Raw genomic sequence first — 57,671 nt, forward strand, 5'->3', positions numbered from 1 at the left:
CAGACCTCGCAATCTGATGAGCCACTCGCTTATGACGGCTACCTCGATATCGAGCTTGACGACGGCGAAGTTTTCCGTGTCAACATTGAGCGTGCACACGTCGAAGAGGACGCCGGTAAGAACACCCATATCGGTGGCGAAGGGAGAATCCACGGCGCAGATCATTCGTTGGTTGATTACAACCGTGCGGGCGTTCCACTCGTTGAGATCGTTACCCGTCGATTGAAGGATGCGGCGATCGGGCTCCAGAGGTAGCGGCCAAGTATGTGCAGACTATCCGTGATATTGCTCGTGCGATCGGGGTTTCGGAAGCCGAATGGAACGCGGCAATGTTCGTGCTGATATCAACGTTCTCGTTGCGCAAGACCCCGGATTCCCCATTGGGTACGCGTACCGAAACAAAGAATGTTAATTCGTTCCGCTCGATTGCTGCCGCCGTAGAGTTTGAAATGTGCCGGCAAGGAGCAATCTTGTCTCATGGTGACAAGGTCCTTCAAGAAAACCCGTCATTTTCCAGGAGCTCGACGGGACAACGTTGCCGGGGAGGCCTAAGTCCGATGCGGACGACTACCGGTATTTCCCGGAGCCAGATTTGGTGCCGCTGGCGCCGGCTCGCGAATGGATCGAAGAATTGCGTGCTACCTTGCCAGAACTACCGGAGCAGAAACGCCGTCGTCTGCTTGGTGAGTGGGGTGTTTCAGCGAAGGAAATGCGCGACATCGTTAATGCAGGTGCGTTGGTTTTTGATCGAAGATTCGGTTAAAGCTGGTGCAACATCGGCTGGTGCGCGTAAATGGTGGATGGGCGAACTTGCCCGCTACGCGAAAGATAATGAGCTTGAGTTGGCGAATGTGCCGGTATCTAGCGAACAGGTTGCTGAGCTTGATGGCTTGGTTGAGTCTGGCAAGCTGACAGATAAGTTGGCCCGTCAGGCGTTGGCAGGTGTTTTAGCAGGCGAAGGTTCGCCGGCTGAGGTTGTTGCCGCACGTGGTTTGGAAATTGTTAGCGACGACGGCGCGCTCACGGCAGCTGTTGATGAAGCGCTGGCGGCAAACCCGGATGTTGTGGAGAAGATCCGCAGCGGTAAGGTGCAGGCCGGCGGGTGCGATCGTCGGCGCTGTTATGAAGGCAACTCACGGCAAGGCGGATGCCGCCCGCGTGCGTGAACTTATTATGGAGCGTGTTCAGCTCTAACCAGTAGCGCGCAGGATTTCCGGAATTTTTTCGCGGTCCTGCGCATTACTGTGTGTAGCTTAAACAAGGAGAACTTATGTCGAAAACACTACCTAGCTACAATGTAACCGTGCGTATCGGAATTCCTTTTGATCCGCGGGCAACCGCTACTTTAGTTAAGGAATTCGCAGACTACGGCGCAATTGTGACCGGTGTGGATATGGTCGAATCTGACGATGTCAATCTGGTAACCGATATCACCGCTAAAGTCGATGATATTGAGCATGCCGAACAGATTGCTGCAAAGCTTGAGGCACTAGAAGGTGTGCACGTCCACGGAATCCATGATTCTACTGTGCAAGCACATCTGGGCGGAAAAATTGAAATTGCGTTGAAAACGACCGTTAAACACTCGCCAGGATTTGGCGCGTGTCTACACCCCTGGGGTAGCGCGGATTTCGACGATGATTGCCAAGGATCCAGAACTTGCACGCAAGTTGACAGTTAAACGCAATACGGTGGCAGTGGTCTCTGATGGTACTGCGGTTTTGGGGCTGGGAGATGTAGGTCCGAAGGCTGCGATGCCGGTTATGGAAGGCAAGGCTGCGTTATTCAAGAAGTTTGGTGATGTCGATGCGTGGCCAATCTGTCTGGATACCACTGATACTGAGGAAATTATTAGCATCGTCAAGGCAATTTCCCCTGGTTTCGCAGGCATTAATCTGGAAGATATTTCGGCGCCACGCTGCTTTGAGATTGAACGGCGTTTGCGTGCTGAATTGGACATCCCGGTTTTCCATGATGACCAGCACGGCACTGCAGTTGTTGTGCTTGCAGCTTTGATTAACGCACTGAAAGTTGTTGGTAAGAAGATTGAAGATATTCGTATTGTTGTTTCTGGTGTTGGAGCTGCAGGTAATGCGATTATTCGTCTTCTCATGAAGCAGGGCGCACGTGACATCATCGGTGTTGGCCGTAACGGCGCGTTGGGACCGTTCCGTGAGGAAGCCGGCACTGACCGTAATTGGATTGCGCAGAACACCAACCCACGCGGTCAACAGGGGTCTATTCACGACGTCTTGGAAGGTGCTGACGTATTCATTGGTGTCTCGGCAGGTAACTTGCTAACGAGTAAGGATATTGCTGGAATGGCTAAGGAACCGATTGTATTCGCGTTGGCTAATCCGATTCCGGAAATCAATCCAATCGAGGCTGCCGAGCATGCTGCTATCGTGGCCACCGGGCGTTCCGACTATCCGAACCAGATCAACAATGTCCTGGCGTTCCCAGGAATTTTCCGAGGAATGCTAGACGTAAAAGCTACTGAGGTTACGGATCGCATGCTGGTGCTTGCTGCGCAAGCAATTGCTGATTCTGTAGAGCCAGAGCAACTGAATGCAAACTTCATCATTCCAGGCGTTTTCCATCCAACTGCTGCGCAACGTGTTGCACGTGCAATTCGGGAAGAGTACAAGCACTCTTTAACGCGTGAAGAAATGTAAAAGATTGTTGTAATTGGTGACTGTAGGTCGGCGGGGCACATGTGCCCCGCCGACTTTTTTCGAGCAGTAAGGCAAAAAGTAGAAATGTGATGGGGGTTACTCCATTTTTGGTTTGCTGTTTGGGTTGTGGGTGCGTATAGTTTTTATCTGTCGCCGGGAGCGCGGTTGTGGTTCTGGTGGTTGCCTTCTTGATGGTTGCCTGGTTTTTCTGGGTGGTTGTTGGGTGTGGGTGTGTTGTTTGATATCTCAATAGTGTGTCAGCTTTTTATTTTGATCATATTTATTTTGATGGCAGATGGTGGGCTGGTCTTTTGGGCTGGTTTGTTGTTTGTTGTTGTTTTTATTTTGGATGAGCTAGTTTTGGTTTGTCTGTTTTTAGAGTCTGTTTTTCGGGCTTTTCGAACGTGTATTGATTGGATGCCCTTTTTGTGGGGTGTTTGGTTTTTGTTTGGAGAGTTTGATCCTGGCTCAGGACGAACGCTGGCGGCGTGCTTAACACATGCAAGTCGAACGATGAAGCCCTAGCTTGCTGGGGTGGATTAGTGGCGAACGGGTGAGTAATACGTGAGTAACCTGCCCCCTTCTTTGGGATAAGCCTTGGAAACGGGGTCTAATACTGGATATTCTGCTTCTGCCGCATGGTGGGGGTTGGAAAGGTTTTTCTGGTGGGGGATGGGCTCACGGCCTATCAGCTTGTTGGTGGGGTGATGGCCTACCAAGGCGTCGACGGGTAGCCGGCCTGAGAGGGTGACCGGCCACATTGGGACTGAGATACGGCCCAGACTCCTACGGGAGGCAGCAGTGGGGAATATTGCACAATGGACGAAAGTCTGATGCAGCGACGCCGCGTGGGGGATGAAGGCTTTCGGGTTGTAAACTCCTTTTAGCACTGAACAAGGCGAAAGTTGAGGGTAGGTGTTGAATAAGCGCCGGCTAACTACGTGCCAGCAGCCGCGGTAATACGTAGGGCGCGAGCGTTGTCCGGAATTATTGGGCGTAAAGAGCTCGTAGGCGGTTTGTCGCGTCTGCTGTGAAAGACCGGGGCTTAACTCCGGGGCTGCAGTGGGTACGGGCAGACTAGAGTGCGGTAGGGGTAACTGGAATTCCTGGTGTAGCGGTGGAATGCGCAGATATCAGGAGGAACACCGATGGCGAAGGCAGGTTACTGGGCCGTTACTGACGCTGAGGAGCGAAAGCATGGGGAGCGAACAGGATTAGATACCCTGGTAGTCCATGCCGTAAACGTTGGGCACTAGGTGTGGGGCCTATTTCCATGGGTTCTGTACCGTAGCTAACGCATTAAGTGCCCGCCTGGGGAGTACGGCCGCAAGGCTAAAACTCAAAGGAATTGACGGGGGCCCGCACAAGCGGCGGAGCATGCGGATTAATTCGATGCAACGCGAAGAACCTTACCAAGGCTTGACATACACTGCGACATGCTAGAGATAGTGTGGCCTTCGGGGTGGTGTACAGGTGGTGCATGGTTGTCGTCAGCTCGTGTCGTGAGATGTTGGGTTAAGTCCCGCAACGAGCGCAACCCTTGTCTTGTGTTGCCAGCACGTTATGGTGGGGACTCACGAGAGACTGCCGGGGTTAACTCGGAGGAAGGTGGGGATGACGTCAAATCATCATGCCCCTTATGTCTTGGGCTTCACGCATGCTACAATGGCTGGTACAGAGGGTTGCGAGCCTGTGAGGGTGAGCGAATCCCTTAAAGCCAGTCTCAGTTCGGATTGGGGTCTGCAACTCGACCCCATGAAGTCGGAGTCGCTAGTAATCGCAGATCAGCAACGCTGCGGTGAATACGTTCCCGGGCCTTGTACACACCGCCCGTCACGTCACGAAAGTTGGTAACACCCGAAGCCCGTGGCCTAACCTTTTTGGGGGGAGCGGTCGAAGGTGGGATTGGCGATTGGGACGAAGTCGTAACAAGGTAGCCGTACCGGAAGGTGCGGCTGGATCACCTCCTTTCTAAGGAGCTACCTACATGCCCGTGTTTAATGTTTTGTTTTTTGTGGGTGTGGCTGGTGTCCCTGTTTTGGGGTGTTGGTTGTGGTGGTTTTTAGTGGAAAATGGTTGAGATGAGAAGTTGGCATGCTGTTGGGGTGTGGGGTAATACTCCTTGTGCTGCCTGTGATGGGCTGATGACTGTTTGGGTTGTTGGTTTGTTGTGGTGTTGGTGTGGTGGTTGAGAATTGTATAGTGGACGCGAGCATCTTTGGTTTTTTGTAAGTGTTCAAGAGCGTTCGGTGGATGCCTTGGCATACGGAGCCGATGAAGGACGTTGTAGCCTGCGATAAGCCTCGGGGAGTTGGCAAACGAGCTGTGATCCGGGGGTGTCCGAATGGGGAAACCTGGCCAGAGTTGTTTCTGGTTACCAGCATCTGAATGTATAGGGTGTTTGGGGGTAACGCGGGGAAGTGAAACATCTCAGTACCCGCAGGAAAAGATATTCTGTTAGTAGTGGCGAGCGAAAGCGGAAGAGGCTAAACCATGTGCGTGTGATAGCTGTCGGGCGTTGCGTGTGTGGTGTTGTGGGGCCGTGTTTTGACCTTGCCGATGAGGGGTCGAGTAGTGATAAATGCTGGTGTGTAGACGAATCAGTTGGGAAGCTGGACCGTAGACGGTGAGAGTCCGGTAGTTGGAACATGCTAGTCTGCTTTGCATGGTGCCCGAGTAGCACGGGACTCGTGAAATTTCGTGTGAATCTGCACAGACCACTGTGTAAGCCTAAATACTTCGTGTGACCGATAGTGTATGAGTACCGTGAGGGAATGGTGAAAAGTACCCCGGGAGGGGAGTGAAATAGTACCTGAAACCGGACGCTTACAATCCGTCAGAGCCTCCTTGGTAGGGGTGATGGCGTGCCTTTTGAAGAATGAGCCTGCGAGTTAGTGGCATGTAGCGAGGTTAACCCGTGTGGGGTAGCCGTAGCGAAAGCGAGTTTTAAAAAGCGTTGTTTAGTTGCATGTTCTAGACCCGAAGCGGGGTGATCTACCCATGGGCAGGTTGAAGCACGTGTAAGAGCGTGTGGAGGACCGAACCCACTTCAGTTGAAAATGGAGGGGATGACCTGTGGGTAGGGGTGAAAGGCCAATCAAACTCCGTGATAGCTGGTTCTCCCCGAAATGCATTTAGGTGCAGCGTCGTGTGTTTCTTACCGGAGGTAGAGCGACTGGATGGCCGATGGCCCTTATCGGGGTACTGACGTCAGCCAAACTCCGAATGCCGGTAAGTGAGAGCACGGCAGTGAGACTGCGGGGGATAAGCTTCGTAGTCGAGAGGGAAACAGCCCAGACCGCCGGTTAAGGCCCCTAAGCGTGTGCTAAGTGGGAAAGGATGTGGAGTTGCTGTGACAACCAGGAGGTTGGCTTAGAAGCAGCCACCCTTGAAAGAGTGCGTAATAGCTCACTGGTCAAGTGATTCTGCGCCGACAATGTAGCGGGGCTAAGTACACCGCCGAAACCGCGGCAATGAAATATTTTTGTTTTGTTGGGTAGGGGAGCGTCGTGCGTGAGGTGAAGCAGCACAGGTGACTGGTTGTGGATTTCGTACGAGTGAGAATGCAGGCATGAGTAGCGAATGACGGGTGAGAATCCCGTCCGCCGAATGACTAAGGGTTCCAGGGCCAGGTTCGTCCGCCCTGGGTTAGTCGGGTCCTAAGGCGAGGCCGACAGGCGTAGTCGATGGGCAACCAGTTGATATTCTGGTACCGGGCAAAGACCGTCAAGTGTTGAAATATGGGATACTAACCATCCAAACCATCATCTTCTTCCTTCGGGTTGGGGTGTGTGGGGAGCGTGGGACCTGATCGTAGAGTAGACAAGCGTGTTAACAGGGGTGACGCAGAGTGGTAGCTCCGCGTGGCTAATGGCTTGCCACGTTTAACAGTGCAGCCCGTTCCCTAGGTAAATCCGGGGGCGTGAGGGTGAGGCTGGATGATGACCCACTATTGTGGGGAAGTAGAGTGATCCTGTGCTGTCGAGAAAAGCCTCGACGTTAGGTCTTTGGCCGCCCGTACCCTAAACCGACACAGGTAGTCGAGTAGAGAATACTAAGGCGAGCGAGTGAATCGTGGTTAAGGAACTCGGCAAAATGCCCCCGTAACTTCGGAAGAAGGGGGCCTGGATCCTGAAGCTGTACTGGCTAGGGTGAAAGGCCGCAGAAACCAGGGAGAGAAGCGACTGTTTATCAAAAACAACACCGTAGCGAAACACTAATTTGTTAAAAAAACGTGTATAAAACACGTGGACGCGTCGTAAGCCCCACGTAAACGTGTTCGAGAACCGTGATAAACAGTGCGCACATTGCCTTTTGTTCTGCGGCCTTTCACCCTAGCCAGTACAGGCTTCAGATCCAGGCTTTTCCGAGTTACGGGGCATTTTGCCGAGTTCCTTAACCACGATTCACTCGCTCGCCTTAGTATTCTCTACTCGACTACCTGTGTCGGTTTAGGGTACGGGCGGCCAAAGACCTAACGTCGAGGCTTTTCTCGACAGCACAGGATCACTCTACTTCCCCACAATAGTGGGTCATCATCCAGCCTCACCCTCACGCCCCCGGATTTACCTAGGGAACGGGCTGCACTGTTAAACGTGGCAAGCCATTAGCCACGCGGAGCTACCACTCTGCGTCACCCCTGTTAACACGCTTGTCTACTCTACGATCAGGTCCCACGCTCCCCACACACCCCAACCCGAAGGAAGAAGATGATGGTTTGGATGGTTAGTATCCCATATTTCAACACTTGACGGTCTTTGCCCGGTACCAGAATATCAAACTGGTTGCCCATCGACTACGCCTGTCGGCCTCGCCTTAGGACCCGACTAACCCAGGGCGGACGAACCTGGCCCTGGAACCCTTAGTCATTCGGCGGACGGGATTCCCACCCGTCATTCGCTACTCATGCCTGCATTCTCACTCGTACGAAATCCACAACCAGTCACCTGTGCTGCTTCACCTCACGCACGACGCTCCCCTACCCAACAAAACAAAAATATTTCATTGCCGCGGTTTCGGCGGTGTACTTAGCCCCGCTACATTGTCGGCGCAGAATCACTTGACCAGTGAGCTATTACGCACTCTTTCAAGGGTGGCTGCTTCTAAGCCAACCTCCTGGTTGTCACAGCAACTCCACATCCTTTCCCACTTAGCACACGCTTAGGGGCCTTAACCGGCGGTCTGGGCTGTTTCCCTCTCGACTACGAAGCTTATCCCCCGCAGTCTCACTGCCGTGCTCTCACTTACCGGCATTCGGAGTTTGGCTGACGTCAGTACCCCGATAAGGGCCATCGGCCATCCAGTCGCTCTACCTCCGGTAAGAAACACACGACGCTGCACCTAAATGCATTTCGGGGAGAACCAGCTATCACGGAGTTTGATTGGCCTTTCACCCCTACCCACAGGTCATCCCCTCCATTTTCAACTGAAGTGGGTTCGGTCCTCCACACGCTCTTACACGTGCTTCAACCTGCCCATGGGTAGATCACCCCGCTTCGGGTCTAGAACATGCAACTAAACAACGCTTTTTAAAACTCGCTTTCGCTACGGCTACCCCACACGGGTTAACCTCGCTACATGCCACTAACTCGCAGGCTCATTCTTCAAAAGGCACGCCATCACCCCTACCAAGGAGGCTCTGACGGATTGTAAGCGTCCGGTTTCAGGTACTATTTCACTCCCCTCCCGGGGTACTTTTCACCATTCCCTCACGGTACTCATACACTATCGGTCACACGAAGTATTTAGGCTTACACAGTGGTCTGTGCAGATTCACACGAAATTTCACGAGTCCCGTGCTACTCGGGCACCATGCAAAGCAGACTAGCATGTTCCAACTACCGGACTCTCACCGTCTACGGTCCAGCTTCCCAACTGATTCGTCTACACACCAGCATTTATCACTACTCGACCCCTCATCGGCAAGGTCAAAACACGGCCCCACAACACCACACACGCAACGCCCGACAGCTATCACACGCACATGGTTTAGCCTCTTCCGCTTTCGCTCGCCACTACTAACAGAATATCTTTTCCTGCGGGTACTGAGATGTTTCACTTCCCCGCGTTACCCCCAAACACCCTATACATTCAGATGCTGGTAACCAGAAACAACTCTGGCCAGGTTTCCCCATTCGGACACCCCCGGATCACAGCTCGTTTGCCAACTCCCCGAGGCTTATCGCAGGCTACAACGTCCTTCATCGGCTCCGTATGCCAAGGCATCCACCGAACGCTCTTGAACACTTACAAAAAACCAAAGATGCTCGCGTCCACTATACAATTCTCAACCACCACACCAACACCACAACAAACCAACAACCCAAACAGTCATCAGCCCATCACAGGCAGCACAAGGAGTATTACCCCACACCCCAACAGCATGCCAACTTCTCATCTCAACCATTTTCCACTAAAAACCACCACAACCAACACCCCAAAACAGGGACACCAGCCACACCCACAAAAAACAAAACATTAAACACGGGCATGTAGGTAGCTCCTTAGAAAGGAGGTGATCCAGCCGCACCTTCCGGTACGGCTACCTTGTTACGACTTCGTCCCAATCGCCAATCCCACCTTCGACCGCTCCCCCCAAAAAGGTTAGGCCACGGGCTTCGGGTGTTACCAACTTTCGTGACGTGACGGGCGGTGTGTACAAGGCCCGGGAACGTATTCACCGCAGCGTTGCTGATCTGCGATTACTAGCGACTCCGACTTCATGGGGTCGAGTTGCAGACCCCAATCCGAACTGAGACTGGCTTTAAGGGATTCGCTCACCCTCACAGGCTCGCAACCCTCTGTACCAGCCATTGTAGCATGCGTGAAGCCCAAGACATAAGGGGCATGATGATTTGACGTCATCCCCACCTTCCTCCGAGTTAACCCCGGCAGTCTCTCGTGAGTCCCCACCATAACGTGCTGGCAACACAAGACAAGGGTTGCGCTCGTTGCGGGACTTAACCCAACATCTCACGACACGAGCTGACGACAACCATGCACCACCTGTACACCACCCCGAAGGCCACACTATCTCTAGCATGTCGCAGTGTATGTCAAGCCTTGGTAAGGTTCTTCGCGTTGCATCGAATTAATCCGCATGCTCCGCCGCTTGTGCGGGCCCCCGTCAATTCCTTTGAGTTTTAGCCTTGCGGCCGTACTCCCCAGGCGGGGCACTTAATGCGTTAGCTACGGTACAGAACCCATGGAAATAGGCCCCACACCTAGTGCCCAACGTTTACGGCATGGACTACCAGGGTATCTAATCCTGTTCGCTCCCCATGCTTTCGCTCCTCAGCGTCAGTAACGGCCCAGTAACCTGCCTTCGCCATCGGTGTTCCTCCTGATATCTGCGCATTCCACCGCTACACCAGGAATTCCAGTTACCCCTACCGCACTCTAGTCTGCCCGTACCCACTGCAGCCCCGGAGTTAAGCCCCGGTCTTTCACAGCAGACGCGACAAACCGCCTACGAGCTCTTTACGCCCAATAATTCCGGACAACGCTCGCGCCCTACGTATTACCGCGGCTGCTGGCACGTAGTTAGCCGGCGCTTATTCAACACCTACCCTCAACTTTCGCCTTGTTCAGTGCTAAAAGGAGTTTACAACCCGAAAGCCTTCATCCCCCACGCGGCGTCGCTGCATCAGACTTTCGTCCATTGTGCAATATTCCCCACTGCTGCCTCCCGTAGGAGTCTGGGCCGTATCTCAGTCCCAATGTGGCCGGTCACCCTCTCAGGCCGGCTACCCGTCGACGCCTTGGTAGGCCATCACCCCACCAACAAGCTGATAGGCCGTGAGCCCATCCCCCACCAGAAAAACCTTTCCAACCCCCACCATGCGGCAGAAGCAGAATATCCAGTATTAGACCCCGTTTCCAAGGCTTATCCCAAAGAAGGGGGCAGGTTACTCACGTATTACTCACCCGTTCGCCACTAATCCACCCCAGCAAGCTAGGGCTTCATCGTTCGACTTGCATGTGTTAAGCACGCCGCCAGCGTTCGTCCTGAGCCAGGATCAAACTCTCCAAACAAAAACCAAACACCCCACAAAAAGGGCATCCAATCAATACACGTTCGAAAAGCCCGAAAAACAGACTCTAAAAACAGACAAACCAAAACTAGCTCATCCAAAATAAAAACAACAACAAACAACAAACCAGCCCAAAAGACCAGCCCACCATCTGCCATCAAAATAAATATGATCAAAATAAAAAGCTGACACACTATTGAGATATCAAACAACACACCCACACCCAACAACCACCCAGAAAAACCAGGCAACCATCAAGAAGGCAACCACCAGAACCACAACCGCGCTCCCGGCGACAGATAAAAACTATACGCACCCACAACCCAAACAGCAAACCAAAATGGAGTAACCCCCATCACATTTCTACTTTTTGCCTTACTGCTCGAAAAAAAGTCGGCGGGGCACATGTGCCCCGCCGACCTACAGTCACCAATTACAACAATCTTTTACATTTCTTCACGCGTTAAAGAGTGCTTGTACTCTTCCCGAATTGCACGTGCAACACGTTGCGCAGCAGTTGGATGGAAAACGCCTGGAATGATGAAGTTTGCATTCAGTTGCTCTGGCTCTACAGAATCAGCAATTGCTTGCGCAGCAAGCACCAGCATGCGATCCGTAACCTCAGTAGCTTTTACGTCTAGCATTCCTCGGAAAATTCCTGGGAACGCCAGGACATTGTTGATCTGGTTCGGATAGTCGGAACGCCCGGTGGCCACGATAGCAGCATGCTCGGCAGCCTCGATTGGATTGATTTCCGGAATCGGATTAGCCAACGCGAATACAATCGGTTCCTTAGCCATTCCAGCAATATCCTTACTCGTTAGCAAGTTACCTGCCGAGACACCAATGAATACGTCAGCACCTTCCAAGACGTCGTGAATAGACCCCTGTTGACCGCGTGGGTTGGTGTTCTGCGCAATCCAATTACGGTCAGTGCCGGCTTCCTCACGGAACGGTCCCAACGCGCCGTTACGGCCAACACCGATGATGTCACGTGCGCCCTGCTTCATGAGAAGACGAATAATCGCATTACCTGCAGCTCCAACACCAGAAACAACAATACGAATATCTTCAATCTTCTTACCAACAACTTTCAGTGCGTTAATCAAAGCTGCAAGCACAACAACTGCAGTGCCGTGCTGGTCATCATGGAAAACCGGGATGTCCAATTCAGCACGCAAACGCCGTTCAATCTCAAAGCAGCGTGGCGCCGAAATATCTTCCAGATTAATGCCTGCGAAACCAGGGGAAATTGCCTTGACGATGCTAATAATTTCCTCAGTATCAGTGGTATCCAGACAGATTGGCCACGCATCGACATCACCAAACTTCTTGAATAACGCAGCCTTGCCTTCCATAACCGGCATCGCAGCCTTCGGACCTACATCTCCCAGCCCCAAAACCGCAGTACCATCAGAGACCACTGCCACCGTATTGCGTTTAACTGTCAACTTGCGTGCAAGTTCTGGATCCTTGGCAATCATCGTCGAAATCCGCGCTACCCCAGGGGTGTAGACACGCGCCAAATCCTGGCGAGTGTTTAACGGTCGTTTCAACGCAATTTCAATTTTTCCGCCCAGATGTGCTTGCACAGTAGAATCATGGATTCCGTGGACGTGCACACCTTCTAGTGCCTCAAGCTTTGCAGCAATCTGTTCGGCATGCTCAATATCATCGACTTTAGCGGTGATATCGGTTACCAGATTGACATCGTCAGATTCGACCATATCCACACCGGTCACAATTGCGCCGTAGTCTGCGAATTCCTTAACTAAAGTAGCGGTTGCCCGCGGATCAAAAGGAATTCCGATACGCACGGTTACATTGTAGCTAGGTAGTGTTTTCGACATAAGTTCTCCTTGTTTAAGCTACACACAGTAATGCGCAGGACCGCGAAAAAATTCCGGAATCCTGCGCGCTACTGGTTAGAGCTGAACACGCTCCATAATAAGTTCACGCACGCGGGCGGCATCCGCCTTGCCGTGAGTTGCCTTCATAACAGCGCCGACGATCGCACCCGCCGCCTGCACCTTACCGCTGCGGATCTTCTCCACAACATCCGGGTTTGCCGCCAGCGCTTCATCAACAGCTGCCGTGAGCGCGCCGTCGTCGCTAACAATTTCCAAACCACGTGCGGCAACAACCTCAGCCGGCGAACCTTCGCCTGCTAAAACACCTGCCAACGCCTGACGGGCCAACTTATCTGTCAGCTTGCCAGACTCAACCAAGCCATCAAGCTCAGCAACCTGTTCGCTAGATACCGGCACATTCGCCAACTCAAGCTCATTATCTTTCGCGTAGCGGGCAAGTTCGCCCATCCACCATTTACGCGCACCAGCCGATGTTGCACCAGCTTTAACCGAATCTTCGATCAAAACCAACGCACCTGCATTAACGATGTCGCGCATTTCCTTCGCTGAAACACCCCACTCACCAAGCAGACGACGGCGTTTCTGCTCCGGTAGTTCTGGCAAGGTAGCACGCAATTCTTCGATCCATTCGCGAGCCGGCGCCAGCGGCACCAAATCTGGCTCCGGGAAATACCGGTAGTCGTCCGCATCGGACTTAGGCCTCCCCGGCAACGTTGTCCCGTCGAGCTCCTGGAAATGACGGGTTTCTTGAAGGACCTTGTCACCATGAGACAAGATTGCTCCTTGCCGGCACATTTCAAACTCTACGGCGGCAGCAATCGAGCGGAACGAATTAACATTCTTTGTTTCGGTACGCGTACCCAATGGGGAATCCGGGGTCTTGCGCAACGAGACGTTGATATCAGCACGAACATTGCCGCGTTCCATTCGGGCTTCCGAAACCCCGATCGCACGAGCAATATCACGGATAGTCTGCACATACTTGGCCGCTACCTCTGGAGCCCGATCGCCGCATCCTTCAATCGGACGGGTAACGATCTCAACGAGTGGAACGCCCGCACGGTTGTAATCAACCAACGAATGATCTGCGCCGTGGATTCTCCCTTCGCCACCGATATGGGTGTTCTTACCGGCGTCCTCTTCGACGTGTGCACGCTCAATGTTGACACGGAAAACTTCGCCGTCGTCAAGCTCGATATCGAGGTAGCCGTCATAAGCGAGTGGCTCATCAGATTGCGAGGTCTGGAAGTTCTTTGCCAAATCAGGGTAGAAATAGTTCTTACGCGCGAACCGGCACGATTCTGCGATCGAACAGTTAAGTGCCAGGCCTAATTTGATCGCGTATTCGATAGCTTTCTTGTTTACCACCGGAAGTGATCCTGGCAGGCCTAGGGACACCGGGGTAATCAACGTGTTCGGATCGCCACCAAACGCGTTTGGAGCGCCATCGAACATTTTAGTTTTCGTTGATAGTTCGACGTGAACTTCGATACCCAAAACCGGATCAAAATTAGCGACGACGTCTGCATATTCCATCAGTTCAGTCATTGTTCAGTCCTCCCACATATCCATAGCCGGATGCGAGGCCGCCGGATCGGCAACCTTCTCCACCATCGCTGCTACCTTGTACATGCGTGCATCCTCAAATGTTGGTGCCATAATTTGGACACCAACTGGTAATCCTTCAGACAAACCAACCGGCACTGTCATTGCTGGAGCACCCGCCAAGTTTGCTGGAATGGTTGTCATATCGTTCTTATACATAGCCAACGGGTCGTCAAGCTTTTCACCAAACTTGAACGCGACAGTTGGTGTTGCCGGCGTCAGCAAAACATCGACCTGCTGGTATGCGGCTGCCAAATCACGTTGTACCAGCGTACGAACACGTTGCGCCGAGCCATAATACGCATCGTAAGTACCAGCTGACAATGCATAGGTTCCCAGAATGATACGGCGCTTAACTTCAGTACCGAACCCGGCTTCACGTGTTGCTGACATCATCGTTTCAGCAGTAACTGGACCTTCTTTAGGCAAAACCCGGTTGCCGAACCGAACGCCGTCGTAACGCGCCAAATTTGATGACATTTCAGCTGGCATGATCAAATAGTACGCTGCCATCGCGTAATCGAATGATGGACACGAAACCTCAACAAACTGCGCACCGGCTGCTTTGAGCTTCGCGACAAGGTCGTGGAAAGTATCGAGAACGCCAGGAGCGAAACCTTCTCCGTCTAGTTCCTTGACAATACCGAAAGTTACCCCGGAAAGATCACCCAGTTCTCCGCCTTCGTCCACAGCAGCAACAAGGTTGGAAAAATCGTTGGATAACGACGTCGAATCGAACGGGTCGTGCTTGCTGATGATTTCCTGCAGTGCTGCTGCATCTCGAACATCACGAGCAACCGGACCAACTTGGTCCAAAGACGACGCCATGGCAATGATTCCGTAGCGCGAAACTGCACCGTATGTTGGCTTGGCACCAACCGTACCGGTCATAGCGCCTGGCTGACGAATAGAACCACCTGTGTCGGACCCCAACGCCCACGGAGCCAAATAACCCGAGACAGCCGCTGCCGAGCCGCCACCGGAACCACCTGGGATCAGATCATGACCCCACGGATTTTGCGTTGGCCCGAAAGCCGAATGCTCTGTGGACGAGCCCATTGCAAACTCGTCCATATTAGTGTGACCCAAAATTGGTAGTCGTGCCTCTTTAAGCAACCGCACAACAGTAGCATCGTATGGCGGCAACCAGCCCTCGAGCATCTTCGAAGCCGCGGTTGTTGGCACGCCGTGCTGGCACATGTTGTCTTTTAATGCCACCGGGACCCCCGCAAAGAACGGCAATTCCTTGCCGGCTGCACGGTCCGCATCGACTGCTTGTGCTTCAGCAAGCGCGCCTTCGCGATCCACCGCCAAATACACATTCATTTTTGGATTCAATGCCGCAATACGATCGAGGAACGTCGTCGTCAATTCAACGGACGTAATCTCGCCGGCACGCAACAACTCTGCAAGTTCCCAAGCAGATTTTTTATGCATATCTGTTACCACGGTTTACTCCTCACCCAAGATTGCTGGAACACCAAACTTGCCATCTTCAGCATGCGGTGCCATGGCCAAAACTTCGTCCCGGTCCAAGCCTGGAACAACCTCATCGTCACGCCACACGTTTGTGAGCGGAATAGGATGGGACGTGGCTGGAATATCAGGGCTAACGACTTCTTTTAGTCGCGAAACAGACTCGTTGATAACTTCGAGTTCAGCCGCAAATTGCTCTAATTCTTGTTCACTTAGCGAAATACGCGCGAGGTCTGCCAACCGGGCAACCTCTTCTTTTGAAAATGTCGACATACCTCAATGGTATCTTCCCCACCCATTTGTGGCGAAACGTATCGTAAACTAATGGCATGTCTTTTTGGAAGAATCGTCCTGCGTCATCAGCAAAGCGAGTAGTGAAATTTACGTTACTCGCCGGTTTGAGCGCACAAATCGCAGCATTGGGCGCAATTATCGCTGTTGATGCGCAACGGAAACGTCGAAATCCACAAACAGGTGAGTTTCCTCATCTACCGCCGCGCACCGCCCGCGTGTCAGATTCCGAAGTGACAGTTTACACATTTGGAAATCATCTGTATGACGACATGATCGCTGCCATCGAATCGGCAACTGACCGAGTTTATTTCGAAACATACATTATCAAAGCCGACGACGTCGGATACCGCTTCCGCACTGCGCTCATCGACGCTGCCGAACGCGGAGTGGACGTATTCATTATTCTGGACACCCTTGGCAACCTCAACCAAGATCCAAAGTCACGCCGATTTCCAGAACTTCCGAACTTACACGTCATTAGATTCCCATTGTTACGCCCATGGATGTTCACTACCCGTTCTAAAGATTCGGGTTTTGACCACCGCAAAATACTCGTTATTGATGGCAAAATCGGATTTGTTGGCGGATACAATATCGGCCGGTTGTACGCCGACCACTGGCGTGACACCCACATTCGGGTATGCGGCCCGCGAACCTGGGAACTTGAAAATGCTTTTATCGATATGTGGAATGTTTACCGTTCGCATTCCCAACCAGCACTACCAGATGATGTAGTTCGCAGCTGGGTCTCAACTTTTACGGTTTCCCAGAATGTTCCGGCCTATCGCTCGTACCCAATCCGGGCAATGTATCTAGATACGATCAATCGCGCCTCGAAAAATGTTTGGATCACGATGGGATACTTCATCCCTGACTATGCGATCAAGGAATCACTAATCAATGCTGCTAAGCGCGGGGTGGATGTGCGGATTTTGATTCCGCAGTATTCTAATCACATTATTTCAGACTGGGTAGGACGCCCGCATTACTCAGAATTGCTTGCCGGCGGATGCCGTATTTTCTTATACAAAGACGCGATGGTACACGCCAAAACGATGACCGTCGACGGAATTTGGACAACCGTTGGTACCGCGAATTTTGATCGCCTATCAATGGCCGGCAATTACGAGGCTAACGCGGAAATCTTCGATCCGGGCGTTGCTGAGATTATGGAAGAAACGTTCCGACTTGATCTCACGAATTGCATCGAGCTAACTCGTGAATCATGGGATTCTCGCACCACACTAGCGTGGTTAGCTGAGAAACTCATGAAACCCTTGGCGCCGTTCGTTTAGACTCCAGCGTTAGTTTGTTGCCGGCATAACTCCAGTGGCGAGAAGTTCTTCGAACTGTTCTTCAGTCAGGATTGGAATCCCGAGTTCTTCGGCTTTAGCAGCTTTAGATCCAGCATTATCGCCGACGACGACGACGTCAGTTTTCTTCGATACCGATCCAGTTGCTTTACCACCGGCCGCGTTAATTGCTTCCTTTACACCATCGCGCGTGAAATTCGTCAGCGATCCGGTGGCAACGATTGTGAGGCCAGAAAGAGTTTGGGCAACCGCAGTGTGCTGTTCTTGTCGCACAAAATCAACACCAGCGTCCTGCCATCGGTCAACAATATTCAGATGCCACGGTTCCTCAAACCAGTTGAGGAATGACGAACCGATGATGTCTCCTACCCCATCGACGTCGGATAACTGGGCAAGGCTTGCTTGCCGCATGAGTGCTAGCGAATCGAATTCCTCCGCGAGCGCTTGGGATGCGACTGGGCCAACGTGCCGAATATTGAGAGCCACAATCTTGCGCCATAGGTCTTTGGTTTTCGCGGCTTCGAGTTGCTCAAGAATCATCAAAAGATTCTTGCCGGGTGCGGAAGGCTTACTGATCACTCGTTCGGTTCCCCGTCCGCTCCATTGAGGCTTAGTCCAAGCCGCACGCACATATTTCCAATCCCCAGTTGGTTCACCGGCGCGTTTGACTGGTTGCCAAACCCACACGTCTTTTACCTGCTCAGCGGTAAGATGGAACAAGTCCGCCTCAGTGTGCAAAACTGGGCGTTGCGCATGTGGAATACCAAGCTGGTCTAGCAGAGGTTCGGGAATGATATCTCGATGATCCACGATGGCACCATGGGAATCAACAATGCCGAAGTCGGCTAGTTTTTGGTTAGACAGTCGGATCGTATGCTGATGTCCCTGATCATCTTCAACCATGACGGCGCGCCCAGTGGCTAATGCCATTAATGCATCGGCACGGTTCTTGTCCGGGTTACACAACCAGGTTGCTGATTCTTCACCGAGACCTTCAATATCGAGTGCGCCGCGTGAACCGATATGGGCGACCCGTTGAGTCAATTGAGCTGGGCAGGACCGCTGGTTGGTACACCGCATGTCGACGTCGCCTTCAGTTATCGCGGCGATTGGTGCGCCGCAATCTGGGCACGTCGTTGGCATCACGAAATCAACTTCGGTGCCGTCCCGTTCACTTTCAATCGGGCCCACAACTTCTGGAATAATATCGCCAGCTTTGCGGACGACGACGACGTCACCAATCTTCACACCTTTACGGGCGACTTCCGACGGGTTATGCAATGTTGCTTGAGATACGGTAGAGCCGTCTACAAATACTGGGGTCATGACTGCATATGGGGTGACTCGCCCGGTGCGTCCTACTTGGACGCGAATGTCAAGTAACCGTGTTTGTACCTCGGTTGGCGGGAACTTGTAGGCTACGGCCCAGCGCGGAACGCGCGTGGTATATCCCAGCTGTTCTTGTATTGATCGATCGTCGATTTTGATCACTACGCCATCGAATTCAAAAGCTAACGAATCTCTCGCGTGCTGGTAAAAATCCAAGAATGCGTTAATTTCTTCAAGGGTGGACAACGTCTGAGTAACCTCAGAGACTGGCAGACCCCATTCTTTGAATGCCCGGTAGACGCCTTCTTGTCGGGAGAATGCGTCGGCCAACTCGTCACTAGCCCCTTGAATTTCTCCAATGCCATGAGCGATGAAGTCGAGCGAGCGCAAGGCAAGCGAGGAACTATCTTCTTGGCGCATCGTTCCTGATGCCGCGTTGCGCGGATTTACGAACTTCTTAATGTGTGCCTCGCGACGCTTCGTCGGAATTTCTGGTGTCCATTCTGATTGCGACAATTGAGCATTCTCTTGGCGAATACGTCGGTTGCGAGCCGCAATAGTTTTATTCGCCTGCGCGATCCGCTGATTCTTTTCATCAATCTGACCGTTTCGCTCATCGACCAACCGGTTATATTCTTCGAATGCACGAACCGGGAAAAAGACTTCCCCGCGTATTTCGATGAGAGCTGGCCAGTTATTGCCCTGCAAGTGATGCGGGATTGTGCTAATGGCACGTACGTTACGGGTAACGTCTTCTCCTGTCACACCATCACCGCGAGTAGCGGCGCGTTCAAGCTCACCGTTTCGATAGGTCAGATTCAACGCCAGCCCATCGATCTTCACCTCAGTAGTGAAGTGCGCCTGAGCAGGCAATTCTTGACTGACGTTAGCAAACCATTCTGCTAATTCTGCACGGGAAAAAACATCTTGCAAGGAATACATCCGTTGTATGTGAGTAACTGAGGGAAGTCCATTCCGCACCGGTTTGGCACCCACTTTCGTTGACGGCGAATCGGGAGACCATAACTGCGGGAAACGTTCTTCTAACTGACGTAGCTCACGCATCAACATATCGTAGGTAGCGTCTACCATTACTTGACCACCGCTGGAATAGTACACATCTTGAGCATGTAGTAGTTGGGGCGCTAGTACATGCCACCGCTTCTTGGCTTGATCAAAATTCTCCACGTCCACATATCCCATCGTATCGAAAAACACGTATCCTACATTGTATGACCATGGAAGAGTTTAATAGGTCCCCGAGTTTATCTGACACAGCTTTCGCTAGCTTTGTTGGGATAACTGGTTGTATCCCATTGTTAATCTCATATTCATCACTTTCACCTATTCAGATTGTCCAATTATGGCTCCTGAGTGTCAGTGGTGCCGCAATCGTCTCAGTTCGGCGATCCGATGCTAATCCGGCGAATATTATTTTCATTGTCTATTTATTATTTAGATGCCTATTTTACCCCAGTGCTTTGATGGCGTTAGATGTTATCGTACTTATCATGGTCTATTCCGCCAGCGTTCATGCTCGGTTAGCAATAGCAATCATAGTTATTTTATCTGCGTTGGGGGCTCTAGGACTATTATGGGTCCAATATTTGCCCCGCCACACGTGGCAAGACGCGACATTCTTTATTTGTCTTCTTGGCCTTGTAGGAACAACGGCATTGGCAGGTTTAGCCCGTCGTTCACAGCTCGATCAAGCTCTAAAATTTCAAGCAGCCCAAAACCTATTACAGCAAGAAACGATAGAAAATCAGCATGGCGCTGTCGTACGTGAACGTACTCGTATCGCACGGGATTTGCACGATATCGTTGCGCACACGTTAGGGGTAGTGATTGCACAAGCTGATGGCGGTCGTTATGCTGGACGCAAGAATCCAGAGCAAGCTTTGCACGCGCTAGACACAATTGCCGATATGAGTCGTGCTGCCTTAACCGATATTCGGTCGATTGTTGGTGTTTTACGTGAGCCCAGTGAAGACACCTCAGATTTGTCACCACAACCAGTTACTCATGACATTGATAGTTTGGTCTCTCGCGTTAAAGAGTCTGGATATAACATAGCGTTCATTCAGCTTGGTTCGATACACTCCCTACCAGCAGGAATCGGAAACGTGTTGTATCGTATCTGCCAAGAATCCGTTACTAATGCAATGAAGCATGGTGGCCCTCAAATCTCAATCGTGATTAAATTAGAATGGCATGAGACTGAAGTCACATTATCTGTCATAGATAATGGCCGCGGTGCTTCCGTTCCAAATGATGGAAAAGGTAACGGAATTATTGGCATGACTGAACGTGCAGCCCTCTTTGGTGGCACACTAGATGCGGGGGCACGTCCTGGTGGCGGTTTTATTGTGCGGGCAACAATCCCCTACGATAGAAAGCCCTAAGAAAGGAACCCACGGTGACAGAAAATAAGATTCGTGTTGGCCTCGTTGATGATATGGATCTCATGCGTTCTGGTCTGACGATGGTTATTGATTCGCTAGATGACATGCAAGTCGTACTTTCAGCAAGTGACGGCCAACAAGCCCTCAATCGGTTACAGTCTGTACCTGTGGATGTCATTCTCATGGACGTCAGGATGGAAGGTATGGACGGACTGACAGCGACGCGGCAAATTACTAGTACCAAACTTCCCACTGGAGTCGATCCAAAGATCATCATCTTGACTACGTTCGATGAAGATGACTACATGATGGAAGGAATTCGAGCCGGCGCCTCGGGGTTTCTCCTCAAAGATGCTCCAACTGAACGTATGATTGAGGCTATCCGAACAATATATCGTGGGGATGCAGTTATTGCCCCCTCCACTACTCGCCGGCTCGTTGATAGATTAGCAAGCGAAACATATCGGATACATGCGAGTTGTCCTGCAATCCTTGATGTTTTAACCGATCGGGAACGCGAGGTTTTCCATCTTATTGCTCGTGGACTAACAAATACTGAAATTGCGGAACGTTTATTTGTCGCTGAGGCGACAGTCAAAACTCACGTTACTCGTATTTTTGCCAAGCTAGGAGTTCGAGATCGAGTCCAAGCCGTTGTAGTAGCATACGAGGCTGGGATCGTTACTCCAGGACAAGGAGATCTCTAACTAACTAATGACTATTGCACAGCTAATCGACGTCTCGGTACATGCTCACATGACGCCACGAGATCGTGAAATAAAAAACGTTTCGATGTCATTCGAAAACGGAAAGTTCTCTGCTATCCTCGGCCCTAACGGATCTTCTAAATCACTGTTGATAGACGTCTTGGGTGGACTGTATCCAGTTCAACAAGGACAAGTTATTACCTGTGGCATAGATATTACTCAAAGCACCTCGCATGAACTGGCAGATCTTCGCAGTGGTGATGTCGCTTTTGTGTTCAGCCAGCATAACGTCGTCGACACGCTAACAATTAAAGAAAACATATTACTCGCACACACTATTTCATCGCTTCCGTACGATAAAGATCTCTACGACGATGTCGTCCATTCTTTTGGTTTACATCGAGAGTTGCAGTCCTATCCGCGAGAAAATAGTGCTGATGTCCTACAGCGCGTCGCCATTGCACGTGCGGTATTGAAGAATACAAAACTGATTTTGGCACAAGAACCAACACGTTTTTTACGGCATGAAGCATCAGAAATTGTGCTTGACAGTCTGCGGAGATGTAACCGCGAGTACAAGATTTCAATTGTTATGTCAACGCATAATAACTTTGCCGCATCGTATGCTGACCATGTTCATTTGTTTCTCGACGGAGAACCCACTGGAATGGTAGTTAATCCTTCCCTCGAGTCCCTTGCCTTCGCTCAGGAAACTAGCAACCGGCCAGAATAATGCTTAGTTTTGTATTTGAGCACGTTGTTGCATTTTGGCGATTGTATTTACTCCCTATTATGGTCATTCTGTTATCAACAGTGATGATCTTTATTGGACTAGCAGGACAAGAATACATTGAACAGTCGCAATCTCATTCTGCACGTAGTTCGCTGACTAATGCCGATATCATAGTTTATAACGATGAAATACCAGGTCATGAGTTCTTAACAGATGTTGAACGCCTTCCACAGGTGCGCTCTGCTCATTCACCCACACCATTGTGGGGAACAGTTATGAGCGCCTCTGGAGCAGCACACCTCAACATACTTAACGTCCCACCTAAATCACTACGGAATGAAGATTTCCATGAAGGTACCTACCCCACTGCAACGGACGAAATTGCGTTACCAGTTGATATTGCAACCAGCCTCGAAGTAACAGTAGGAGACGAAGTTTTACTTACTATTCCTAGTGTGGGAAAGCATGGGACATTGCGAAAGATGACCGTGCGGGGCTTGTATTCTTATAGTCCACTCAACGAGAACTTCCAGTCATTGTTTAATGCAATTGCTGGACTCGATATGCGAGAATTATGGGAAAACATTGATGGCAAACTCCCAATCGACGCAATGGGAGTATATGTTTTCAAAAAATCTGGCGTAACGCTAGAAGACCTTAAAGAATCATTGCTCAGTATCCCGGGAACGATTGTTATTACTCGCGAACAGACATATGAGCAGATACTAGCAGAAACTCAGCTCTACATAACAAACTTGCTTGGTCCAGGACACGGTATTTTGTTCCTACCGGCACTTGGCACCTTACTTACACTGTATTTCACTGGGCGGAAAATATTACGTTCACGAACGGATGATTATCGACTACTTATCACAATGGGGGCGACACAAAGTCATATCTTCTTGTTGGCGAGCCTACAACTAATACTAGTTGGTATTCTCACTGTTGCTGCCGGGATCCTCCTTGGGCATATCAGCGGCAAAGTTCTTCATGTCTTACTACAACTAATTCCTGGGTCTCGATTTCTTTCGCCATATTATCACCCATCACTGTTTACGAGTATCCAGGCGATATTAGTGATGCTAGGTATTTTATGTTTAGCCGCAATTCCCTGCGCATGGCAGATAACTGGCTCGCCTTTGTTTTACGACAATAAATCCAACATCGAAGCCTCGACACTAAAATTTGCCACTCGCCGACTAGCAGGAATCGTCATTATGACGACTCTGCTGGTGTTTTCAGCCGTTGCTAGTCGCCAAGAGACTGATTTTAGCCAGTGGACTTCGTATCTCGCGGCTGGTGCGCTTGTAACAATTGCCTTCTTCTGCGCTCTCGTGTTATTAGGTCAGCAAATAATACATACGGTCTTTCGTCAACAGCTATCGCAATCGCGAACTTCACTTACTCGTTGCGCAATAGTGAAACGTGCAGACATCTCAGATACCTACCGTAATTCTTTTTTCAGCTCTCGCCTGATCGTTTTGGGAGTTGGGATGTTGGTTGTTTTGGTGTCAACGCATGTTTCTTCTTCACACGTATTAGAGCATATCGCGGATAAGATAAATCCATTTGATGTGAGCGTTGTTAGCGACAAAAATTCCGGAACTGGACTAAACGATAGTGTCATCAACTCTGCTATCAAGCAACCAGGAGTAGCATCCCATCTTTCTGTCTATAATGCTGAGATAGATGCCTTAATGCCCGATTCTCCAGAAGATTCAATTAACCTCGAAGTCAGAGGATTTACTCGCTCTGATGCTGAGCACTACTTCAGTGAAGACGGAGGTGAAAACAAAGATATTCCGAGACAAGGGTCCATTCTTATGCCTCGAGATGTCATGCTTAACCTAGGAGTTTCAGAAGGAGATTCGTTATCAGTTACCGGCGATACTAACGAGGTACACCATCTAGATATACTTGAAAGTAGTGGCCCGTGGATCGTCATGGAATTATCTGATTTGCAATCGTTGCACTCTGCCACGATGATCAGTGAGTTATGGCTACGGGCAAATGCCACTAAACTGTATGATTTTTCGGCTTTTTTCATCGACTTCCGCACCTCTTTAGTGACAGATAATCTTACCGATGATTTCCGAGTCGATGCGGGTGTTACTCAAGATGTTCTTGCTACCGCTGAACGAGCCAATTGGGCCATTCCGATGTTATCGTTCCTCGTGTCTTATGTATTAATAGCCGCAATATCTGCTCGGCTATTGCTCACAGCTTTCCAACATGAACAGCAGTATTACGATACCCGTCTTTTATTGAGTCTAGGAGTGTCTTCAACGAGCATTAAACGCAACTACCTGACAGAAAGTCTTGGACTTGTTGTTATTGATACCTCTATCGGTATAGTTCTCGGCATCGTTGTAACGCCGATCATTTGGACCTACATATTGGGTGTCCATTATCATGAAACACTGAGGATACCAATATTCAGCATTGCCACCCTATTCTTCATAATTATTAGTTTTACTCTTCTTTTCTTATACATGCGGTCACTAATTCGTAAACCGCAGCGCCTCAGATAACACCTGAATGTGAGGTATCCCCAAACAGACGAACGTCACAGCGTTAGCTCTTTATTCTCGGTGGAAAAACTGCAAAAGTATGCATATACATGAACGGATAAATGTGGAAAGTAGATAGTACCCGATGGACTGGCGACATAACGCAGCATGCTTGGATGAGGATCCGGAACTATTTTTCCCGGTAGGAAGCTCCAGTGCAGCCTTAGCACAAGCTGAGCGAGCTAAGAATATCTGTCGTACCTGCACCGTCGTGGAGACCTGTCTGAAATGGGCACTAGACACAAATCAAGACGCTGGCGTGTGGGGTGCTCATTCAGAAGATGAGCGCCGGACACTAAAACGTCGCATCAATCGAGTTCATCGAGTTTGATAAACGTTAAAATAGTAAAATGGTGGAGCTTCTATGAATGCTCCACCATTTTACTATTGCATTAGCATCGTGATCGTTACGAGAGTCCCGCCACCATCAGCTGGCTCCCACGCGATCTTCCCATGAAGTTCAGACGAGACCATAGTTCGAACAATTTGCGTACCTAGACCCGATCCTGGGCCTTCTGGCCCGATCCCCACGCCGTCGTCACGAACCGTCACGATAAGTTCGTAACCATCCCGTAACGCATCAACACTGACGCTACCCCCGTTCGGTACCCCATGTTCTACTGCGTTGGAAATAATTTCGTTAAGGACCACCGATAAAGCAGCTGCTTCTTCAGCACGAATTAAACCAAAAGAACCAGTGAACGACGACGTAACTTCAACATCATTAACAGCGATGTCCACAGCCATCTTCAACACCGGAATGAATAGCTCGTCAAAATCAACTACTTCATTGATGGTTTGCGACAGCTGTTGGTGGACAAGCGCAATCGTAGATACCCGCCGTTGTGCTGTTTCCAACGCACTGCGGGTTTCTTCAGACGACGCACGACGTGCTTGCAGCCGCAATAGTGCTGAAACTGTCTGCAAGTTATTTTTTACCCGATGATGGATTTCTCGAATTGTCGCATCTTTCGTGATGAGTTGTTTTTCTTGCCGACGCAGTTCTGATACGTCACGGCAAAGAAGCATGGCGCCTAACCGCTTCCCTTCACTACGTAACGGCACCGCTCGCATCGATACCGTTACTGAATGAGTTTCGAGCTCAGCCATCCATGCAGCTCGGCCCATGAGAACAACCGGAAGCGACTCGTCAACCGTGGAGTAGTCATCAATTTTTTCGGTGACCAGTTCCGCCAAAACGCGATCGTGTAGCGGTTCATCCACACCGATTCGCCGGAAGTGGGAAACGGCATTGGGCGACGCAAAAAGGACAATTCCATCTTCGTTCAAATGTATGACACCATCTGACACGCGCGGTGTACCATGCCGATATCCCGAAGGAGCTTCGCTGTATGGAAACTCTCCAGTCGTAATCATCTGGGCAATATTTTCGGCAATGGAATCGTAATCATGCTGGACATGGGATAACAGCCGATCTGGATACAGTGCTTTAACAGAAACAACGACGGCGATATTGTGGTTACGATAGTTGACTGGGATGAACGTTGTTTCAACCTCATCATCACCCCAGGTAACGACCTCAGACACTGCTAAGGCCTCGTCAATACCGGGCAAATAGCTCCGTTCGGCCACTTCACCAACCACGTCTGCTTCGAAAAGGGTGGTAGCAGTTGCAGGACGTGCTTGCGCGGCAACTACCGGACCATCCGCTGTTGTGATTACAAGGAAGAGATCAGAAAAGAAAATATCGGCCAGTAATTGCCAGTCGCCGGTGAGCATGTGGAGCCATTCGCGCTGGTCGAAAGAAAGAGCAGTTCGTTGCTGAAGAATATTTGTTAGTGTAGGCACAGTTCAACAATAGAGCTAAATGGTGTTGAATAGGAGTATGAACATCACTCAAGATCTGCATTATGCTGGACCACTCGCCGACGTTTTACCTATTTTACGCTCAGAAGAACTGGCATTTCGCCGAATCCAAGAACTGGGAACCCCGGAATATACGTTCACTCACAATGAGGTGAACGGTAAACCAACTACAGAAACGACGGTCACGATTGATGCGGGCGAGCTTCCTGATCGCGCCGCAATGTTCGTGGGAAAATACGTTACTGCCACGGTTAAATCAGTGGAAACTGTAACATCGGCCGGAGCGCAGATCGATTACGCCTTATCAGCAAAACTTCCGGTCAAAGTGGCTGCACGAATGTTACTTGTTGACACCGGTGCTGTTACTGCCGGCCGGTTAGAAGTCCACCTCAATGTCACGATACCGTTTGCCGGCGCTATGATCGAGCGTAAAATCGCGGAAGAGATCCCAAAAATTTTAGCGAAAGATGTCAAGCTAGTAAATGAGCTCATTGTCAAAAAGCGGGGTTAAGCACATGAATAATAGACAATATGAAGACCTTTTGGCCGATGTCCTAGCCAACGGCACCCGCAAATCAGACCGTACTGGTACCGGAACTATTTCTGTTTTTGGCCGTCAGTTACGGTTTAATCTGGCTGAAGGCTTCCCCAGAATTACCACTAAATTTGTGGCAATGAAACCTATTAAGGGCGAACTGCTGTGGTTTTTGCGTGGCGATACAAATATTAGTTGGCTCCATGAACACGGCATCACCATCTGGGACGAATGGGCGGATGAGAACGGAGATCTAGGCCCTGTCTATGGCTATCAGTGGCGTTCGTGGCCCACGCCGGATGGCTCACATATTGACCAGATATCGCAGGTGATAGATCAGTTACGTAACACTCCTGATTCGCGGCGCATGATCGTCAGTGCCTGGAATGTCTCTGATCTGGACCAGATGGCACTCCAGCCGTGCCATGCTTTTTTCCAGTTTTATGTTGCCGACGGCAAGCTGTCTTGTCAGCTCTATCAACGCTCTGCGGATTTGTTCCTCGGGGTGCCATTTAATATCGCGTCATATGCCTTGCTCACTCACATGGTCGCACAGCAAGTTGGACTTGAGGTTGGCGATTTTGTGTGGACTGGTGGAGACTGCCATATTTACGTCAATCATCTAGACCAGGTTCGCGAACAAATTTCACGCGAACCGTACCCCTTCCCCACTCTGGAGTTACGCAAGGCACCAGATATTTTTAGTTACACCATGGATGATATTTCTGCCGCGAACGGCTACCAGCATCATCCCGCACTCACCGCACCGGTGGCAGTATGAAAATCGGCGCGATATGGGCACAAACCCGCAATGGTGCCATCGGGAAAAATGGTGATATTCCGTGGCATCTACCAGAAGACTTAGCACGATTCCGGGATCTAACAATGGGCTGTCCGGTGATTATGGGACGGGCAACGTGGGAGTCGTTACCACCACGCGTTCGGCCACTGCCGGGGCGAGCGAACATCGTGGTGACGCGCAATCCGTCCTATGCTACTCCGGGTGCACAGATTGCTGCTACGCCCCGTGAGGCGTTAACGCTCGCACGTACCCAGCCAGCAGATACCGCGTGGGTTATCGGCGGCGAACACCTCTACCGCGCGATGCTCGTCGACTGCGATTTCGCGGTCGTTACCCAGATAGATATTGACGTTCCCGACGCCGATGCGGTTGCGCCAGCAATCCCTCACGACTGGCACGAATATCGTTCACAGCAGTGCTCTTCGCGCGGCGGTTTAAGCTACCACGTGAGTGTTTACGTCTCCCCGTCCGCTACCGTCCCACTTCCTGCCATGACGCAATTTCTACCAGACGAGGCTTAACATGTACGTCGCCCATCAACATATGCTCGATCCAAAAGACGCCCTCACCTGCGCCAGTCAGACTGGAGTTGGCGAACTGATTACTACTGGCGAGCATGGTATTAATGCCACGCGGATTCCGTTCGTCGTCGTCGAAAAAGATGGACACAGCGTGATTCAAGCGCATCTGAACCGGGTTAATCCGCAAATTCACGATGCTGGCGAGGCACTGCTTATCGTCAACGCGGCGGATGCGCACGTGCCAGGCCATTATTTACCGCCAGAAAAGCCGGGGTCGGTGATGCCCACCGCGCCGAGTTGGGATTATGTGACGGTTCACATTCGCGGCTCGTTCCAGATTTTCGACGACGACGCCTGGAAACACGAGCATTGGGAAAAACTCGTTGCGCATCATGAGCCCGTGTGGACGATGGCTGATAGTCAACCGCATCGAATCAAGCGTGCCTATAGCGCCATCGTGGGAATGGAACTTGCCGTAACTGAGGTGGTTGGCAAAGCTAAACTCCACCAAAACCTGTCCTCGCCTGATTTAGCGAACCTGGCTGATTCTATGGAAGCAGGCGGCGCGGAGGAGGTTGCGCGCCTCATGCGCGATATTTCTATCCCGTGGGCTCAAGCCCGGGAGGCGCGCGTCGGCAAAGTACTAGATTTACGTGCCAAACACGAGTTCTAATCCCGTCACTCTTGTCTGTTTGTTGCTGGTTGGGTGATGCGGCGCATGGCCGGTGCCAACGCAACGATCGCGCTACCAGCAAGGATCAACGCGCAGACTAGGACTGCGAGGAGGAGCGGGTCGAAGGTCGCGTCGAGAGTTGAGGAGAATATCTGGAGCATCACCCAGGCAGTTCCGAACCCGAGCGAACCGGCAATAACCAGCATGGTGGTCAACGGTCCTACAGTTTCGATGAGCATCATGCGGGTAATATCTCTGGGCTGCATACCGCTTAGCCGGAGTGTGAGCAGGGAACGACGACGTTCAAGCAAACCAGCGTAGGTTGATACCAGCATCGAGATAACTGCGACGATAATTGTTCCGGCGATGCCAAAGTACACCAGATAGGTCAGTAAAATGATGGCGTCTACCCCAGCAAACGAGGATTTGTCACCAGCGGAGAAAATCCATATCGGATTTTCGTTGTTTTCTAACTGATGTGTACGTGCTAGTAGGGAACGGAACTGTTCCAGCTGGCTCGGGTCGCGAAGTTTTACCATCACCGTGTACTGAGTATGGTTGGTTGCCGCCCCGTATTTCGATCCCACCTGTTCCTCGAAATCCGCGAGATTAGCGGCAGTGACCTGTGCTTGTTCGTTGGTGCTCGATGCCCACAAATTAACACCAACCACGCCATCGGCACACGAAGATTCGATGTAATCATTGACCACCTGGCAGTCAAACACTGTCCAGGATCCAGCAACCAACGGGAAAACATGGCTGTGTTCGATGCTCGGTTCAGCGGTTAATAGTTCATTGAGGCGTTGTGCCGGTGCCTCGTCGTCGAAACCAAGAATGGCTGACGAACCGGGACGCAACGAGTGAACGGTTTGCGAGGCGCGGGCAAAAACATCGTCTGTTTGCGATACGGCGGTGAGGAAGAAGGAACCAGCAAACACTGCCAAGACAACACCAGCAACTGACCGCGAGATGCGTGAAGCGTGTGCTTGTACGTAGGTCAGGCCGATAATCGTCGGTGCAGAACGAGCCCAGCGAGCACTAAGCCGGGCGACACTATAAGTGAGCCATGGACTAGCGAGCACTAAGCCGATCATCATACCGATGACGGCTCCCATCAAGATATATGAGTCGTTAACAACGCCGGAATTATAGTCCACCACGGCATACTCGTAAGCGATCGCACCGATGCTCACTGCAAGTGGTATGAGCCGTAACCAATGCGGTTTGCGGGTGGTTGTTTGCCGGCGCATCACACCTAGTGGTGACACATGGATGTGGCGCATGCCCCAGCTGTGGGCGAGGACTACTAAGACAATTGTTGCGATGGCAACGCCGCCTGCTTGGAGCGGGGTAATAGCGAAGTTGTCTGCCCACAATCGCATACTGTCAATTCGGATAGCCGGAAAGATCGGGCGCACTGCCAGGAACAGCACAAGTCCAAGCACGTAGCCGACTACTGCACCAACCATCGCTTCCATCACGAGCATCCAAACGACTTGCCGGCTAGTAGCACCGACGAGCCGCAGGGCAGCATAGCGTTGTTCGCGTTGTACACTGCCGAGCGTGGCAGAGATAGAAATCAGCAGGAGGACTGGGAAGAGAATAACGATCAGACCGAGATACATGATGATAACGCTGACTTTGAGCGATTCTGGTGGGGCTTGGGAAAAATCAGAGATCACCACTCCGGTATCGCCGAGGTATGCGCCACGAATAACGAGTAGATCATCTGGTCCGGCTGTTAATTCGTGTGGCAGATTCCCGAGGTCAGTTGTGCCAAAGCGATCACGGAGTTCATATTCTGGATGGTCGTCCATGAGGGTTCGCACGCCCGCTGAAACCAGAAATTCTCCGGGAGCTGGCCACGTCAGACCGTAAAGCTCTGGGGCGTTCACGGTGGCCGAGGAATCGACTATGACGCCGCGGATTTCACTGGCGCCAACTTTCATCAGCGGATTGAAATCGTCCTTGGCTACCCGTACGGAATCGGCCGGATCGGGCGCGGGTCGCCCTCCTTCTTGAGCGTCCATTTCATCACCGATACTTCGTAGCCATAACGACGGCGACTCAACAGATAACGCATTATTAAATGACGCAGCCGTCAGCAAGAGCATCACACCAAGTGCTACTGCCCCGGCGATCAGCGCGAGGCGGCCCTTGGTGTGGGCGAGGGATGTGCGCAGAAGTGTCCACGATAGATGCATGGCTTAGCCCTCCAATAATCCGTCACGCACAACGACTTCTCGATCGGCATAGGCGGCGATCAATGGTTCATGGGTCACCATAACGACCGTCATTCCGGTTGTGCGGGCGATGTCCATAAACATCGTCATCACGGTTTCCGAGTTGAGCGAGTCGAGTGAGCCGGTGGGTTCGTCCGCAAAAAGGATGGACGGTTTCGGGCAGAGTGCCCTGGCAATAGCTACTCGTTGGGCTTCACCACCTGAGAGCTGGCCCGGAAGGGAGCTGGCATGCTCGAGTAGTCCAACGGTGTTTAACCATTTATCAGCCTCATAGTAGGCTTTGCTTTTGGATTTACCATCGAGCAGGAGTGGTACGGCAACGTTATCGCGGGCGGTGAGTTCGGGAACAAGCTGGGAAAATTGGAAGACAAAACCAAAATCGCGCCGGCGCAGTATCGTGCGTTCCGATTCACTCATGGTAGTGATCTCACGTTCCTTGAACCGGATTGTTCCCGAATCAGGTAGTTCAATTCCGGCTAGTGCGTGGAGCAAAGTGGATTTTCCAGAACCAGATGGGCCCATAATTGCGAGGGCTTCGCCGGCAGTAACATCGAGCGATATCCCGCGCATAGCGTGTGTTGTACCGTAGGTTTTGGTGAGGTTACGGGCGGTGAGAATTATTTCAGGCATAGTTCTTCCTTGAGTGTGTTGAGGCGGGCGGAGGCGAGTTCGATCCAGCGTAGGTCTGCCTCGATGTGGAATATTGCGTTGTCGAGAAGGAGTTTTTCTGCCATCGGCGCGTCTTTTTTGCGCCGAGTGAGCTCTCGCATCCGTTCAAGGTGGAGTTTGCGTTGAGCGCGCAGATATGGCCCGGCATCGCCATCGACGATGAGTGCGAGGACGGTTTTGCCATACATGGTTGCTTGGAGCGTTGGCGATGGCACTTCTGGGGTATTGAGCCATTCGACGACGGCGTCGCGGCCGGCTTGAGTTAAAGCGTATCTGGTGCGACTGGGGCCGTTGGATGCGCCGTCGTCGTCAACTTCGATAACTTTGGCGTCTCGCAAAAGGCGAGCCAAAGTGGAATAAACTTGGCCGGGTAGAATTGGCTTGTCGCCAGCAAAGAGCTGATCGTAGAGTTTTTTCAGCTCGTAACCGTAATTAGGTTCTTGGGTAAGTAAGCCAAGGAAAGCGTACTGGACTTCCACCAAACCCCCTATACACTGAGTGACTAGTTCTTCTATTCACTCAGTGTATAGCCGTCATGTTGAAACGTCAACCCACTATAAAAACAGCGACCTCCCCGGGCGCCTAAACGCATCCAGGGAGGCCACCGCCTCAAAACCGATATTAGCGGTTCAAAAAGTCATCATACTTCGCTTGATTCTTAACGACATCAAGCTCACCAATATACTCACGCAGCCCTTCTGAGCCACAGATTCGCTCTTTGAAATTGTATAGACCATTTTCTGGATCGACAGCGAAAATGCCGCCCATGTTATAGGTATGCATACCATCCTTCTTAGCCTGAACTAATGCGTTGTAGTTCATCTGGAAGCTTGGCCGAGTCTGCGTCATGTCATTAGATGAAGCAGCATATACGTAGTTAGCTGTGCCTGCGTAATTAACCATCAAGCAGCTAGCCAACGGCAAACCGCTTTCGTGCTCAGTAAGCCAAAGTTTAGTATCCGAGAACGAGCGCATCATCCGATCGAAATATTCGAGCGAGCGATGCTTGATCCCCTGACGCTTGGACATGATTTCGGTGAGGTCATAGAACTTATCCAGAACATCCGCGTAATCTGGCGAATCAACTGTCACGTAACGGCTCGAAACTCCACGCTTCTCCCCTTTACGCATCTTGTTACGCACACCGGAGGTAAAGGTCGCAAGCGGATCATCAAGATCAAGGTCACGCAGATCAAGTTTCATTTCCATGCGCGGGTTGGCGAAATCATGCGGATCAACTCCCCGCGAGCGCAGAATATATTGCGACTGCTCCCACAGGTCAACAAGCTCTTGATTCCACAACGCATATGAGCTAATTCGGAGCAAGAACGACCGCCGTGCTTGAAGTACTGGCTCAGCTTCACGAATCAGTTCTTCTACCAATGCACGATCTGAGAAATCACAGACCGGAGCGCCTGGCGCATACGTAAAGGAGGATTCACCGCCATCATTGGAAATAGATACAAGACTCATGGCTGCCTTGATGTTGCCGTTCTCATCCTCAAGATAGACGTAATCAGCATTCCAGGTGTTCTTGATCTTCGCCCACACAATACTCTGCATGAAGACGCCATAGGGACTGGAACTAACAAAGTCCTCGTATCGCTGTGATAGCGAAGCAAAATTCGGATCGTCATGATTAAAGGTAGGCATAATTGATCGAGCTCTCTTATAAGACTAGAAACCCATATTTGTGGATTTCATTCTACCACAGCACCAATTCACGCCATACAAGAGGGTCACTGTTTTTCCCAGGACTCCACATCACCGTCAACGATCACGAAAATGGGGTGGGCCTGAAAACTACCACTAACCCACGGTTCTTGAGTGAGCAATTCCGGTGCACGACGCTCAATCTTAGAACGCAACCACTGAGCTTCATAAGCTAACTGCCCAGAAGTAACCGGTATCTGAATGTCTGTCATTCTCTGCGGCGGAACAGTAACTTTGGTGACATCGAATGAGTACCCACGCCGACTAGCTTCCTCCTGCAGTCCAGCTAACCAAGCACCGATCGCAGCCATAGGATCGTCTTGGGCTCGGAATCTTTCAAGCTGCGGATGATGCCGATAACCTTTCGTTAACCCAGCGAGAACTTTTTGAGCCAACAACCCCTCACGCCATCCAGCAATGAGTGCTGCACGATCGAGCTGACTAGGATGAATACTCCACAACCGCATAATTTCTCCCAAAATAAAGTCCTAGCGCAAAACAAGGAGATCACTCCCCAGAATAACAAACTAGCCATTCAACACGGTAAAACAAAGGGACGGAATCTTAAAGATTCCGTCCCTTCACTAGTTGCGGGACCAGGATTTGAACCTGGGACCTCCGGGTTATGAGCCCGGCGAGCTACCGAACTGCTCCACCCCGCGTCGGTAGTTACTAGCTTATTGCCCATCAGGACCTAGGTCAACATGGGAGACGGTGCCATACCTCACGTCACTAAAAAACTAGGTAATTATCTTAGGGTTGACATTCACCTAGTTACATGGTTAATTAGTCATGTAACTAACCAAGGAGGTGAAGGAATGAATGATGGTCAACACAACCTCATATTCAATTCCACAACCCCGATCTATCTGCAAATCGCGCAACACATTCGCGAACAGATACTCGACGGGCAACTAACCGCGGGCAGCCAAATCATGTCAACAACTCAATACGCCACGACGTATCGTATCAACCCGGCAACCGCAAACAAGGCCTTCAACCTTCTCCAATCCGAAGGCCTGATATTTAAACAACGAGGCATCGGCATGTTCGTTACCGACGACGCCACCGCAATCCTCAAACGGCGTGGCCAAGAATCCTACCTTCGCGCCACCCTCGGCCCAGCAATCGCTGCAGGCCGATCTCTTGGATTTACCAACCAGGAGATAACAACTTTCGTCGACGCACTCCTAGAGGAGGAACAATGACACCACCACTAAAAGTAATCACCGAAAACACCGGATATTCTTATTTCCGCCACCGCGCACTCGAATCGGTATCCACCACATTTGAAGCCGGAACCATCACCGGCCTCCTTGGCCGCAACGGCTGTGGAAAATCTACCCTATCGATGGTGTTAGCTGGTCAGCTCAAGCACACTGGCTTTGTTCAGATGCAGTGGGACGGACAAACGTCGTCGTCGCCAATCTGGAACAACCGTGATCTCATGCGTCAGGTCGCACTCGTGTCTGATGAAACCTCCGTTCTTACTGAACAGAAAATGAAAAACACGATTGCTCTGTGGCAAGCCACCCGGCCAGACTTTGACCGCGACTTCTGCCTCGAACTCCTGGATCGATGGGCGATCGATCCAAAACGCAAGCCCAAAAAACTCTCCCGCGGCCAAAAATCGGCTTTCTTTGCTTCTCTCGGCCTTGCTTCGCGATGCCCATTGACGATTTTCGACGAAGTACATATCGGAATGGATGCTGTTGTCCGGCAAGAATTCTACGATGCCTTATTAGCCGATTACGTCAAACATCCCCGAACTATCATCATCTCTTCACACCTCGTCAACGAAATCGAGGACATTATCGAAAACGTGGTAATCCTCGATCATGGAAAACTCCACGAAGTCGGCAACGCGGATCACTTACGGGCAAAATACTCCACCGAATCAGGCCTGGCATCGTTAACCGATGTTCTCATCGCATCTACCCGGAGGAACTCATGAAACTCATACCACGTCTCATTTTTACTCGACAGCTACGCACAGTAACACTATGGATCGTGCTGGCTATTGTTGTCGCATATATCTATAACCTATGCGCCTTATCCGTATTCGGATTGAACAGTGGAATTGCACTCGGCGATAGATATTTTAACGTTCTTATGACCACTCCTTATTCTGCTGGCTATAGCGACCCATCGACGATAGTCAGTTCAACATCGCTCGGACTATCCAACGCGATACCGTTTGTCAGCGTTGGCATGTTTATTTCTATTGTTGGAGAAAATGCCCGAGCATGGCTTGGCGCTGGTTTAGAACGACGCACAATCTTCATCGCTTACCAGACATTCATCGCACTAACAACCGTAGTAATGACTAGTGTTACAACCTTGATCGTCGGTTTTGCATCATTCATGGGCTCGGCAATAGTTAACGGTTTGTCACTCTTCACGGTGCTCTACACGTTCTTGCTCTATCTGGGAATTCTTGAGCTAGTCTTGCTAGGATGCACTATTTTTCTACGGCTCCCTTTATGGCTTGCTATAGCAATAGTTCTAGGCGTGCCTTTTGCCTCAGCTTTCCTCATCGGAAACGTTGCCAGTGGAGCGCTTCATATATCCATCGATCTGGATCTATCCAATAACACCCCGCTACTGACCGTCGTGGTTCTAGGTATCAGCCTAGTCATGGCGCTACTATCTTGGGCATTCCTTGCTCGCCTTCCCATGCGTCGCGGATAACTAAGAAACATAAACAAAGATGGCGAGCATTATGCTCGCCATCTTTGTTTGCTAACTAACTATCATGGTTACTTTTGGGCATCAACCTTTTGTTGAGCTTCAGCAGCCCGGGAAATAGCTTCGTTAAGTTTCTTCTGAGCCTCACCATAAGCCGCCCAGTCGCCCGACTTCAATGCTGCGTCTGCACTCTTAATCGCATCCTTCGCATCATTCAAAGCTGTGCTGAGATCGGCAGCTGGCGTACCAGATGGAGCCGACGGACCAGCCGGTGCCGGTTTAACAGCTGGATCTGGCTTATCCGCGTTCTTATCAGCCGGGTCTGGCTTAGCCGGAACCTTCACTTTATCGCCGTCAACCGGTGCTGCCTTATCGCCAACGATATTGGCATCGCCAGCATTAACGCCCGAATCACCGGCAAAGACCATGTCGAGCGATTCTTGCAACGTTGGTGCGAAGCCTACCGAATCGCCGAACAACGTTAGTACGTACTGCAAAGTTGGATACTGAGTACCCTTCGAAGCTTGAACATAAACGGGCTGAACATAAAGCAGACCGCCGCCAACTGGCAAGGAGAGCAAGTTACCTTCGATAACCTTCGTGCCACCTTGACGTAGCAAGTTCAGATCTGTTGAGACCTTCGGGTTAGCAAACATCGTGTTTTGTGCCTGACCTGGGCCTGGAACAGTCAGATCTCGCGGAAGTTCTAGCAACCGCAACTTGCCATAGCCTGGAGCGATCTTTCCGGTCTCATTACCAGCATTCGAATCAGCAGCGAGGAAGCCCGTCATCACGTTACGCTTCGTATTTCCACCTGGAATATACGCCGTAGACAACGAGAACGACGTTTCTGTTTGACCTGGCATTTGCAGTGTCAAATAGTAAGGCGGCTGTGCTGGAGCGCTCGAATCATTTTCCGACTGTCCGGTTGGTTCACGCGGAATCTGCCAGAAGTCACCACCAGAGTAGAAAGACAATGCGTCATCTACGTGGTAGCGAGAAAGCAAGCTGCGCTGAACATTGAACAAGTCCTTCGGATAACGCACGTGTGCAATCAGATCACCTGGCATATCCTTCAGCGGTGTTACCTGACCTGGGAAAATACCTTGCCATGCTTTGAGGATCGGATCTTTTTCATCCCACTGGAACAGCGTGACTTTACCGTCATAAGCATTAACAACGGCTTTCACCGAGTTGCGAATGTAGTTGATTTCGTTTGTTCCACCAGCAACCAAAGCTCCCGAACGGTTCGTGGCATCGCGTGTTGTCTCATCTAGAGTTTCACGAGCCGAGTATGGATAGTTGTTCGACGTCGTATAGCCGTCAATAATCCATACCAACTCAGATGGCGTGTCTGGATTAGAATCCATATCCACTACTGCCGGAACAGCCTTGGAATCAAGGGTTAAATATGGAGCAACCTTCGCCACCCGCTTGTGCGGATCACGGTCAAACAAAATCTGGGAGTTACTAGTAACGCGATCAGAGAAGAATAATTCCGTAGAGCGATACTTGATCGCAAACATCAGCTTCGACCATACATCACCGATTGATGGTCCACCATTACCAGTGTACGTTGTATTGACCTGGCCGTTAGGAGCGTCGTCGTTCGGATAATCCAATTCCCACGGCTCGGTCTTTTCTGGCGCACCAACAATGGAGTAATCCGGAGACTGTTGACCGAAGTACACGCGCGGCTCAAACTTGCCAAGCTCACCTGTGGACGGAATACCTGCTTCCCAGAAAGCTGGATCTCCCTTGGAGGTCACTGTGTTGCCATAAGCTGCGGCAACACCGAAGCCATGGGTAAAGACAGTGTGGTCATTAACCCATGACCGGCGTTCATTATCAAGACCTTCAAGATTCAATTCGCGAACTGCGATCACGGTGTCGCGAAGTTCGCCGTCGATCGTGTAACGGTCAACCGTTAACGGAGCCTTGAACGAATAATACTGACGGTTTTGCTGCAACTGGTTGAACGACGGATCAACGATATTAGGATCTAGTAGACGAATCTGAGCAGTCGTCTGCGAATCTTCGCGCAACTGACCAGCTTCAACCGTTGTTCGCGCTTCATACTGCTGAGTCTCCACATCGGACAAACCATAGGCTTCTAGCGTTGCGTCAATGTTTCGCTGAATGTAAGTAGATTCTAGCTCGGCAGCGTTCGGATCAACCTTGAACCGCTGGAGCAAAGCAGGATAAGCGAAATTCACAACCAATGCGACGGCAAATACGGATGCAATACCAACAACAGCTGGCTTCCACCGCCGAACAATTCCCGCATAGAGGAACATGACCGCAACCAGGGCTGCGGCAATAGCCAAAATAGTTAGACCAGGCTGCGAAGCGTTGATATCAGTGTAGGTAGCACCAGAGAAACGTTGCTTGTTTCCTAGCAGAAGGTTGTAACGATCAATCCAGTAATTACCAGCAAACAAAAGCGCACCGATCGCTAGCAAAATCCCGGCATGGAGCTGAGCCTTGCTCTTCAAGTGTGGTTTATTGCCGCGGAACACAAATGCTCCGTTAAACCAATATCCCATCATTGATGCAACTAGCGAAAGTACCAACAACGTACTCAAGAAGCCGAGGACAATTTGTATCGCCGGCAGAGAGAAAACGAAGAATGAAACATCTAAACCGTATTCTGGGTCAGTTTCACCAAACGATGTCCCGTTAAACCACAACAAGAATGTTCGCCAGCTACCAGCCAAACCGAGGCCAAAGAACAAACCAACCACCAGCGGAATCAAGACGTACGTAGTTATGGAATGGTGCCGTAACCAGTTCACGTTCTTCGCTAGCGGGTTCGTAGAGACGACGACGTCGTCAGCCGATGACGCCTTCCCTAATGCAACCCGCAGATTAATAGCAAAAACAACGGCAACTAAGAGAGTACCAATCACCCCCAACCCAATTGCGGCGCCATACTGAGTCCAGAAGACCCGAGCCGCGCCAATCTGATTGAACCAAGCCATTTCAGTCCAAAACTCAGCAATAATGACTAGCGCAAATACAATGACAGCTAGCACAATTAACGTAGGAGTGAACGCACCGCCCGGAAGTTTGCCAGACTTAGGCGCAGGGCGCGACACATTCGGCGTCGATGATGTCACAACATTATCCTTTACAACGGTTTCCATCTGCGAGCATACGCAAATTCTACTTATAACCGTATCCTACTTACTTCTAGTTCCCAAGGGTGATTGAGATGTTACAGATATGCCGGTGGAGAACAATATGGAACAATAAAGGATATGACCAATGAATTATCTGCAGAACACCGATCATTACGAGACGCCGCCCTTGACATCGAACGCCATGTGGCATCCGGTGGTTGGGATGGCCCGATTCGCATGTTTGCACTTATTCGCGCACAAGCTGCATTAGCACAGAACCCAGAACTGGCCAACGAATTACCAGCCGATGTACATGCCCAATCAATTACTGATCCACATCTCCTCTTCTCGGTTGAGCAAGAAGATCTGCCTCAGACTTCCTCACTGGAAGAATTACTAGGACAAATCGTGTGGCCACCAGAAGTTGATGGTACCGCACTCTCGATAGAACGCATCGTGCTACCGCCGTCGGCCGAAAAAGATATTCCGGAAGATCCCGCCCAGGCGCAACTCTTTCTTCAGCAACACCCCGAACGTGAAGATGTTCGGATGGTAGTTGCGGCAATGCGTGACGGGACAACATGGAGTGTTATCCGAATGCGCTCACATGACGCAGATGCGGATGTGCTTTCTGGCGAAAACCTTGTTGAGGGCTTAACAGCTGCGTTGCGAACGACCTTCGAATAAGCTACTTCGCAAGATCCATAACGGGCGCCTTAACTGCAGAGCACGGCGTCAAATCTGACGTATCTTGTTCTCCAATAGCTTTCACCGCAGCGATAGAATCATCGATTGTGCGAACAGCCCATACCCGCATTCCTTCTGGAATATGTCCACGTGTTTCGGCACAATTAGCTGCTGGTGCCAAGAAGTCATGTGCTCCGGCGTCGTGCGCGCCAACAAGCTTTTGGGCAATACCCCCGATTGGTTGAATAGATCCGTCCCAAGCTAGGGCACCCGTACCAGCAATGCGATGATCGGCTCCCAACGAACCTGGGGTGAGCTGATCATAGATCGCAACCGAGAAAATATTTCCCGCGCTCGGGCCACCGATTCCGTCTACTAGATAATGTGCTTGGGCAGGTAGAGAAACGTCTGTTACTGAAATAAAGACGCCCATCATTGAACCAGGACGAACAGCGCCGTCGAATTCTGGTGGTCGAGCCACAGTGGTGACATGCTTATCGAGGTTCTTGCCGTTTCTTTCTACCGTGACGGTTATATCAGACCCCGGCTCGACTGTGGCGAGTATCTTGGAAAGCTGACTAAAAGAAGCGATAGCTTCTGGCTTATCCATCCCTGCAGTTCGTACTGCTTTAATGATATCGCCTTCTTCAACATCCGCATTTTTATTAGTGCTACCAGAAATCGTTAACGTCATCTTCACGTCAAGACCAGCACGTTCCATAGCGACCGCAGCCGCAGTATCTTGCGAGGATGTCATCATCTGTTTGTCACGTGAGGAGACATCGTCGTTTGTCTCCTGCGGAGCATACAAAGCACGAACCGGGAGCACCCTCGAGCCCGGATCAAATAGCGCCCGGGCGACTATTCCCCCGCTAGCACCATAATCAGGATTACCGTAAGCGGACACGGTAGTCATAAAAAGATGAGTATCTGACGGATACGTTGTCTGACCAGAAACTTCCACCATGCGCTGACCGTCATACAATGCAGTCACATCGTTTGCCGGACCGGGGCCCATAACGATAAAACTTGATGGCATAACAATAGCTCCCACTGCGAATAATCCAAAGATTACTGCGGGAACTGCTGGTGATTTTGCACGCCTGCTCACTTTTTTCACCTTACTATCATGCCTCACAATAGCGAGAAGAACGACATCAAACTTTTATTCGTTCGCCCAACGCGCACCGCAACCATTATCTTGTACGGATATCGTATTGCCAGTTAGGCTATAGGCAGGAATATTAAAGGAGACAATATGGCCGAGCATGATAATGAACAATGGGAAGAAATGTTGCGGGCAATCATGGGCGATGCTGCCGATGAGGTCATACGCTCTATGAAAGATTCTGGAATTGACCCGTCTGCTATGGGCATGATGGTCAGTCCAGATCAGATGCACGCTGTTACTTCCCAGCTCAAAGCTATGCTCGGTTCGTCTGGTGAAGGCCCGGTTAATTGGAAGATTGCTGAAGAAGTTGCTCGCGATACGATTATCCGCTCACATATGGATAATTTGACGGCAGCAGACGGAGACAAAATTCGTTCTGCGCTGTCGGTTGCGTCATTGTGGCTTGATGCGGTCACCGATATTGATCCGACGACGGGCCCGAACCTTGCTTGGACGCGACTGGACTGGGTGGCTCATTCCCTGCCTACATTCCGCAAGCTACTAGATCCGCTAGGGACGAATATTAACCGTGCTTTTGGCGACGTTATGCGCCAACAACTGCAGCAGCTTCCTCCGGAAATGGCTGGAATGATGGGCGATCCAAGTAATTTATTGACCAATATGGTGTCCTCATTTCTTGGGATGCAATACGGCACGGCGTTAGCACAGCTGGCAGTCTCCTCGTTTGGTACGGCTGATATTGGTCTACCGTTGCTAGAGGGCTCTTCGGCTGCTCTGGTGAGCTCAAATATTGCCGATTTTGCTAGTGATCTTGAGATTTCCGACGACGACGTTCGGATGTACATCGCAGTACGCGAAGCAGCTGCAGCTCGACTCTTTACGTCAATACCTTGGCTTCGTCCACGTATTATTGACACGATTGGCGAATACGCGCGCGGCATCGAAATCGATATGTCCTCAATTGAAGAACAGGCTCGTTCCCTAGATTTTGCTAATCCCGAGGCGATGCAGGAACTGGATTTCAGCGGCGTTTTCTCCCTAGAGCAATCCGAATCGCAAAAGGACGCATTGGCACGACTTGAACATCTTTTGTCACTCATTGACGGTTGGGTGTCTGCAGTTTCTGCCCGGGCAGTACTGGCTTATATTCCGAGTGCAGCAGCTTTGCGGGAAATGTTTGCCCGTCGCAATGCTACGTCGCATCCAGCGAAGGCAGTGTGGGGTTCTCAGCTTGGTGTTGAACTGGCACCGCGTGATTTGCGTGCCGCTGTTACTTTTTGGGAACGGGCGACTGCTGAGCGCGGAGACCAAGGACGCGATCAGTTGTGGTCACATCCGGACTTACTGCCGTCTGCAGATGACCTACATAACCCGGATGGTTTTTTCTCTGCCGAATCGGCTGCTATCGAAGACGAACTAGATTCATTCCTAGCGGAGTTGTTTGATGACGCCGATGGCGGTGATGATACCTCATCTCAGCAGCACGATGACTAAGTTTTCCACCCCTGTGGACTAATTTTCTTAGCCGGTAGTTCTTCCTTTTATGCTGGTGCCAACGTTAAGGAGGTACCATGCAGATCATTCCGGGACTGCCCGTTGTGTGGCGAGAAACTGACCAGTTGCAGATCGGGTTAGACCCGCGTACCGGTATTGTCCTGTCCGGACTGACCAAAAATGAGCGTGCTTTCGTTGATTCATTATCAGTTCCGCAATCTGATTTTGAACTGGCTAGTCGCGTTAAACGACTGAATCTAGCGTCTGCTCGGGTTAAAGAAATAATTTCTATGCTCACTAAGGCACATGTTTTAACCACGTCAGATATGACTATTCCCGATGCCACATCCGGCGTCCGGTTGCATGGTAGCGTGCCTGATCGTCGTTCCAATACTCATATTGTTTTTGTTCGCGGTGACTACGTGAGCATGGTGGCAGCTCTCATCATTTCCGACGCCGGTATTGGCCATATCACCTGCCGGGATTCATCTGCTGTTGCTCACCTTGATCATCCCCGATTAGCCACAAGATTTACTGGCTTGCCGCGCTATCTTGCGTGGGATAATGTGTTCCATAATCAGAACCATCAATCGCTGGCGTCGTCTCAGCCTACCGCCGTGGTGATTTCTCACCCGTACGTGATCAACCCTGCCACTACTGCCGGCTGGCTTACTGCTGGTACTCCTATTGTTCATGTGTGCACCGAGGAAGTAGATCTGGTTGTTGGGCCAACAACTATTCCGCACATATCGGCTTGTTCGTCATGCGTTTATCTACACCACGTAGATGCTGACAAGGCGTGGCAGCGCCTTGCGATGCAAGCGTTTGGACGCAGTGAAGTATTGGCCGATATTTCTTCTATGGAGCTAGCTGGCGCATACGTTGCCCGAGAGATTCTTGCCCTCGTTGATCAGCAAAAGCCGTCCCTATTTAATGCGCTCATACGTATTGGACCACAGCCCCGATTACCGCTCACCTATCAGGTTCTTCCCCATCCTGATTGTGGATGTCAGGCGGAGCTAACGGCGTCCGACACCGGAACCGACTGAGGTGCGGTTGACGATCTCAAGAACTGCTTCACCGAAATAGGATAGCTTCATAGCGCCAACGCCTTTGACGCGTCCCAGTTCCGCCAAGTTACGCGGCTTAGCGATAGCAATATCCCGCAACACTGAATCATGGAAGATCAGATACGGCTTACGTTGAGATTCTTCGGCTACTCGAGAACGCCACTGTACGAGCTCCTCATACAGCCCCATATCTTGAGCGTGCTTCGTCTCGAATTCGCGGGCCAGCTCTGCCGACTTTTTCCGAGCCTGAGTTGCACGTGATTGTTCTTGCGGCCAGATATCGTCCAAGAACCGCGAGCGCTTGCGATCTGCACGCCCACTATTGGTACGAGCATAGGAAATAGCGAGTTCTTCTTTCGCACGAGTAATCCCGACATAGAGCAATCGGCGTTCTTCTTCGATTCCGGCCGGTCCTTTCGCAAGCGAAATAGGCATCAGGCCTTCACTCATGCCCACTAAGAACACGGCTTTCCATTCCAAGCCTTTAGAGGCGTGCAACGATGCCAACGTCACTGAGTTCGATGTCGGTTCGTTCATAAGCTCAGCACGTTCGGTCATTTCAGCTAAAAATTCGCTGATTGATGCATCTCTTTTCTCTTCCATCGCAGCAGCAAGCTCACGCAGCGTATTGAGAGCATCCCAGCGTTCCCGAATCGCACCGCGGCCAACGGGCGGTTCGGGCCGCCAGCCTACTTGTTTGAGCGCATCCACCACGGTGTCTTCTAGACCCTTGTGCTGCGGCAACCGGGCCACTGAACGCAAGGTAACCATTGCTTCTTTGACGTCTTTGCGCTGGAAGAAACGTTCGGCGTCTTTGATCGACACCGGGATACCTGCTTCATTCAACGCTGTTTCAAATACTGCAGACTGGGCGTTGGTTCGATAAAGGATGGCAATATCTGAATACTTCATACCGCTGGCAGCCAAAGATAAAATTTTCCCGGCGATTTCTGAGGCTTCTTCGGCATCGTCTTGGTATATCGAAAAACTCACTGGCCTTCCCGATGGCAGCATGGACGTCAAATGTACTGCCCCATCTATCTGCCCGTGACTAATAACCGTATTAGCCGCCTCAACTATTTGCGGCGTCGACCGATAGTCACGGTTCAGTGTCACAATATTTGCTTGTGGGAAATGCCGTGAAAATTCCGCAAGATATGTTGATTGTGCACCTGCAAACGAGTAAATAGTCTGGGCTACATCGCCCACAACACACAGGTCTTTGCGGTCTCCTAACCACAGCTGCAGCAATCGATACTGCATCGGCGAAACGTCCTGAAACTCGTCCACCACAAAATGCTGATACTGGTGCCGAATAATCGACGCTATCTCGGGCTCATCACTCATGATGCCGATCAGCAACAAAATAACATCTTCAAAATCAATAACGCCCCGCTCCGCTTTTGCTTCTTCATAACGCGAGATCAGGTGAGCAATATCGGTGTATGTTGTTCCCGCAATATAGTCCCGTTCTTCTTCACCGGCTCGCACCACGTATTCTTCTGGTGGGCACAGTGTTACTTTCGACCACTCAATTTCGGCCGCAAAATCTCTAATCGCCGGCTTATTCGTATCAAATCCCAGCGATGCGGCAGCTCCCGATACCAGTGCCAGTTTCGATTCTTTGATCTCTGGAACATGGCCTCCGATTGCTTGGGGCCAAAAATATCTCAGCTGCGATAACGCCGCCGAGTGAAAAGTTCGAGCGTTAACCGGACGCACCCCTAAATCACGCAACCGAGTGCGCATTTCTGACGCGGCCTTGGTAGTGAACGTAACCGCAAGGATATTGCGCGGATCATAGGCACCACTGTGAACACCATAAGCAATTCGATGCGTTATAGCGCGCGTTTTACCTGTCCCAGCACCAGCCAACACCGCCATCGGCCCATGCACATGCCGAGCCACCTCGCGTTGATCAGGGTCTAACGCATCAAGCAACTGTTCAACCTGCACTGGCTCTCTCCTTTTATCTACCGTCCACTGACTTTGATTCTAACGGTATGCTCCGACATAAAACCCGATACACCGTCTGTCTGTGGATTACGCCAATTCTCCACCCAGCCAGTGCTCGATCAACGCACGTCCAACTGACGCAGCTACCGGTAAGGTTAATTCCCCACTGGACACGCGTTCACGCAACTCATCCCGATCAACAAAAAACGCTTCTGCTATTTCTTCCGTGTCCGGGCGCGGCGTCCTCTCTTGTGTCCAGCCATAAAATGCCATCATAAGCGAACGCGGGAACGGCCACGGTTGCGACCCTACGTAACGCACATCGTCGACGTCGATCCCAACTTCTTCGCGAACCTCACGTCGCACGGCTTCTTCAAGCGATTCTCCCGCTTCTACGAAACCTGCGAGAACAGAAATCCGCCCCTGCGGCCAGCGCGCATTACGCGCCACCAGCAACCGATCCGCCGGATCAAGAACACCCATAATAACAGCCGGATCGGTACGCGGAAACACAATATGGTTGTTCGGGCACACCCGTTTGCGGCCCCAATCCACTGCTGTCAAGGGCTCGCCACACACCTCGCAAAATCGTGCCCGCCGATGCCACGCCGTTAACGCTAGCGCGCTCCACACCAGCGTCATCTCATCCGTAGGCAGATCACTCATCAGCTGCCGGATATCCACATAAGACACTAATTCACTTACTTCATCACTGCACTCGTCGAGTCCGTCGTCGTCGATCACAAAATAATCGTGGTCCGCATCAGATGCCAGATAGCACCAGTGAGAAACGACGTCGGCAACCGGAAACCACGCTACATGACCCGTTCGCAACGCAATTTTGCCATCGCACACCCGCGCAACAACAGCGCGAGTTGGATCAATTTCGTTACCTACCGACATCCATAAATCCCTGCTATACCAACGTTCTTTCAACGGATCATAGGCTCGTGTTAGTTCATCCACAACTCAAGCCTACCCCTCTAATCCCCAAAAACCCCACAAATTTGCCACAATATAAGGCGTGACTATTACTGATATGCCATACCATAACGCTCCATTTGCGCAGCCTGCTTTTAGCAACCCGCCCAAGCTCGGCGCACACCTCATCGCCGACGGTGTCGATATTGCTGTTGAAGCACCACATGCTTCGTCCGTCTGGGCGTGCTTTGTGGACCCCGAATCGGCTACCGAACACTGCGTTGCGTTACATCGTGGCATGTACGGCGTATGGTCTGGTTACGTTGAGGGTATCCACGCCGGTCAGCTCTATGGCATCCGCGCCGACGGACGCTGGGATCCAGCCGCCGGTCACGTCTATAATCCGGCGAAGTTGCTACTCGATCCGTATGCCCGCGCAGTGGGACGATCCCCGCAGTTACACCCTGCCTTGTACGGATATGTTGTGGACGACGACGGAACGCCCCACCCTACTGAGCGCGACGAACGCGACTCGATTGCTTACGGCCCACTCGGGGTTATCCTGCCAGACACTCCAGCTCCCACTACTCGCCCACAGATTCCGTGGGATGAGACGGTTATTTATGAAGCCCACGTGGTGGGATTAACGAAAACATTACCTGGCCTACCTGATGAATTACGTGGAACCTATGCCGGGCTTGGCCATCCCGTCACAATTGACTATCTGACATCGCTGGGTATCACCGCAATCGAACTGTTGCCTATCCATGCCAAAATGAGCGAACCGTTCTTAACTCGCAAAGGTTTGGAAAACTATTGGGGCTACAATACGCTCGGATTTTTTGCGCCTGAGCCGAGTTACGCCACGGAAAGTAGCCAGCAAGCTGGCGGTCAAGCTGTGGTGAACGAAGTGAAGGATATGGTGGCGGCGTTACATGCGGCGGGTATCGAGGTGTTGCTCGACGTCGTCTACAACCATTCGTGTGAAGCCGGTACTGACGGCGTGACGGTTTCGTGGCGAGGACTTGATTCGTCACTGTACTATCGCCATGATTCAGCTAATCCAGGAGCATTAAAAGACACCACTGGGTGTGGCAATTCCTTTGATTTCCGGCGTTCTTCGGTTATCCGGATGACGTTAGATTCATTGCGTTACTGGGTTGAGGTGATCGGCGTTGATGGTTTCCGTTTTGATTTGGCGGTGACGCTGGGTCGTGAGGGTGATAGTTTCAACCCGAACCACCCGTTGTATATCGCGATGGCAACTGATCCGGTGCTCAGTACTGTCAAGCTAATTAACGAACCGTGGGATGTGGGCTACGGCGGTTGGCGGACCGGCCAGTTCCCGGTGCCGACGGCGGATTGGAACGACAGATTCCGCGATACATTGCGCTCGTTTTGGCTCAGTGAACCAGCGGCGATCATGCACGGCGGACACGGTAGCGATCTGCGTGATTTAGCCACTCGTATGGCAGGTTCTGCTGATTTATTCGGCCACGGTCGGATTCCTGGTGGGCGCGGAGTACATGCGTCGATTAACTTTGTAACGGCACATGACGGTTTTTCACTCAACGATTTGACGGCTTATTCGCATAAACACAACGATGCGAACCTCGAGGATAACCGTGACGGTTCAGATAATAATTTGTCCTGGAATCATGGTGTGGAAGGTACCGCGCCTGAGAATATTTCCGCGATGCGACGTAAATCAGCACGCAATTTAATGGCCTGCTTAGTTTTGGCTGCTGGCACCCCGATGCTCACTGCTGGGGACGAAATCTTAAAAACTCAGCATGGTAACAATAATGCGTATTGCCAAAATTCGCCGTTATCGTGGCTGAATTGGGATCTTGGTGAGGATGAGGCGAACATGTTGGCTACGACGTCGTTCTTGTTGCAGTTACGCCGGGAACATGCAGTGTTCCGCCCAACCCAGTTCTTCACTGGTAGTCCACGTGAGGGCGACGCGTTGCGTGACATGGAATGGTTAGATGCTTCTGGCAACCAGATGCAGGACTACACGTGGTTTGATCCCCAGGCCCGGTTGGTGCAAATGTTGCGTTCGGGGCGCGGAATGAGTCGCGATGCGTTGGTGATTATTAACGGCCAGGCGCAGGCTGAGCAGGTCACGCTTCCGTGGGGGCGCGGTACTGATTTTGAGCTGATGTGGGCCAGCCAATGGGAACGCCCACGCGAGCACACGGAGCATATTGCACCCGGTGGGCATCTCACCCTCGCTCCGTTCTCAGTTGCAGTGCTGCTAGGCGGAAGCGCGGAGCGGTAAACCGGGCATTATTCACACTTTGCTGCGCTGTTTCGTGTTTTTGGGCGCAAAAAGCGCCCAGCGGCACAATAACTGTATAGCACCCTATCGTGCCGATATCCGCCATTTTGAGTCCTCTAAACTCAGTCACAATAGCCGGTGACGCAGAACGCCTGAGTTAATGGCTCTTGGGATTTTAGCGGGGTGTTGTACGGTTCGCACTTAGAGTGCGATCAGCCTCATTCTTACCACGATCACTGCAGGCATTCAGGATTTATCGCCATCTAGAAGTAGAAACCGTGCAGGTTCGGTGATGAGGTTAGCGCATACCCATCTGTCGTGCTCAGATGTTGACGTATTGGGCTGCTTTGAGTGGTCATCATTGCTCTTTTGCTTAACCTAAGGGCAACTGTTTGGTGAGTAGGACATGATATGAAGGCTAGCGTCGCCCAATCCCGGCAATAGCGCAAACCTAGGAGTATATCGCCTCGGTTTGCGCTATTGCCGGGTTTTGCTTACACCTACCTATTCACCCACCGGCGACACACAACATCATCCCTTAACCCAGCTAAAATGCGAAGAGCCGAATTAATTTCATCTTTTGACACGTTTGGAGCAAGTGACAACTTCTCGTCTTGAGAAAATACAACACACACATCCTAGGATTTACTCTTCGGTTACCTCATCCAATGACGGAACTTGAAGGTTCTGCGGAAGACTCCGATGCTGAAATACGAGAATTCTTACGATCAAGAAATAGACCCATAGATATCCCGCCAAGTGCAAGAATAATTAGCAATAGCGCGCTTATAGAAATTACCGAATGAAGAATCTGTGCTGGAAAAAGCGCATAAATAAAGTACGCAAATGGCGTAGTGCCAAAACTTATCATGTAGTCCAGAGAAGACACTCTACCCATTTGGCTTGCTGGTATACGAGATTGTAGGGCCGATCCCCATAAAACTCCAGAGATTTCAAAACCGACACCGGTAAGAAAAGAGCTGATAATTAAAATCCAAAAAGAGTCGGATAAACTACATGCAAGCAATTGAGTAACTGACAGTGCTCCCCACGCCATACTTCCGCTGATTAGTTTAGTCGTTCGGATTCTTAATGAAAATAGGCTCCCGCACACATAACCGATAGCCACGCTTGACATCATTAATGACCAGGTTGACGGACCGAGTCTCTCAATAATATAGATAGGTTGCGAAACTTCGGCAGCTCCAGAGTGCACTGCCAAGAAAATACCCCAAAAAGGAATCGTGAAATAAAGCCAACTATTTCCTGACATCACTGCGCGAAAAGTTGTACGATCATTCCCCTCGTCTTTTTGAGCAATCACATTTTCTGTGATCTTTATACGCGCAACCAAACATGCTGAAACTGCATTCATGGCAACTATAGACCAAAGTAGAAAAACGGGAGACGTGTGTACTCCTATAGCTGCGGCAGCTCCTGGCGCCACGATACCAGCAACATTGCGAAAGGAACGCACTAGCGCATTGCCATGAAGTATCTCTGACTTTTCAACAATCGATGGAAGCAACGCATACAAGGAAGGAGATCCTATAGCTACAACAAAACCTGAGAGCAATAAGATTAGCTGAGCTTTCCAGCCTAACCCCTCCCCAGGAAGCACAAGGGCTAAGCAAACATTGAGGATCATTCCGGCCACAATTGATGATACAGACACCTTCACACGATCCCACTTATCCGCAATAACACCGCCAAGCAAGGTGACAAGTAAAATGGGTAAAGTGCGCGCAGCTAACGAGAGCCCCAGGCCAAATGTGTCTGAACTATTTGCGCCATAAAGGACAAGTGAAAAAGTCAAAAAAGCACTTGCAAAGGACGAAATGCCTTGCGCCCACGCCAAATACCAAAGATTTATACTGCTGGGGCACATGAGCCCCTTTATCGAACATTTACCCATACTAGCCTAAAATACTAATACTTCTCCCTTTTCAAGTCCATCCACACTGATGAACGTGGTGAGAGTTTAATGGATGGAAAACTCTGCCGTACGTTAATTATCTGATACGCCTTTGGCGGCTACACACTGGGATTAATAGTTGACTGTCTCCTCTTTCGCAGCTTTGTCGAGAAAACTCATTCCCTCGCTGATTAGCTCGCACCGCAGGAGAGGTTCTCCGCCAAACCAATAGGCATTAAAAGGCCTATTGCGATGTAGTTCAACTATCTGTTCGACCACTTCATTAAAGCCGATTGCAGCATTTCCCTTTACCGCACCCAAAGCGCTTTGAAAAATGTCCATACCAGCACGATTGCGACTTTCTCTCAAAAGAACCCGGCAGCTTGAAATCTGTGCATCTTGGATTTACCTAACGGCTATCTCCAGCGGAGTATCACTCACCCGAGGATGCCGCTATCAAGACACGTAGATTTAGAATCACAGAGGACACATGCCTACAAATCGCAACGATTGAAAGGACTAAGCAGCATCCCGATACTGAGTAGGATACTTCATTTTCAAATTTTCTCATTGCTATTTTTCATTACTCCTTTTCCCATCAAGAAAAAGAGTAATCCAAGAATAAAAATGGTCACTGCAGAAATAGCGACTGCTGAGAAGATACTGAGACTTCCCCACAACCAACCAAACACCATATTCATTGTAGTAGAGGAAATAAGCGTAACCGTTGAAAGAATCGAGAACATTCCGTTGCGATGCTCATCGGAGAACTTACCTTGCTGCAAAGCTCCCAGCGCAACACCCGAGATCCCGAATCCGCATTCAGCAATAAGGAAACCAACGATCTTGGCAACAGGCATCGCCACGACACACAACAGCCCAATCGAAATTAGTGTAATTCCAATAAAGAAAGTCGGACTGTAGGGAAATTTAGAAAGCAAGAATTTCGTACTATACGAACCCGCCAGAGCCGCCAGACTCATGAAGAAGAGCATGAATCCGTTTCGCCCTACATTATCGCTACCCAGCGTCAAAATAGGTTGCCACGGCAACACGATCGCGACGGTAACAGCGCCCAAAAGCACATTCGCTAGAACCAGCGGACGAATCTCGTCAGAGAACAGCCAGCGCACTATGAACTTTAGCCCAGTTTTGTGCTTGCAATAGATGTAGATTCTGTTTCTTGAAAGAGGAAAAACGACAAACCCGCTAGGACAATGATGCCTACGCCCGCAACCATGATCAGCGTATTTGCATCAATCCTTGCAACAAACGCCCATATCAACAACGCGCCAACTGCCGACATTACCCATCGTGTGTTCGAAGTCTGCCGTGCCAGTTTCTCGAACAAGTCTTGCCGGTCGAGCGTTTTCGAAGAAAAAAAAGAAGGATTGGGGCAAAAACACCTGATTGTAGAGCCATACCGGTTGTCCAAAGAATAAATGATATAGCAATGTAAATTATGGACGACGAAAGGGAAAGGAATACCAGACTAAGACCCCACATCGCTAGCCCAGTCATCAGAAATCTTTTATGACCAAACCTATCAGCTAGATTTCCGCTGGGTGCTTCGATCAGTATCGAAAAGAGCGTACTTAGCCCAAATAGAAATCCTAACTGCGCTGGCGAGACATCTTTTTGTAGGACTGCAACGACATATACTGCCCCAAATAAGAAATCGAAGAACATTAAAAGGCCATAAACAAACACAATGCGCCGAAGCATCAATTGTGCGTCTCCTCTACTCACCATTGACAACCTAGCCTCCAATATCCGCAGTCCCGACTCTGCATATATTACAAATATAAAACACACAACTAATCTCTGTAAGGAATCTATTCAACCAAAGCGCCAAAGGCCTCATGTTCCATAAAATGGGGTATTCCTCATTTTCTCCCGCCAAGTGGTGAAGGACTGTATAGGCTGAAGAAAGTTTGGTCAAGATGCTAAGAACTGCACAGTACGGTTTACCATACGCAGGACACTTAACTATAGGGTGTAGCGTTCCAATCGGCTTGTCATGTGGAAAAAGGTGTTTCTTACCGTACGGCCCGGTATTGGTTAGCCTTATCTCAATAACTGGGACGAACGATACCTGAAGATGCAGATATTATTGCGGAAAACGCGAGGCTAGATAGGGAATTCTATGAGCTTCACGATACGAATTAGTTGTTAAAAACAGCTACGGTTTTCCGTCTTCGAACTCAACCTAAGAGCGTTCGGTACATGATTGCGTTCATTGATAGACACAACACTCCTTTCACATGAAGCATCCATCAGTCACTCGTTAACCAACACCCGTAAAGGAGGGTTGTCGCCTTCGAGCGGATATCGTCAAGCCAAGTATCGTAGTCCTTCAACTAAACAGGTTCGAGACAAACAACTCGCGGAAATGAATCGTTCTTTGTGCAGTGTTGTTAACTCACCAGCCCTATCAGTGACGACGATGTATTTTATAGTTTTACACCCTCCTCAGGGAGATCTGTCCAAAGTTGTAGAGTCCGCGCAACTTCATGTTCGACAAAGCGGGCATCCATTGTCTCATCTATTTCAAGGTTCTCGATCTTAACGGTGCCGTTCGAAACTCTCGCGGCGACTCTTCCAATAATGTTTTCATTGTTCAGAAGCGGCATAGCAAAGTAGCCAAATTCGCGCTTATTCGCGGGCTTGTAAATTTCGAGTCGATAGTCTTTCCCGAAAAGCGCTAGCTGACGTGGACGATGCCAAATTAACGAATCAAATGGCGAGAGAACCGAAATATGCGGACTTGACCAATCCAATTCGTCAACTTTGTCAAGCAACTGTTCATCGATCAACCAGGTGTCTTTGAGTCCCTCAACATTCACCGGAATAAATCTGCTTTCGTGACAATATTCAGCGATCTGTGGGTCTTTCGGGAATCGAAAGTAATCATAAACATCCTTAAGCCTCGCAACCCCAAGTGCACCTAAAGCAAGATCTACCGATTTTTGCAGGCTCTCATCAACACTTAACTTCTCCTCAGTAGGCATATTAGCTTGTTCCGGTGTACTGTATACCCTTTGCCAGCGTTCATCTCTGCTAACCACAGCCAATTCGCCAAAGCTCAGCAACCATTCACAAGCGACCTTCACCTCGCTACTACGATCCCAGCCGTTGCCACGAGTTTTACCAAGCATTCCATGTGTAGCCGGCCCGTCAATCGAAATCCGCTTCAAAACATCAGTTGCAACTTTCGGGTTATATGGAACACCACTGAGACCATTTTTGCGGATACGATCACGGCGCCAGTGAAAAATCGGCCATAGAGATTGCGGAAGAAGCGAATGTGCATGTCCCCAATTTTCGAACAATCCGGCCGCTGAAGTGTAAAGACTATCTACTTCAGATTTATCGACCCCACGGGAAAGAAGCACAATTTCTTGCGAACGACGCACTGCCTGAATTGAATCTATTTGTACGCAACCCAGTCGCTGTATCACCGATTCCAATGAATTAAGCGACCCTAGCTGACTCGGGGCTAACCCTTGCGCAAGCACAGCTACCTTTCGCGCAGTCCGTAGATCGATATTCTCCACAAGTCTTGACCTTTCCCTTCTCGATCACAGCGACATGCACGCACGACTTATAGAAATTAGCCGTGCAATCTCGTAAACAATACCATCAGTGTATTCAAAGACAGATTTAATTCCAGAGTTTATGTCAGTAGAGCAAATCTGAGTCAAGTGTTTTCTATTGCTAGTTCTAAACTCAACAAACCCGACAATATCATATGTCCAGATCCCCCGTCACTTAACTACAAGATGGAGGACTACATGTGGTTTAATAGTCTCAGGTCAGGCTCAGCAGGTCACTCTTCCGTGGGGACGCCGTACCAAATTCGAGCTCGTGTGAGCCAGCCAATGGGAACGCCCGCGCGACCACACGGAGCATATTGCACCCGGTGGGCATCTCGCCCTCGCTCCGTTCTCAGTTGCAGTGCTGCTCAGTTAACCACTAGAAAACAACTGAACCGATGAATAGAACGGCCCTTCGACAAACTTAACAATATCGACAGCAAGAGGAGCGCACGCGATGCATCCAGATTTTAATAAGCTGTGGTTCGCCCGTGCCTCGTCTGATGCTGGAGAAGCGCTTGCAACTGGTGCACTATCATTGGCAGCAGTCACGCTTCTTTCAGTGTCTTCGCTTGAGCTTTCGCTACTTTCTGCGATCCCTGGCTTTATTAGCGCGTTCGTCATGATCGCTGCTGGACCGTGGCTGGAATTCAGAGCCAAACGGCCACTGATGATATGGATTGATATTTTGCGTGCAGGCATCCTCGCAACCATTCCTATTATGCTCGTTTTCCAATCGTTTTCTTACGTTCATCTGCTAGTCGTTGCAGTTGTGCTCTCGACGCTCTCAAGTCTTTTCTTGCCAGCTTCAATGGCACATCTCAAAGATCTTATTCCTGCTGAACAACGCGTATCTGCCTTTAGCAAATTCGAATCAACTTTCTGGATATTCACCACGTTCGGACCAATGATCGGCGGATTCATCACTCAGCTTCTTGGCGTTGGCATTACCCTATTATCGCAAGTCATAGGCCTGCTGGGATCGGCTTTTGGACTGAGCAAGATTACTACTCCAGAAGGAAAACCTCCGGTCCATTCAAATGCGCCTTATAAACAGCAACTCAGTGAAGGTTTTCGTTATATCGCATCAAAGCCTATACTGCTCACGCTTTTGGGAAATGCCACGTTATTTGCCGGGTTCCTTGCATTCATCTACCCGTTGGAGATCTTGCTCCTGCTAGATTCTTGGAAACTATCACCTATTGAATTTGGTATAGCTCTTACTGTTCCCGGCTTTGGCGGGATACTCGGCTCAACCTTTGCCGGACGAATCACCAACACATTAGGAGAACGCAATGTTCTCACCTATATCGGAATACTACGTTCGCTTCCTATCTTTGTTATTCCTTTCCTTCCTGGAACAACACTAGGCTTTACTATCTACTTGTGTGCGAATTTCTTCCTCATGTTTCTCGCCGCTCTGTTCCGTCCCGCATACGCTACCGTGCGGTTAACTGAAACTGACGATCACCTCATCGCGCGAGTTACTACCGTATTCAGCCTTTGCTCGAGAATCTCTGGCCCCTTACTCACAATCGCCGGCGGCATCATCGGCCAGTACTGTGGAATCCCCACCGGAATCTTCATCGGTGCTTGCGGACTACTGATAGCAAGCACTATCCTGCCGTGGAACACATGGCAGGCGCCAACAACCCCGTCGTCGTAAAATCTTTTAGACAACGGTTACAAACCCGAACTAATATCCATCATGAAAAACAATCGCCCTCACCCTGATGTGATACGTTTCGACGACGACGAAGAAACCGCGGTCAGTATAGATAATCAGAAAGAGACTGTTGCAGACGATGTGATCGCTCAACTAACTCACCAGTTTGCCAACAATTATGAACAGGCACTGCGCGAACTTGCCTATCAAAATCCCACCACGGATCAAAACAGCTACAGCGATGAAGATAATCGGTAAACAAGCCAAGCCTCGCCCTATTCCCAATCACCGTACTACTAGGTGAGAATCCGGGAAATCGCGCACAAAATCTCGCCCAGCGTAACGGTGGCACTCTATATCGCGCTACCGTGCTGAATACCGAGATTTTGCCCGCCCAAACTAGCAGAGTTCACCTTCGAGCAAGCGGCTCACGCCTAATCGCTCACTAGCGCGTCTTGACGGCTACGTTTAGCGAAAATATAGATACCCATGATGAGGAGTACAGCAAGCCGCGTCCATGACGAGTTGTGCATGGCAACTACGCCAACAGTTCCGGTCACATAAAGTAAAGAATAGAGTAGCTCTCGTTTTTGTTCTTTCAGTCTTTCCTTGATTATCCATCCAAGGACAAGCACTAACCCGATGATTTCTGCAATAACAACCGGGTCGCTCCACCCAGTCCGCGTAACGTTCGATGACACGGAGATAAGCACCCCTGCCCACATAATTTCGGGGCCTATACTGCGCAATAGATTCGGCAACGTGCTCTCCTTAATTTTTACGCTTAGTTTTGCGCCAATGATTGTGTGCTAACGCGTTCCACCAGAATAAAAGTACGCCCAAAATATATGTCAGCAAAGCAAGACCAACACCTACAGCTACTTTTAGCGCAGTTGATTGAGGAGCAGTCACCACATCCCAACTAGCCCACAAGGCCAGCGGAATCATGATCGGCATCGCAAAGAGCGAATACTTCCAATACTTCACATCAAATAAATGCAGACGACTCATGTGTTTATCCTTTCACATACATACTAGGGCGTTCAACCAATTTTGTGGACGAAGCAACCAAAATAGACTAGTGATTTAAATAAAGCATGTTACCGGATATCTATGACACCGATATTCGTCAGGGTATTGAATGAC

Annotated in this window: 43 protein-coding genes, 1 tRNA gene, 2 rRNA genes, 4 pseudogenes and 1 other annotated feature; of the genes and pseudogenes, 25 read left to right on the forward strand and 25 right to left on the reverse strand. The window is 50.5% G+C overall.

What is annotated here, in order from left to right:
• Positions 1–12: 12 nt before the first annotated feature.
• The 6 genes and pseudogenes from BLT51_RS09360 to BLT51_RS00015 form a co-directional block, all read left to right on the forward strand.
• Positions 13–255: pseudogene (locus tag BLT51_RS09360) on the forward strand (Asp-tRNA(Asn)/Glu-tRNA(Gln) amidotransferase subunit GatB); the annotation flags it as partial.
• 11 nt (positions 256–266) lie between these two features.
• A pseudogene (locus BLT51_RS09250) lies at positions 267–763 on the forward strand (hypothetical protein).
• A 37-nt stretch (positions 764–800) separates the two neighbouring features.
• Positions 801–1,037 (forward strand): annotated as a pseudogene (locus BLT51_RS09365) (Asp-tRNA(Asn)/Glu-tRNA(Gln) amidotransferase subunit GatB); the annotation flags it as partial.
• Positions 1,038–1,122: 85 nt separating this feature from the next.
• The gene (locus BLT51_RS09370; protein WP_269456655.1) at positions 1,123–1,194 is read left to right on the forward strand and encodes a hypothetical protein; all 72 of its coding nucleotides are present in this window, start codon (positions 1,123–1,125) and stop codon (positions 1,192–1,194) included.
• A gap of 76 nt (positions 1,195–1,270) precedes the next feature.
• Positions 1,271–2,675, forward strand: a pseudogene (locus BLT51_RS00010) (malic enzyme-like NAD(P)-binding protein).
• Between the two features lie 445 nt (positions 2,676–3,120).
• Positions 3,121–4,646 (forward strand): 16S ribosomal RNA (locus BLT51_RS00015).
• 255 nt (positions 4,647–4,901) lie between these two features.
• Positions 4,902–8,927, forward strand: a sequence feature (most likely nonfunctional fraction of RNA operon).
• Between the two features lie 255 nt (positions 8,928–9,182).
• Here BLT51_RS00015 and BLT51_RS00025 read toward each other — a convergent pair.
• From BLT51_RS00025 to gatC, 5 genes are all read right to left on the reverse strand, one after another.
• Positions 9,183–10,709: ribosomal RNA gene (locus tag BLT51_RS00025) — 16S ribosomal RNA — on the reverse strand.
• Positions 10,710–11,154: 445 nt separating this feature from the next.
• The gene (locus BLT51_RS00030) at positions 11,155–12,558 is read right to left on the reverse strand and encodes an NAD-dependent malic enzyme (RefSeq protein WP_091278403.1); all 1,404 of its coding nucleotides are present in this window, start codon (positions 12,556–12,558) and stop codon (positions 11,155–11,157) included.
• 75 nt (positions 12,559–12,633) lie between these two features.
• Positions 12,634–14,127: an Asp-tRNA(Asn)/Glu-tRNA(Gln) amidotransferase subunit GatB gene (gene gatB, locus BLT51_RS00035; RefSeq protein ID WP_091278405.1), complete on the reverse strand. Its 1,494-nt coding sequence runs from the start codon at positions 14,125–14,127 to the stop codon at positions 12,634–12,636.
• Between the two features lie 3 nt (positions 14,128–14,130).
• Entirely contained in the window at positions 14,131–15,621 is a 1,491-nt protein-coding gene (gene gatA, locus BLT51_RS00040; RefSeq protein ID WP_091282411.1) for an Asp-tRNA(Asn)/Glu-tRNA(Gln) amidotransferase subunit GatA, read from the reverse strand.
• Positions 15,622–15,636: 15 nt separating this feature from the next.
• A complete protein-coding gene (gatC, locus tag BLT51_RS00045; protein ID WP_091278408.1) occupies positions 15,637–15,933 on the reverse strand; it encodes an Asp-tRNA(Asn)/Glu-tRNA(Gln) amidotransferase subunit GatC in 297 nt (98 codons plus the stop codon).
• A gap of 56 nt (positions 15,934–15,989) precedes the next feature.
• Between gatC and BLT51_RS00050 the strand changes: the two genes are divergently transcribed.
• On the forward strand, positions 15,990–17,249 hold the full coding sequence (locus tag BLT51_RS00050; RefSeq protein WP_091278410.1) for a phospholipase D-like domain-containing protein: 1,260 nt from the start codon (positions 15,990–15,992) through the stop codon (positions 17,247–17,249).
• Positions 17,250–17,258: 9 nt separating this feature from the next.
• Here BLT51_RS00050 and BLT51_RS00055 read toward each other — a convergent pair whose 3' ends face one another.
• Positions 17,259–19,814, reverse strand: a complete 2,556-nt coding sequence (locus BLT51_RS00055) for an NAD-dependent DNA ligase LigA (RefSeq protein WP_231943952.1) — start codon at positions 19,812–19,814, stop codon at positions 17,259–17,261.
• 14 nt (positions 19,815–19,828) lie between these two features.
• On the opposite strand from BLT51_RS00055, the gene BLT51_RS00060 reads away from it, so the two are divergent.
• From BLT51_RS00060 to BLT51_RS00080, 5 genes are all read left to right on the forward strand, one after another.
• Positions 19,829–21,001, forward strand: a complete 1,173-nt coding sequence (locus BLT51_RS00060; RefSeq protein WP_091278412.1) for a sensor histidine kinase — start codon at positions 19,829–19,831, stop codon at positions 20,999–21,001.
• A 14-nt stretch (positions 21,002–21,015) separates the two neighbouring features.
• Positions 21,016–21,708, forward strand: coding sequence for a response regulator (locus BLT51_RS00065; RefSeq protein WP_091278414.1), 693 nt, complete (start codon positions 21,016–21,018; stop codon positions 21,706–21,708).
• Positions 21,709–21,715: 7 nt separating this feature from the next.
• On the forward strand, positions 21,716–22,441 hold the full coding sequence (locus BLT51_RS00070) for an ABC transporter ATP-binding protein (protein ID WP_091278417.1): 726 nt from the start codon (positions 21,716–21,718) through the stop codon (positions 22,439–22,441).
• A gap of 59 nt (positions 22,442–22,500) precedes the next feature.
• A complete protein-coding gene (locus BLT51_RS00075) occupies positions 22,501–24,972 on the forward strand; it encodes an ABC transporter permease (RefSeq protein WP_172801272.1) in 2,472 nt (823 codons plus the stop codon).
• 124 nt (positions 24,973–25,096) lie between these two features.
• Positions 25,097–25,342, forward strand: coding sequence for a WhiB family transcriptional regulator (locus tag BLT51_RS00080; protein WP_091278421.1), 246 nt, complete (start codon positions 25,097–25,099; stop codon positions 25,340–25,342).
• 53 nt (positions 25,343–25,395) lie between these two features.
• On the opposite strand, the gene BLT51_RS00085 is transcribed toward BLT51_RS00080, so the two are convergent.
• Complete coding sequence (locus BLT51_RS00085) at positions 25,396–26,820, reverse strand: sensor histidine kinase (protein ID WP_091278424.1); 1,425 nt, start codon at positions 26,818–26,820, stop codon at positions 25,396–25,398.
• A 37-nt stretch (positions 26,821–26,857) separates the two neighbouring features.
• Here BLT51_RS00085 and BLT51_RS00090 point away from each other — a divergent pair, with 37 nt between their 5' ends.
• The 4 genes from BLT51_RS00090 to BLT51_RS00105 are packed head-to-tail and all read left to right on the forward strand — an operon-like array spanning position 26,858 to position 29,369.
• Positions 26,858–27,349: a DUF2505 domain-containing protein gene (locus BLT51_RS00090; RefSeq protein ID WP_157672829.1), complete on the forward strand. Its 492-nt coding sequence runs from the start codon at positions 26,858–26,860 to the stop codon at positions 27,347–27,349.
• Positions 27,350–27,353: 4 nt separating this feature from the next.
• On the forward strand, positions 27,354–28,154 hold the full coding sequence (locus BLT51_RS00095; RefSeq protein WP_091278429.1) for a thymidylate synthase: 801 nt from the start codon (positions 27,354–27,356) through the stop codon (positions 28,152–28,154).
• Positions 28,151–28,696: a dihydrofolate reductase gene (locus BLT51_RS00100; protein WP_091278432.1), complete on the forward strand. Its 546-nt coding sequence runs from the start codon at positions 28,151–28,153 to the stop codon at positions 28,694–28,696. Before BLT51_RS00095 ends, BLT51_RS00100 begins: the two co-directional genes overlap by 4 nt.
• Before the next feature lies 1 nt (position 28,697).
• Positions 28,698–29,369, forward strand: coding sequence for an FMN-binding negative transcriptional regulator (locus BLT51_RS00105; RefSeq protein WP_091278435.1), 672 nt, complete (start codon positions 28,698–28,700; stop codon positions 29,367–29,369).
• 5 nt (positions 29,370–29,374) lie between these two features.
• Here BLT51_RS00105 and BLT51_RS00110 read toward each other — a convergent pair whose 3' ends face one another.
• From BLT51_RS00110 to BLT51_RS00135, 6 genes are all read right to left on the reverse strand, one after another.
• On the reverse strand, positions 29,375–31,573 hold the full coding sequence (locus BLT51_RS00110; protein ID WP_091278437.1) for an FtsX-like permease family protein: 2,199 nt from the start codon (positions 31,571–31,573) through the stop codon (positions 29,375–29,377).
• A gap of 3 nt (positions 31,574–31,576) precedes the next feature.
• On the reverse strand, positions 31,577–32,242 hold the full coding sequence (locus tag BLT51_RS00115) for an ABC transporter ATP-binding protein (RefSeq protein WP_091278440.1): 666 nt from the start codon (positions 32,240–32,242) through the stop codon (positions 31,577–31,579).
• Positions 32,230–32,763, reverse strand: coding sequence for a PadR family transcriptional regulator (locus BLT51_RS00120; protein ID WP_091278443.1), 534 nt, complete (start codon positions 32,761–32,763; stop codon positions 32,230–32,232). The genes BLT51_RS00115 and BLT51_RS00120 overlap by 13 nt, the downstream gene beginning before the upstream one ends.
• Positions 32,764–32,902: 139 nt before the next feature.
• Positions 32,903–33,934 carry a lipid II:glycine glycyltransferase FemX gene (locus tag BLT51_RS00125; protein ID WP_091278444.1) on the reverse strand — a complete coding sequence of 344 codons (1,032 nt, stop codon included), beginning with the start codon at positions 33,932–33,934 and terminating at the stop codon, positions 32,903–32,905.
• 86 nt (positions 33,935–34,020) lie between these two features.
• Entirely contained in the window at positions 34,021–34,461 is a 441-nt protein-coding gene (locus BLT51_RS00130; RefSeq protein ID WP_091278447.1) for a pyrimidine dimer DNA glycosylase/endonuclease V, read from the reverse strand.
• A 121-nt stretch (positions 34,462–34,582) separates the two neighbouring features.
• Positions 34,583–34,656 (reverse strand) — tRNA-Met (locus BLT51_RS00135).
• Positions 34,657–34,812: 156 nt separating this feature from the next.
• Between BLT51_RS00135 and BLT51_RS00140 the strand changes: the two genes are divergently transcribed.
• From BLT51_RS00140 to BLT51_RS00150, 3 genes are read left to right on the forward strand one after another with little or no spacing between them, the layout of a single operon-like run.
• A complete protein-coding gene (locus tag BLT51_RS00140) occupies positions 34,813–35,202 on the forward strand; it encodes a GntR family transcriptional regulator (protein ID WP_091278449.1) in 390 nt (129 codons plus the stop codon).
• Positions 35,199–35,948: an ATP-binding cassette domain-containing protein gene (locus BLT51_RS00145; RefSeq protein ID WP_091278452.1), complete on the forward strand. Its 750-nt coding sequence runs from the start codon at positions 35,199–35,201 to the stop codon at positions 35,946–35,948. The genes BLT51_RS00140 and BLT51_RS00145 overlap by 4 nt, the downstream gene beginning before the upstream one ends.
• Positions 35,945–36,685 carry a hypothetical protein gene (locus tag BLT51_RS00150; RefSeq protein ID WP_091278455.1) on the forward strand — a complete coding sequence of 247 codons (741 nt, stop codon included), beginning with the start codon at positions 35,945–35,947 and terminating at the stop codon, positions 36,683–36,685. Before BLT51_RS00145 ends, BLT51_RS00150 begins: the two co-directional genes overlap by 4 nt.
• 68 nt (positions 36,686–36,753) lie before the next feature.
• On the opposite strand, the gene BLT51_RS00155 is transcribed toward BLT51_RS00150, so the two are convergent.
• Positions 36,754–39,801 carry a UPF0182 family membrane protein gene (locus BLT51_RS00155; protein ID WP_091282415.1) on the reverse strand — a complete coding sequence of 1,016 codons (3,048 nt, stop codon included), beginning with the start codon at positions 39,799–39,801 and terminating at the stop codon, positions 36,754–36,756.
• Positions 39,802–39,942: 141 nt separating this feature from the next.
• Here BLT51_RS00155 and BLT51_RS00160 point away from each other — a divergent pair, with 141 nt between their 5' ends.
• Positions 39,943–40,491: a PPA1309 family protein gene (locus tag BLT51_RS00160; protein ID WP_091278456.1), complete on the forward strand. Its 549-nt coding sequence runs from the start codon at positions 39,943–39,945 to the stop codon at positions 40,489–40,491.
• A gap of 1 nt (position 40,492) precedes the next feature.
• On the opposite strand, the gene BLT51_RS00165 is transcribed toward BLT51_RS00160, so the two are convergent.
• On the reverse strand, positions 40,493–41,602 hold the full coding sequence (locus tag BLT51_RS00165) for a YlbL family protein (protein WP_091278459.1): 1,110 nt from the start codon (positions 41,600–41,602) through the stop codon (positions 40,493–40,495).
• A gap of 147 nt (positions 41,603–41,749) precedes the next feature.
• Between BLT51_RS00165 and BLT51_RS00170 the strand changes: the two genes are divergently transcribed.
• Together BLT51_RS00170 and BLT51_RS00175 are read left to right on the forward strand one after the other, a co-directional pair.
• Complete coding sequence (locus BLT51_RS00170; protein ID WP_091278461.1) at positions 41,750–43,117, forward strand: zinc-dependent metalloprotease; 1,368 nt, start codon at positions 41,750–41,752, stop codon at positions 43,115–43,117.
• A 77-nt stretch (positions 43,118–43,194) separates the two neighbouring features.
• Positions 43,195–44,166, forward strand: a complete 972-nt coding sequence (locus BLT51_RS00175) for a hypothetical protein (RefSeq protein WP_091278464.1) — start codon at positions 43,195–43,197, stop codon at positions 44,164–44,166.
• Here BLT51_RS00175 and BLT51_RS00180 read toward each other — a convergent pair.
• Both BLT51_RS00180 and nudC read right to left on the reverse strand, forming a co-directional pair.
• The gene (locus BLT51_RS00180; protein ID WP_091278466.1) at positions 44,137–46,143 is read right to left on the reverse strand and encodes an ATP-dependent helicase; all 2,007 of its coding nucleotides are present in this window, start codon (positions 46,141–46,143) and stop codon (positions 44,137–44,139) included. The two genes, BLT51_RS00175 and BLT51_RS00180, sit on opposite strands and share 30 nt — an antisense overlap.
• An 87-nt stretch (positions 46,144–46,230) precedes the next feature.
• Positions 46,231–47,109 (reverse strand): NAD(+) diphosphatase, encoded by an 879-nt coding sequence (nudC, locus tag BLT51_RS00185; protein WP_091278469.1) that lies wholly within the window; start codon positions 47,107–47,109, stop codon positions 46,231–46,233.
• Between the two features lie 58 nt (positions 47,110–47,167).
• Between nudC and glgX the strand changes: the two genes are divergently transcribed.
• Positions 47,168–49,348, forward strand: a complete 2,181-nt coding sequence (gene glgX / locus BLT51_RS00190) for a glycogen debranching protein GlgX (protein ID WP_231943953.1) — start codon at positions 47,168–47,170, stop codon at positions 49,346–49,348.
• Between the two features lie 661 nt (positions 49,349–50,009).
• On the opposite strand, the gene BLT51_RS00195 is transcribed toward glgX, so the two are convergent.
• From BLT51_RS00195 to BLT51_RS00215, 6 genes are all read right to left on the reverse strand, one after another.
• Positions 50,010–51,206, reverse strand: a complete 1,197-nt coding sequence (locus BLT51_RS00195) for an MFS transporter (RefSeq protein WP_157672830.1) — start codon at positions 51,204–51,206, stop codon at positions 50,010–50,012.
• Between the two features lie 189 nt (positions 51,207–51,395).
• On the reverse strand, positions 51,396–51,605 hold the full coding sequence (locus tag BLT51_RS00200) for a hypothetical protein (RefSeq protein ID WP_091278473.1): 210 nt from the start codon (positions 51,603–51,605) through the stop codon (positions 51,396–51,398).
• A 215-nt stretch (positions 51,606–51,820) separates the two neighbouring features.
• Entirely contained in the window at positions 51,821–52,396 is a 576-nt protein-coding gene (locus BLT51_RS00205) for an MFS transporter (RefSeq protein WP_091278476.1), read from the reverse strand.
• Positions 52,397–52,404: 8 nt separating this feature from the next.
• Positions 52,405–52,569, reverse strand: coding sequence for a hypothetical protein (locus BLT51_RS09010; protein ID WP_157672831.1), 165 nt, complete (start codon positions 52,567–52,569; stop codon positions 52,405–52,407).
• Positions 52,569–53,015 (reverse strand): MFS transporter, encoded by a 447-nt coding sequence (locus tag BLT51_RS09430; RefSeq protein WP_366502910.1) that lies wholly within the window; start codon positions 53,013–53,015, stop codon positions 52,569–52,571. The genes BLT51_RS09010 and BLT51_RS09430 overlap by 1 nt, the downstream gene beginning before the upstream one ends.
• A 701-nt stretch (positions 53,016–53,716) precedes the next feature.
• Positions 53,717–54,820, reverse strand: a complete 1,104-nt coding sequence (locus tag BLT51_RS00215; RefSeq protein WP_091278482.1) for a DNA glycosylase AlkZ-like family protein — start codon at positions 54,818–54,820, stop codon at positions 53,717–53,719.
• Positions 54,821–55,316: 496 nt separating this feature from the next.
• Here BLT51_RS00215 and BLT51_RS00220 point away from each other — a divergent pair, with 496 nt between their 5' ends.
• Positions 55,317–56,525, forward strand: a complete 1,209-nt coding sequence (locus BLT51_RS00220; protein WP_091278485.1) for an MFS transporter — start codon at positions 55,317–55,319, stop codon at positions 56,523–56,525.
• A gap of 42 nt (positions 56,526–56,567) precedes the next feature.
• Positions 56,568–56,783: a hypothetical protein gene (locus tag BLT51_RS00225; RefSeq protein WP_157672832.1), complete on the forward strand. Its 216-nt coding sequence runs from the start codon at positions 56,568–56,570 to the stop codon at positions 56,781–56,783.
• A 176-nt stretch (positions 56,784–56,959) separates the two neighbouring features.
• On the opposite strand, the gene BLT51_RS00230 is transcribed toward BLT51_RS00225, so the two are convergent.
• A complete protein-coding gene (locus BLT51_RS00230; RefSeq protein WP_091278491.1) occupies positions 56,960–57,286 on the reverse strand; it encodes a hypothetical protein in 327 nt (108 codons plus the stop codon).
• Between the two features lie 10 nt (positions 57,287–57,296).
• A complete protein-coding gene (locus BLT51_RS00235; RefSeq protein ID WP_091278493.1) occupies positions 57,297–57,536 on the reverse strand; it encodes a hypothetical protein in 240 nt (79 codons plus the stop codon).
• Between the last annotated feature and the right edge of the window lie 135 nt (positions 57,537–57,671).

The organism is Arcanobacterium phocae, assembly GCF_900105865.1.
GTDB classification, from domain to species: domain Bacteria; phylum Actinomycetota; class Actinomycetes; order Actinomycetales; family Actinomycetaceae; genus Arcanobacterium; species Arcanobacterium phocae.

What these genes read in the sequence shown, in the direction of transcription:
- BLT51_RS00030 (WP_091278403.1), bottom strand. Translation starts at nt 12,558, where the DNA reads ATGTCGAAAACACTACCTAGCTACAATGTAACCGTGCGTATCGGAATT.
- gatB (WP_091278405.1), bottom strand. Translation starts at nt 14,127, where the DNA reads ATGACTGAACTGATGGAATATGCAGACGTCGTCGCTAATTTTGATCCG.
- gatA (WP_091282411.1), bottom strand. Translation starts at nt 15,621, where the DNA reads ATGCATAAAAAATCTGCTTGGGAACTTGCAGAGTTGTTGCGTGCCGGC.
- gatC (WP_091278408.1), bottom strand. Translation starts at nt 15,933, where the DNA reads ATGTCGACATTTTCAAAAGAAGAGGTTGCCCGGTTGGCAGACCTCGCG.
- BLT51_RS00050 (WP_091278410.1), top strand. Translation starts at nt 15,990, where the DNA reads ATGTCTTTTTGGAAGAATCGTCCTGCGTCATCAGCAAAGCGAGTAGTG.
- BLT51_RS00060 (WP_091278412.1), top strand. Translation starts at nt 19,829, where the DNA reads ATGACCATGGAAGAGTTTAATAGGTCCCCGAGTTTATCTGACACAGCT.
- BLT51_RS00070 (WP_091278417.1), top strand. Translation starts at nt 21,716, where the DNA reads ATGACTATTGCACAGCTAATCGACGTCTCGGTACATGCTCACATGACG.
- BLT51_RS00075 (WP_172801272.1), top strand. Translation starts at nt 22,501, where the DNA reads ATGGTCATTCTGTTATCAACAGTGATGATCTTTATTGGACTAGCAGGA.
- BLT51_RS00080 (WP_091278421.1), top strand. Translation starts at nt 25,097, where the DNA reads ATGGACTGGCGACATAACGCAGCATGCTTGGATGAGGATCCGGAACTA.
- BLT51_RS00090 (WP_157672829.1), top strand. Translation starts at nt 26,858, where the DNA reads ATGAACATCACTCAAGATCTGCATTATGCTGGACCACTCGCCGACGTT.
- BLT51_RS00095 (WP_091278429.1), top strand. Translation starts at nt 27,354, where the DNA reads ATGAATAATAGACAATATGAAGACCTTTTGGCCGATGTCCTAGCCAAC.
- BLT51_RS00100 (WP_091278432.1), top strand. Translation starts at nt 28,151, where the DNA reads ATGAAAATCGGCGCGATATGGGCACAAACCCGCAATGGTGCCATCGGG.
- BLT51_RS00105 (WP_091278435.1), top strand. Translation starts at nt 28,698, where the DNA reads ATGTACGTCGCCCATCAACATATGCTCGATCCAAAAGACGCCCTCACC.
- BLT51_RS00110 (WP_091278437.1), bottom strand. Translation starts at nt 31,573, where the DNA reads ATGCATCTATCGTGGACACTTCTGCGCACATCCCTCGCCCACACCAAG.
- BLT51_RS00115 (WP_091278440.1), bottom strand. Translation starts at nt 32,242, where the DNA reads ATGCCTGAAATAATTCTCACCGCCCGTAACCTCACCAAAACCTACGGT.
- BLT51_RS00125 (WP_091278444.1), bottom strand. Translation starts at nt 33,934, where the DNA reads ATGCCTACCTTTAATCATGACGATCCGAATTTTGCTTCGCTATCACAG.
- BLT51_RS00130 (WP_091278447.1), bottom strand. Translation starts at nt 34,461, where the DNA reads ATGCGGTTGTGGAGTATTCATCCTAGTCAGCTCGATCGTGCAGCACTC.
- BLT51_RS00140 (WP_091278449.1), top strand. Translation starts at nt 34,813, where the DNA reads ATGAATGATGGTCAACACAACCTCATATTCAATTCCACAACCCCGATC.
- BLT51_RS00145 (WP_091278452.1), top strand. Translation starts at nt 35,199, where the DNA reads ATGACACCACCACTAAAAGTAATCACCGAAAACACCGGATATTCTTAT.
- BLT51_RS00150 (WP_091278455.1), top strand. Translation starts at nt 35,945, where the DNA reads ATGAAACTCATACCACGTCTCATTTTTACTCGACAGCTACGCACAGTA.
- BLT51_RS00160 (WP_091278456.1), top strand. Translation starts at nt 39,943, where the DNA reads ATGACCAATGAATTATCTGCAGAACACCGATCATTACGAGACGCCGCC.
- BLT51_RS00170 (WP_091278461.1), top strand. Translation starts at nt 41,750, where the DNA reads ATGGCCGAGCATGATAATGAACAATGGGAAGAAATGTTGCGGGCAATC.
- BLT51_RS00175 (WP_091278464.1), top strand. Translation starts at nt 43,195, where the DNA reads ATGCAGATCATTCCGGGACTGCCCGTTGTGTGGCGAGAAACTGACCAG.
- BLT51_RS00200 (WP_091278473.1), bottom strand. Translation starts at nt 51,605, where the DNA reads ATGGACATTTTTCAAAGCGCTTTGGGTGCGGTAAAGGGAAATGCTGCA.
- BLT51_RS09010 (WP_157672831.1), bottom strand. Translation starts at nt 52,569, where the DNA reads ATGTCGGCAGTTGGCGCGTTGTTGATATGGGCGTTTGTTGCAAGGATT.
- BLT51_RS09430 (WP_366502910.1), bottom strand. Translation starts at nt 53,015, where the DNA reads ATGGTGAGTAGAGGAGACGCACAATTGATGCTTCGGCGCATTGTGTTT.
- BLT51_RS00220 (WP_091278485.1), top strand. Translation starts at nt 55,317, where the DNA reads ATGCATCCAGATTTTAATAAGCTGTGGTTCGCCCGTGCCTCGTCTGAT.
- BLT51_RS00225 (WP_157672832.1), top strand. Translation starts at nt 56,568, where the DNA reads ATGAAAAACAATCGCCCTCACCCTGATGTGATACGTTTCGACGACGAC.
- BLT51_RS00235 (WP_091278493.1), bottom strand. Translation starts at nt 57,536, where the DNA reads ATGAGTCGTCTGCATTTATTTGATGTGAAGTATTGGAAGTATTCGCTC.